Raw genomic sequence first — 57,671 nt, forward strand, 5'->3', positions numbered from 1 at the left:
TGTGGGAGCGAGCTTGCTCGCGAAGAGGCCGGCACAGTCAGCGACAATCTCAATGTCGTTTGATAAATCCGGTCAACGCCACCATTGCTTCTGGCGAACGAAGGCGCTGGGTGAACAATGCGCCCTCCTCCTCGATCACCTTACGAATCAACTCGCGATCCGGCGCTCGCATCAATTGCTTGCTGATACGCACCGCTTCGGCCGGCAGTTCATCGAAACGCAGCGCCATTTCCCGCGCCTTGCTTAGCGCCGCAGCGCCGCTACCCAATGCTTCGGTCGCAATCCCCCACTGCGCCGCCTGTTCACCGCTGAAGCCTTCGCCCAGTAACAACAACTCTGCCGCTTTGGCCTGCCCAAGCAGACGTGGAAGGATCAGGCTGGAGCCGAACTCCGGGCACAAACCCAGGTTGACGAATGGCATACGCAACCGCGCATCGCGGGCCACATAAACCAGATCGCAGTGCAGCAACAATGTGGTGCCAATGCCCACCGCCGCGCCGGCTACAGCGGCAATCACCGGTTTGCGGCACTCAAGCAGGTTAAGCATGAAGTGAAACACCGGGCTGTCGAGGTCACTCGGCGGTTGCTGGATGAAGTCAGCGATGTCGTTGCCGGCCGTGAAGCACTCGGCGCTGCCGGTAATCAGCACGGCGTTGATCGCCGGGTCGCCATCGGCCTGCTTCAACGCCTCGGCGAGGCGGCTGTACATGGCGCGGGTCAGGGCGTTTTTCTTGTCCGGGCGGTTCAAGCGCAGGGTCAGCAAACCGCGTTCGCGTTCCAGCAGGATGGCTTCGGTCATGATGTGTCTCGCGTCTGAAATATCAGCGCTCAACCACGGGACAGGAACACGTCGGCCAGCAGTTGATTGCGCGGCAATCCGGCCAGGTACAGACGCCGGGCGAAGGCGTCGACGCTGGCCGTCGAACCGCAGACTAAGGCCAGGGTTTGCCGGGAGACAAGGCGCAGTTGCGCCAAAGCGGCGGCTGACTCGGCCGCCGTCCACAGCTCGACACTGAGGTTTTCCCGCTGCGCAGCCAATGCCGCCAGGGGTTTGGCCAGATAGTGCTCGCGATCGTCATGAGCCACGTGAATGACGCGGATCAGGCCTTGGTGATCCTGGCGCAAGGCTTCGCGCAGCACGCCGAACAAAGGGCCCAGACCGGTGCCAGCGGCCAGCAGCCACACGGGGCGACTGTGCCAGTCGGGATCGTAATGCAAAGCACCGCCGCGCAGTTCGCCGAGACGGATCGGATCGCCGATCTGCAATTTTCGTGCGCCATCGCTGAATTCACCAGGCTGGCGGCAATCGAGATGGAATTCGAGAAAGCGGTCTTCTTCCGGCAGACTCGCCAGCGAATACGGCCGCGCAATGTGCCCGATCCACAACACCAGATGTTGCCCGGCGCTGTAGCGCAACGGCCGTTGCGGGGTCAGACGCAAGCGCAGGACGCTGTCGCTGAGCCAGTCCAGCGCTTCGACCACTGCCGGGCGACCATCGGTGATCGGGTCGAAGGTGTGCACCTGCAAGTCTTCGACGACCTGACACTGACACGCCAGGCGCCAGCCTTGCTGACGCTGTTCGGCGCTCAAGGCGTCCGGCCGATTGTCGGCGGGCAGGCCTTGCACGCATTGCACCAGACAGGCATGGCAACTGCCGGCGCGGCAGCTGTAAGGCACCGCGACGCCATTCTGATTGAGGGCATCGAGCAGATTGCAGCCCGCGGCCACTGACCATTGTCGTTCACCGACGCGAAGTTCAGGCATCGACGTTCTCCCACGCGGCCGCACAACGATTGCGCCCGTCACGCTTGGCCCGATACAAGGCCTGATCGGCGCGCTGCAAGGCGTCGTCCAGATCATCGCCCAACGCCAACAGCGTCATGCCGGCCGACAGGCTGAGGTTGCGCACATTCAGGCCGACCAGTTCAACGTCAGTAAAGGCAATACGCAGACGTTCACAGCAAGCAGTCAGCCGTTCGGCGTCGCAATCGGGCAACAACACAACGAATTCCTCACCACCATATCGCGCCAGCACATCGCCGTCGCGCAGACACGCCTGGGCAACGCCGGCGAAGGCCTGCAACACCTGATCGCCGGCGGCATGGCCGTGCAGGTCGTTGATGCGTTTGAAATGATCGAGGTCGATCAGCGCCAGACCGTGCACGACATCGTCGTCCATTTCATTCAGCTCTCGCGTGGCCAGACGCAGGAAATGCCGACGATTGAACAAGCCGGTCAATTCATCAGTGGCGACCAGATCTTCCAGTTGGCGCATCATCCCGCGCAGAGTGTCCTGATGCGCCTGCAAGGCAAACCGGCGCTGACGCTGGCGTTGCCGCGAAACCTGGACGAAGCGCGCATAAAGCACCAGCCACGCCAGCACCATTGCCAGAATGCACACCTGCAAAGCGGCAAGCGCCGGCTCGCGCAAGCGGAAGTGGTAACCGTCCCACAGCGTGATGGCACAGAAACTGAAGAACACCAGCAATGCGCAGCGGATGAACGCCCGTCGACTGAGATGGAACAGGCCGAACAGCAGGATCAGCACGTAGAACACCAGAAAGGCGCCGCGGGCTTCATCCAGATGGGCGATCAGCCAGGTCTGCCAGCCGAGACCGATCAACACCTGCGCTTCGGTCAGGCTGGGATCGGCAAAGCGCAGGTTGCGCCCACTCCAGAACAGTGCGAACAGCACCGACTGGCTGATCACCACCAGCGCACTGCCGACGGTCACAGAAGTCAGGGATTGCTCGTAATGCCCCGTGAAAAACGCCAGCCACAGCAGCAGCAAAGCCAATCCATAGGTGGCCGCAGCGAGGGCAAAGCGTTTGAGTAAAAGGCGTTGAATGGCGTTATGGGTCAATCGTTGACTCACCGTGCGATAAGAGGCTGACCGAGTGTCCTACTCTACAGACCGGCTGCCACTTTAGAGGCGTAGTCGATAAATGACCACCGATTTTCGGGCTCGAAATTTGACGTCAAAAGTGTGGCCTGCGTAGACCGCCAAAAGCCCCTCACCCTAGCCCTCTCCCAGAGGGAGAGGGGACTGACCGAGTCGGTTGTTGGCAATACGCCGACCTGAAATACCGAGCCGAACTCAGATTTGAACAGCATTAACATCGCCCCCCCTTTCCGGAGTCGAACTCAGGTTTGAACAGCATGAAGTTCGGCTCCCTTTCTTGAGTCGAGCACAGGTTTGAACAGCATGAAGATCGGCTCCCTTTCCCCCTCGCCCCCCTGGGGAGAGGGCTGGGGTGAGGGGGGGAATCTTGAAGTGCAAACCCGCTGTCCGATATTCGCCCACCCATGCGACCAACGAATGACTGCCGGCGCGTGTACGCCCCACCGAGGCGCGTTATACTGCCGCGCCTTTTTAGCGTCGCGCCAGCAGCCCCGGCGTGCCTTGAAAGGTGCTTGCGACCGACCGATGCACCCAAGCCGCAGGCACCTTATTGAATGTTCCCGTCTTTTAGAGGAGCGCGACTCATGACCGTGATCAAGCAAGACGACCTGATTCAGAGCGTTGCCGACGCCCTGCAGTTCATTTCCTATTACCACCCCGTGGATTTCATCCAGGCGATGCACGAAGCCTACCTGCGCGAAGAATCGCCAGCGGCCCGTGACTCGATGGCGCAGATCCTGATCAACTCGCGCATGTGCGCCACCGGCCATCGCCCGATCTGCCAGGACACCGGTATCGTCACCGTGTTCGTGCGCGTCGGCATGGACGTACGTTGGGATGGCGCCACCATGGGCCTGGACGACATGATCAACGAAGGCGTACGTCGCGCCTACAACCTGCCGGAAAACGTCCTGCGTGCCTCGATCCTCGCCGACCCGGCGGGCGCTCGGAAAAACACCAAGGACAACACCCCTGCGGTGATTCACTACTCCATCGTCCCGGGCAACACCGTGGAAGTGGACGTGGCGGCCAAGGGCGGCGGTTCCGAGAACAAGTCGAAAATGGCCATGCTCAACCCGTCCGACTCGATCGTTGACTGGGTATTGAAGACCGTTCCGACCATGGGCGCCGGCTGGTGCCCACCGGGCATGCTCGGCATCGGCATCGGCGGCACCGCCGAGAAAGCTGCGGTCATGGCCAAGGAAGTGTTGATGGAATCCATCGACATCCACGAACTGAAGGCCCGTGGCCCACAGAACCGCATCGAAGAAATGCGCCTGGAGCTGTTCGAGAAGGTCAACCAGCTGGGCATCGGCGCCCAGGGCCTCGGTGGCCTGACCACCGTGCTCGACGTGAAGATCATGGACTACCCGACCCACGCAGCCTCGCTGCCGGTGTGCATGATCCCGAACTGCGCCGCCACCCGTCACGCACACTTCGTGCTCGACGGCTCCGGCCCGGCCTCGCTGGAAGCGCCACCGCTGGACGCCTACCCGGAAATCGTCTGGGAAGCCGGCCCATCGGCTCGCCGTGTCAACCTCGACACCCTGACCCCGGAAGACGTGCAGAGCTGGAAGCCGGGCGAAACCGTCCTGCTCAACGGCAAAATGCTTACCGGTCGCGACGCCGCGCACAAGCGCATGGTCGAGATGCTCAACAAGGGTGAAACCCTGCCGGTCGATCTGAAAGGTCGCTTCATCTACTACGTCGGCCCGGTTGATCCGGTCGGTGACGAAGTGGTTGGTCCGGCGGGTCCGACCACCGCGACGCGGATGGACAAGTTCACCCGGCAGATCCTCGAGCAGACCGGCCTGTTGGGCATGATCGGTAAATCCGAGCGCGGCCCGACCGCCATCGAAGCGATCAAGGACAACAAAGCCGTGTACCTGATGGCCGTTGGCGGCGCTGCTTACCTGGTGGCTCAGGCGATCAAGAAGTCGAAAGTGCTGGCGTTTGCCGAACTGGGCATGGAAGCGATCTACGAGTTCGAGGTCAAGGACATGCCGGTCACCGTTGCGGTGGACAGCAAAGGTGAGTCGGTGCACATCACCGGCCCTGCGATCTGGCAACAGAAGATCAGCGAAAGCCTGGCGGTAGAAGTGCAGTAAGCGCTTCGCCTCGATGAAAACGGCCGGTTCATCCCATGGATGATCCGGCCGTTTTTTGTTTGTGCAAACCGAACGCGATAAAAACTCCGTCAATGCATACAAAATGATCTTGCGCACCTGTCAGATCTGACAGGTTCATTTCAATGCCTTTCTTGTTAGCGTCAGCCCATTCACGCCCTCCCCGTGCGCAATGGATTCGACCATGCCTGATCAGCAAGAATTGAGCATCACCACCCCCTCCATCGCCAAAAGCGCATCGATCGCCACCATCGGCAAAAGTTGGGGCGCTGTGGGCCCGACCGGAGCCGCCTCGTTCGAGTTGCCGATTCCGACGTCTGCCGGGCGGGGCTGGGATCCTCGGTTCTCGCTGAGTTACAGCAGTCAGAGTGGCAATGGTCCATTCGGCCTTTCCTGGCACCTGGCCGGCGTGGGTCAGATCAATCGCAGAACCAACAAAGGCGTGCCACGTTATACCGATCACGACGAGATCGTCGGTGCCGATGGCGAAGTGTGGATGCCGGAGCTGGATGAAAACGGTGAAATCAAATTCCGTGAAGAAAACACCTACAACGGCGTCGACATCGGCCCGCACAGAGTGGTGCGTTACTGGCCGCATATCGAAAGCGACTTTGCCTTGCGCGAGTGCTGGCAGCGGCAGACCCGGGAAGCCGATCCAGCGGTGTTCTGGCTGATCCATGGCGCCGACGGTTCGCTGCACCTTTACGGCAAGACCGAAGTGACACGCGTCGCCGATCCCGAGGCTCCCGGACACATCGCCACCTGGCTGCTGTGCGAAAGCATGAACGCGCGCGGCGAACACATCTGTTTCGAATATAAGGCCGATAATCAGGATCCCGACCCGCTGCATGACTACCGCTCCCAGCGCTATCTGCGCCGCGTGTGCTACGGCAACTTCACGGCCAGCAGCAATCTGTACAGCTGGACCACGGACAATCCGACCGAACTGGACTGGCACTTTCATCTGCTGTTCGATTACGGCGAACGCAGCACGTCACTGACCGATATTCCGGCATATGACGGTGCCCCCCTCAAACCCTGGATCGTTCGCCCAGACAGCTTTTCAACCCACGGTCAGGGTTTTGAACTGGGCACTCGCAGACTCTGCCAGCAGGCATTGCTGTTTCATCATTTTCCCGAGCAATCGACTGACCAACCGAAACTGGTACGCCGCCTGCTGTTGGAATATCACCAACCGCAAAATATCGCGCAGTGGGCCTACAGCCAGATCAGCGCGGCGCACTATCAGGCATTCGATGCGAGCGGCATTGTCGAAAACACGCCGCCGGTCGAGTTCGACTATGCCCCCTTCGACATCAATAAAACCCCGGCGCGCTTCTTCGAACCCGATGTCCAGCCGAGTATCGAGGACGGTGGTTTTTACCAGTGTGTGGATCTTTATGGCGAAGGTGTGCCGGGTTTCCTCTGCCGTTATGACCAGGCCTGGTACTACCGCGAACCATTGCGTGCGACCAAGGGCACCGATGAAATCGGCTATGGGCCATGGACCGCACTGGAAAAGATTCCGCTCGCCGATCGCAACCGTCCGGTACAGCAACTGCTGACCGATCTGACCGGTGACGGTCGGCTCGACTGGGTCACCGCGCAACCGGGTATCAGTGGTTTTCGCACCCTGACAGAACAACGCGAGTTTGCCGACTTCGTCCCCTTCAGCAAATTTCCGCCGGAGTTTTTCAAAACCCTCTCGACACTCGGCGATTTTAGCGGCGATGGTTTGAGAAGCCTGGCATTGATCGGGCCAAACTCGGTGCGGCTCTATGCCAACGAGCGCGAACAGGGCTTTGCCGCGCCTGAAGAGGTGCTTCACCAACCCGACGACGACCGCTTGCCACTGTTCAGCAATTCGCGCACAGAACTAGTGCTGTTGGGCAACCTGCTGGGTAGCGACATGCCCGAGCTGTGCCGGATACGCCATGACGAAATCCGCTGCTGGCCGATCCTGGGCCACGGCCGGTTTGGCACAGGCCGCAAGATCAGCGCGCTGCCTTTCAGCTACGAGCAATTCGATTCATCCCGCGTACGTCTGGCCGATCTCGACGGTTCCGGTGCCGCATCGCTGATTTATCTGATGTCAGAGTCCTTCGAGATCTACCTGAATCGCGGCGGCAATGGTCTGGAACAAATACCGATCAGCGTGCCGTGGCCCGAAGGCGTGCGCTACGATCGCCTCTGTCAGGTGAGTTTCGCCGACCTGCAAGGCCTGGGCTGCGCCAGTCTGATCCTGACGGTGACGCACATGCAGCCGCAGCATTGGCGCTACGATTTCGTTTCGGCCAAGCCGTATCTGTTGACCAGCAGTAACAACAACATGGGTTGCAGTGCCAGCGTGGTCTACCGCAGCTCGGCGCAGGAATGGCTGGATGAAAAACGCCGCTTGCCAAGCCTTAGACGCTTTCCGGCTTGCCATCTGCCGTTCCCGGTGGCGGTGGTCAAAAAACAGCAGCAACTGGATGAAATCACCGGCAACTGCCTGACGCAGCGCTTCACCTGGTGCGAGGGTTTTTACGACCGCGTTGAGCGCGAGTTCCGCGGTTTCGGCTTGCTGCAGCAAACCGACAGTGAGAGCGCCAGCAACGATGAGGGAGAAGGCTTCAGCGAGCCGATGCGGGTCTTCACCTGGTTTCATACCGGGCAATCGATGGACCGGTCGCGTGACGACTATTTCAATCACGACGCACATTCGGTGCCACTGGGCGATACGCTGTTCAGCCGATATCACGAGGCGGACGATTGCGAGGAAGAGCTGGATTCTTCTGACGCCGACACTCGCTACCAGATCTGCCGGGCGCTGGTCGGCTCGGTCACGCGCATCGAGACCTATGCCGATACTGGCGAGGATGTTCCGCGGATCACCACGCCTTATACGGTCGAAGAAATGCGTTATCGGGTGCGTCAAGTGCGCGAGCAAGGCGCCTATGCCGCCGCAGTCTTGCTGCCGCTGGTGGTGGAAAGGATCAGCTACCAGTACGACGGTTTCGTCGATGACCCCATGTGTCGCAACGATGTGGTCCTGCGCTACAACACTTACGGCCAACCGACGCATTCAATCACAGTGAGCTACGCCCGGCGGCTCACCGAAACCGATACGCCACCGTTCGACGATCCTGATCAACGGCAGTGGTGGTGCGACGCCCATGACCCGGCACAACGGTCGTTCTACCTCAATGAAAGCCGTTCTGTGTTCATCGATCTGGACAAGGATCCGCAGCATTGGCGTCTTGGTTTGCCCTATCAACAGCGTGGCAATGCACTGGTCTTGCCCAAAGGCACCCTGCCCACCGGGCTTGAAGCCGCGCAAGTGTCCTATGAGTGCCTGAAGGCACATGAGGATTCGGCGCACTGGAACGCTGAACGGGTGCTGACCACGCAGTCTGTACAGCGCTACTTGAGTACCGATGGCCAACGGCTGGACGACGGCGTTGCCGGATTCGAGGCCCTGGTCGGTCCACTGGAAGTGGCACAACTGGACAAGACGGCGCTGGACGCTTACAGCGTGCTGCCTGCGCCTTTCAACGTGCGCGACGAACTGAAGAAGATCGGCTATCTGCCCATGCCGTTTCTGTTCTGGATAAATCCCTTGGGCAGCACGGAGCATGACCTGTGGTCGGCGAATTTCGGCTACGCCGAATACGCCGGCCTCGCCGGTTTCTACAAGGTGCGCCGCTATCGCGAAACCCTCAGCCATGGCTTCACTCACGCCGTATACGACGCGTATGCGCTGGCTGTCACCCTCGTGGAACTGCCGGATGGCTGTACCACCAGCATCGACTACGACTACCACGCGCTGCAACCGCTGAAAATCATCGATGCCAACCTGAACACTCATCAGGCGTTGTATGAACCCTCCAATCAGCCCTTGGCCACCAGTTTTTTTGGCTCAGAGAACAACAGGGAAGCGGGTTTCAGGCCACTGAGCGAATACAGACTTCCGGAGGACCGGAGCCCGGCTACGGCAATTGCCAACCCGACCGATGCCGTGCAAAAAGCCGCGAGTACCCTGCGCAAGGATCTGTTCAGCTGGATGGGTCAGATGGCCAACGACACCCGCGCCACCCTGGCATGGATCGCTCAGGGTTATCTGCTGCCCAGCGGCCACATCAGGGCCAGTACACGCCGCCAACTGACCCGGCGCAGCGGCGCCTTGACGCCTGATGAACAGGCGCTGCAAGACGCCATCGCAACAGTGCGTCGCGAACCGGTGCACAGTGTGATCCTCAGTGCCGACCGCTACCCTGATGACGAGGTGGATGCGCAGATCCAGATCACCAAAGCCTGCGTCGACGGTTTTGGCCGGGCTCTGCAAACCCAGCAATTGGTCGACCCGGGCAAGGCGTATGCCGTGGACGCCGACGGCTCGCTGATCGTCGAGGATGGCCAGATCAAAGTGGTCGATGCCAACCCGCGCTGGCGCATCAGCGAGCGGGTCGAATACAACAACAAAGGCTTGCCCGTTCGTCAGTACCGCGCGTTTTTCGCCAACACCTATACCTACGTCAACGATCAGTCCCTGCGCACACTGAGTCATCACGATCAGCTTCGCTATGACGTCAAGAGCCGGCAGGTCGGAATGGTCAATGCCAAGGGCGACTTTTCCCGAGAGACGTACCACCCTTGGTATCACACCAGCGAAGACTTCAACGACACCGCCGAGCCGTCATCGCCAACCAAGGCATCGCAGCCATGATTGCCAACGTGCATCGCCGTACACCTGCGCTGGCGGTAAGCGATGCGCGTGGTTTGCCAGTGCGGCAGGTCGGGTACTTGCGCAGTGTGACGGCCGACAGCCCCGTAGCGCTGGTAACCCGTCAGCAGCATGACTACGCCGGCCGTCTGAACGAGCAATGGGATTCGCGCTTGTCGGCACCCTGCCTGACCACGGTTTACAGGCTGGACGGCACGGTATTGAAATCCGACAGCGTCGACGCCGGCTGGCGCCTGACTCTGCCGGGTCTGGCCGGCGAGCCATTGCAACGCTGGGATCAGCGCGACAACCATTGGCGCACGAGCTTCGATGAGCAGCTGCGGGTGGTCGCGGTCGAGGAAAATGGCCAACCCGATGTCGATGTTTTCATTTACGCCGATGCCTCGGCCGAAGCCGGGTACAACCGTCGCGGCCAGTTGCAGGAACAGAAAGACCGTTCCGGTTCGTTGCTCACGGACAGCTTTTCCCTGACCGGCCAGCCGCTGAGCGAAACCCGCACGTTCCACGACGGCGAGCCGTTCACCACTCACCATGCGTTCAGCCCGCTCGGCGCGCTGCTCGAGCAGACCGACGCCGGCGGCCATCGGCGACGCTCGCGCTACGGCCTGGCCGGGCACCTTCGACAGGTACAACTGTTGATCAGCGGCCAGAGCCAATGGCAGCCCGTGTTGCTTGATGCGCAGTACAACGCCGCCGACCAGATCATCGAGCAGCAGGCCGGTAATCTTGTCCTCTGTCGCTGGACGTACGACCCTGCAGACAGTCGTCTGCACACTCAGTCCAGTCGCAAAGACACCGGCGCAATGCTGCAAGACCTCGAATATTTCTACGATCCCGTCGGCARCATTACCCGCATCGAAGACCACGCCTTTCAACCACGTTACTTCGCCAATCAGTTGATCGATGGCCACCGCGACTTCACCTACGACTCGCTCTATCGGTTGACCAGCGCCACCGGCTACGACGACGCCCCGCCGCCGGACATTCCCGGCCTGCCGCAACCGGGCGACCCGAACAATCGCCTCAACTACACCCAGACCTACCAGTACGACAACGGTGGCAACCTGATCGAACTGTGTCACGTACGCGCCGGCAACAACTCGACCCGGCAAATGTTCATCGATCTGAAGAGCAATCGCGGGGTACGCTGGAAAACCGGCGACGAGCCGCCGGATTTCGACACGTTGTTCGATCGCCATGGCAATCAACTGACCGTGCAACCGGGCCAACCGCTGCTCTGGAATGCCCGCGATGAGCTGGAAAGCGTGATCCTGGTCAAGCGCGATGGCGGTTCCAATGATGCCGAGTACTACCGTTACAGCCAGGGTACGCGCGTGTTCAAACGTCACGAAACCTTCGCTGCCAACGCCGAACATTTCCACCAGGTGCGCTATCTGCCCGGGCTTGAAATCCGCACCCGCGACAACGGTGAAGAACTGCACGTCATCACGCTCGGCAACGCCCGCTGCCTGCATTGGGCAGCGAAAAAAATCGATGAAATCGCCAATGACCAAATGCGTTACAACCTCGAAGATCATCTCGGTTCCAGCGTGATGGAACTGGGTCAAGACGCCGTCATGATCAGCCAGGAAGGCTATTACCCCTTTGGCGAAACCGCGTGGATGGCACCGAACTCGGAAACCACGTACCGCTTCATCCGCTATTCGGGCAAGGAAATGGACGTCAGTGGCTTGTATTACTACGGCGCGCGGTATTACGCGCCGTGGCTGCAACGCTGGATCAGCACCGACGCAGAACAGGCGGATGGTTTGAATTTATATGCATTTGTGGGGAATAACCCGATCGGTTTTATCGATCCGGACGGTAACACGCGGGCAGAAAGCGTGATCATGCTGTATTCGGCGTTTGCTTCCGCCGTAGAAGGGCACTCCGAGGAAGTACTAGTGCAACTGCACAACATCATTAATCAAAATGTTGCACTGAACATGGCGGTGAATCTGGCGGGAGAAACCGTCAGAGGTATTGTCGGTTATGAAGGTGGATCTTTGGGCGGCGCCCAATTTGACACCATGTTTCCAGCGCTTGAGGTGCAACCGAACGTGTTGAAACCTTCATCGTTGGTCGGTGGCAACATCGGGGGTGATGTCGCCGGGGCCATTCTTGAGCCAGTGGCAAACCATGTCAGACTGCAAGTCGGGCCTTTGATCCCGCAGACCTCGCAAATGTCCGTCAGCGCGATTGATCAAAGCCTGGGGATCGAGGCCCCCGTCAAGGAAATCAATTCATGGAAAGACTTCAAGAGCGAAGTGCTGCATCCGGCACTCAATTCGTTAGTCAACCCATTATTTATAATGAACAGAGTATTCGGGTCAGTGGTGGGGATTATTCCCGGCGCGCTTAATATGGGAAGTCGGGCGCAGGAAGCACAAGACATCAAGAACCGACTTGACCCGGTGAAAATTGAAAAGATCGAAAAAATGCTCAGCGACTGGAAAGCGGCCATCGAACAACGGTCTGCATGGGCGGAAAACGCTTTTGACGCATTGGGCGTTAACAGTGTTTCGCCTGCCAATGTGCTCCCGAATGTCAATGGCAATACTTCCAGCGAAACGCTGGCCGTCATTACGCGTTCTGGCTTGCAACAGAAAAACCGAGCCGTACTCGCCAACATCGCACAGGCTCAGGCCGGACTTGCGCGATACAAAGAGATGGGGACCACTGACAATCTGTACATAGCAAGACAACGGCATCTGGCATCAAAAAAGCCGGGGAACAACTTGCTCACCAAGTTTAAAAACGGTCACTGAAACCATGCATTCACGCACGCCCTCCCTGACAGTGATTGACGGACGAGGCCTGCCAGTTCGCAAGGTCGCCTACCTGCGAAGCATGGCAGGCAACACGTCAAGCACCCTGGTGATCTGCCAGGAACACGATTTAGCCGGGCGTCTGATCACGCAACGCGACCCGCGCTTGTCCATGGCGAACACGGCAACTGTTTATTCGTTGAATGGCAATGCGGTGCTTATCGACAGCGTGGATAGCGGCTGGCGTGTGGTGCTGCCAGGGCTGGCCGGTGAACCTTTGCGCAGGTGGGATCAGCGCGGCAGCCATTGGCGCACGTGCTTCGATGAACAACTGCGGCTCGTGGCCGTCGAGGAAAATGGCGAGGTCGATGTCGATGTGTTCACCTATTCCGACGCCTCGGCCGAAGCCGGATACAACCGTCGCGGCCAATTGCAGGAACAGAAAGACCGTTCCGGTTCGCTGCTCACGGACAGTTTTTCCCTGACCGGCCAGCCGCTGAGCGAAACCCGCACGTTCCACGACGGCGAGCAGTTCACCACTCACCATGCGTTCAGCCCGCTCGGCGCGCTGCTCGAGCAGACCGACGCCGGCGGCCATCGACGACGATCGCGCTACGGCCTGGCCGGGCACCTTCGGCAGGTACAACTGTTGATCAGCGGCCAGAGCCAATGGCAGCCGGTGTTGCTTGATGCGCAGTACAACGCCGCCGACCAGATTATCGAGCAGCAGGCCGGTAATCTTGTCCTCAGTCGCTGGACGTACGACCCTGCAGACAGTCGTCTGCACACTCAGTCCAGTCACAAAGACACCGGCGCAGTGCTGCAAGACCTCGAATATTTCTACGACCCCGTCGGCAACATTACCCGCATCGAAGACCACGCCTTCCAGCCGGTCTATTTCGCCAACCAACTGGTCGACGGTCACCGTGATTTCAGCTACGACTCGTTGTACCGACTGGTCAGCGCCAGCGGTTACGACGACGGCCCGCTCTCGGACATTCCCGGGCTGCCAACGCCCACCGACCCTAACAACCGCCTCAACTACACCCAGACCTACACTTACGACACCGGCGGCAATCTGGTGAAACTGGTGCATGTACGGGCCGGCGCCAACCGCACCGTGCAGATGCGCATTGATTCAGTCAGCAATCGCGGCGTGCGCTGGAAACCGGATGATCCGGAGCCTGACTTCGAGACACTGTTCGACCGCCATGGCAACCAGCAGAACCTGCAACCGGGACAGGCCATGCAATGGAATGCACGGGATGAACTGCAACGCGTGACGCTGATTGCCCGAGACGGCACTGATGACGACGCCGAACACTACCGTTACAGCCAGGGCGTGCGGGTGTTCAAACGCCATGAAACGTACACCGACAGGACTGTGCACTTTCATCAGGTGCGCTACCTGCCGGGCCTGGAAATCCGCAACAAGGACAACTGCGAAGAACTGCACATCATCTCGGTAGGCAGTGCGCGTTGCCTGCATTGGGCGAAAAAACCACCCGATGAAATCGCCAATGACCAAGTGCGTTACAACCTCGAAGATCATCTCGGCTCCTGCGTGATGGAGCTTGATCAACAGGGCGACCTGATCAGCCAGGAGGGTTACTACCCGTTCGGTGCCACAGCGTGGATGGCCGCACGCCACGCCGTCGAAGTGGGCTATAAATTCACCCGTTACTCAGGAAAGGAAATGGATGTCAGTGGCTTGTACTACTACGGCGAGCGCTACTACTCGCCGTGGTTACAGCGCTGGATAAGCGCCGACCCGAATGGCGATGTCGATGGCCTGAACCTGTACGCCATGGTTGGCAACAATCCACTCCTTTACGTCGACAGGACCGGCGGTAAAAAAGCCGTATTCGAATTGCTTGGCGACTTTCTCGGGATGCTGGACAAGGCTCAGACAGCGGCGAACCAGATACATAATCTGGCGACTGAATTCGACGGGCTTGTTCCGGAAAACGCCGACATCAACGAACTGCGTGCAAGCATGACTTTCGGCACCTTCCTCAAGTCAAAACACGGCATAAAATCGGTCCTCAAGGGGATAGCTGCGGGAGGTACGGTAGTCGGGCTCCTGGGCAGCGTCGTACCGGGTGCCGGGAATGCCATCGGCCTGGCAGTCGGTGCGGTTGTCGGAGCCGTGGCGATGCCTTTGTTACGCTACCACTTCTTCAAGAAAGGTCTGAAGTTGGCGCAAACGCTACACACTCAAGAACTCAAGGATGGCCTGAATACACTCGGCGAGACTGTTTCAAACGGGGTCGAAACAGTAAAGGATCTGGTCAATGGCGGCGCCGCCCTGATCGACGGCATCAAAACCTTCACCAATAACCTCAACGCCTACTCTGAGGATATTCAGCAAAGGTTCTACAAACAGCTGGACTCACTGGATGACGAAAAACAACGTCAAGTCATGAAGCTGGCGAGGACCGGAGTCGACCCGTTCGATGCCATCGACAGGATAAAGGAAACAGCTCAGACAGTACTCGACGCGCGTAGCGAAGCCGAAGAGGTTACCGAACGTCTGCAGCAACTGGAACAATCAATCGCTGAAGAACCGAGACCCAGACCCATTCCCAAACCGAGGTTGAATCTCCAGCTTCGACGCCAGGCGCGAGAAACCGCTGTCTGAGCGACGTGGTTCGCGCGAACATCGCGCTTCGCCACGTGGGCGCATGCTATCGTGCCCGCCCGTCCTGTCGACCCTTCGCCCAGCATGCTGCCGACTTCCCGTACCTTGCGTCTGTCGTTGTATACCCTGCTGATCATTGCCGGCGCAGCGCTTGCCGCCACGCTTGCGATCCGCCACGCCGAACGCCAGGCGCTGGAGGAAGACGCCGCACGCGCCAACCAGCAACTGGCGTTGTACGCCAATTCCCTGCACACCCTGATCGACCGCTACCGCGCCCTGCCCGCCGTGCTGGCGCTCGATCCGCAATTGCGTTCGGCGCTGGCCGGGCCGGTCGATGCCGACGAGCAGGCGGCGCTGAATCTCAAGCTGGAAAAGATCAACGGCGCGGCGCAATCCTCGACCCTTGAGTTGCTCGACCACTCGGGCCTCGCCGTAGCGGCGAGCAACTGGCGCTTGCCGAGCAGTTACGTCGGCCACAATTACGGTTTCCGCCCCTACTTCAGCCAGACCCGCACCCAAGGCACCGGGCGTTTTTACGCGGTGGGCGTGACCAGCGGAATTCCCGGCTATTTCCTCTCCAGCGCGGTGCTCGGCGACAACGACGAGTTCCTTGGCGCGATGGTGGTCAAGCTGGAATTCCCCGAGCTGGAACGCGAGTGGAGTCAGGGCAATGACACCCTGCTGGTCAGCGATGCGCGCGGGATCATCTTCATCGCCAACCAGCCCGGCTGGCGCTATCGCGCGCTGCGGCCATTGAGCGCCCGCGACATGGATGAGATCAAAGCCACCCGACAGTACGACAAGCAGTCGCTGCAGCCCTTGACTCATTTATCGCTGCGCCGCTTCGATGACAACAGCGACCTGCGCCGCATCGAAGGCCCGCAAGGCACGGCCGATTATCTGTGGGAATCACTGCCCCTCAGCGCCGAAGGCTGGACCCTGCACCTGCTGCGCCATCCGCAAGTGGCGTTCGAAGACCTGCGCAACGCCGGGCTGGCCGCCGCCGGGGTGTGGCTGGCACTGGTGTTTCTGTTGCTGTTTCTCAACCAGCGCTGGCGCCTGTCGAAAATCCGCCAGCGCAACCGTGAGGAACTGGAACAGTTAGTGGAAGAGCGCACCCGCGATTTGCGCACCGCGCAGGACGGTCTGGTGCAATCGGCCAAACTCGCCGCGCTCGGCCAGATGTCCGCCGCGCTGGCCCACGAAATCAATCAACCGCTGACCGCTCAGCGCATGCAACTGGCGACGCTGCGCCTGCTGCTCGAGCATGGCCGGGTCGACGATGCTTATAAAGCCTTGAAACCGGTAGACGAGATGCTCACGCGCATGGCTGCCCTCACCGGCCACCTCAAGACCTTCGCGCGCAAAAGCCCCAGCGGCTTGCGTGAGCGGCTGGATCTGGCGACGGTGGTCGATCAGTCATTGCAGTTACTCGATGCACGGTTGCGTGACGAACAGGTCAGTCTGGTGTTGCACCTGACGCGTCCGGCATGGGTACGCGGCGATGCGATTCGTCTCGAACAGGTGCTGATCAACCTGCTGCGCAACGCCCTCGATGCGATGCAGGGCAAAGCCTGCAAGCGTCTGGAAATCCGTCTGGAAGCCGATGAGCAACTGTGGCGGCTGAGCGTCAGCGACAACGGTGGCGGGATTGCCGAAGACCATTTGGGCCAGGTGTTCGACCCGTTCTTCACCACCAAACCGGTGGGCGACGGTCTGGGTCTCGGCCTGGCGGTATCCTTCGCCATCGTGCATGAATCCGGCGGGCGCCTGAGCGCCGAAAATGGCGACAGCGGCGCGGTGTTCAGCCTGACTTTGCCGATCGATCTGGAGGCACACATCTGATGCTCAACTCGGTGATGGTGGTTGATGACGAAAGCAGCATTCGCAGTGCTGTCGAGCAGTGGCTGAGCCTGTCGGGGTTCGCGGTGCAGTTGTTCAGCCGCGCCGAAGAATGCCTCGCCGCCCTGCCCGCGCACTTTGCCGGGGTGATCCTCAGCGACGTGCGCATGCCCGGCATGGGCGGCCTGGCGTTGTTGGCCGAAGTGCAGAAACGCGACGCTGACCTGCCGGTCATTCTGCTCACCGGTCATGGCGATGTACCGATGGCCGTCGAGGCGATGCGCGACGGTGCCTATGACTTTCTGGAAAAACCGTTCAGCCCGGAAACCCTGCTCGGCAGCTTGCGCCGGGCGCTGGACAAACGCCGGCTGATTCTGGAAAACCGCGCACTGCACGAGCAGGCCGACAACCGCGCGAAACTCGATGCGACGTTGCTTGGTGTGTCCCGTGGTTTGCAGACGTTGCGTCGGCAAGTGCTGGACCTGGCGGCGTTGCCGGTCAATGTGTTGATCCGTGGCGAAACCGGCAGCGGCAAGGAACTGGTCGCGCGCTGCCTGCATGATTTCGGCCCGCGCGCGGCCAAGCCGTTTGTGGCGCTGAACTGCGCGGCGATTCCTGAGCAGTTGTTCGAGGCCGAGTTGTTCGGTCATGAAAGCGGTGCGTTTACCGGCGCCTCGGGCAAGCGCATCGGCAAGCTGGAATACGCCGATGGCGGCACCTTGTTTCTCGATGAAATCGAAAGCATGCCGCTGGCACAACAGGTGAAACTGCTGCGCGTATTGCAGGAGCAGAAGCTTGAACGGCTGGGCTCGAACCAGAGCATTCGTGTTGACCTGCGCATTGTCGCAGCGACCAAACCCGACCTGCTCGATGAAGCCCGGGCCGGACGTTTTCGCGAGGACCTGGCGTATCGCCTGAACGTTGCCGAACTGCGCTTGCCGCCCTTGCGCGATCGCCGCGAAGACATCCCGTTGCTGTTCGAAACCTTCGCCCACAATGCCGCTGAACGCTTGGGCCGCACCTTTCCACCTTTGAGTGGCGCGCAATTGAGCCATCTGCTCAGCCACGACTGGCCGGGCAACGTGCGCGAACTGGCGAACGTTGCCGAACGCCAGGTGTTGGGCCTGGATGAACCGGCGCCGGGGATTGATCCGGGGCAATCGCTGGCGGCGCAGCAGGAAGCGTTTGAAGCGCAGTGTCTGCGCGCGGCGCTGACCCGGCACAAGGGCGATGTGAAAGCGGTGCTTGAAGAGTTGCAACTGCCGCGCCGCACGTTCAATGAAAAACTGCAGCGGCATGGGTTGAGTCGGGAGATGTTTTTGAGCGAGTGAGTCGGGCTTGGGATTTTCGGTGTGGCTGAGATCTTTCCCCCTCACCCCAGCCCTCTCCCCCAGGAGGCGAGGGGGAAGGGAGCCGATCTTCATGCTGTTCGAAACCTGAGTTCGACTCGGTATCTCAGGTCGGTGTAACTCGAACAATCCATTCGGTCAGTCCCCTCTCCCCCTGGGAGAGGGTTAGGGTGAGGGGCTTTTGATCTTCGCCCCAATAAGCGGAAATCCGCTCATCGAACCAAATCCTTCGGCAATATCCCGCTCACCCAATCCCGCCACCCCCTCTAGCCCGGCCCTCACCCCGTTGGCACACCTCCTGCTATAGCCCTCGCAGGCTGCGTTTCGACGCGCTCCACAAAAACAATTAAACGAAGGATCCTTCAATGGATAACTCCAACGCCCTGCCACTTGGGTCGGCTGCTGCGCCGGCCAAAGAAAGAACCACCGCCAGCCGGATCAAATCGATCTTCAGCGGTTCCGTCGGCAACATGGTCGAGTGGTACGACTGGTACGTGTATGCCGCCTTCTCCCTGTATTTCGCAAAAACCTTCTTCCCCGCCGGTTCCACCACCGCCCAACTGATGAACACCGCCGCGATCTTCGCCGTCGGCTTTCTGATGCGTCCGATTGGTGGCTGGCTGATGGGCATGTACGCCGACAAGGTCGGCCGTAAAAAAGCCTTGATGGCCTCGGTCTACCTGATGTGCTTCGGCTCGCTGCTGATCGCCCTCAGCCCGAACTACGAAACCATCGGCATCGGCGCGCCGATCCTGCTGGTGTTCGCGCGCTTGCTGCAAGGCCTGTCGGTCGGCGGCGAATACGGCACCTCGGCGACCTATCTGTCGGAGATGGCGACCAAGGAACGTCGCGGCTTCTTCTCCAGCTTCCAGTACGTGACCCTGATCTCCGGCCAGCTCATCGCGCTGGGCGTCCTGATAGTGCTGCAGAACGTGCTGACCACTGAACAACTGTACGCGTGGGGCTGGCGTATTCCGTTCGCCATCGGCGCGCTGTGTGCGGTCGTGGCGCTGTACCTGCGTCGCGGCATGGAAGAAACCGAGTCGTTCACCAAGAAAGAGAAGTCCAAGGAAAGCGCCATGCGCACCTTGATGCGCCATCCCAAAGAACTGTTGACCGTAGTCGGCCTGACCATGGGCGGCACCCTGGCGTTCTACACCTACACCACCTACATGCAGAAATACCTGGTGAACACCGTCGGCATGAGCATCTCCGACTCGACCACCATTTCTGCCGCCACGCTGTTCCTGTTCATGTGCCTGCAACCGATCATCGGCGGCCTCTCGGACAAGATCGGTCGTCGTCCGATCCTGATCGCCTTCGGCGTGCTGGGGACGATCTTCACCGTGCCAATCCTGATGACCCTGCACACCATTCAAACCTGGTGGGGCGCGTTCTTCCTGATCATGGCAGCGCTGATCATCGTCAGCGGCTACACCTCGATCAACGCGGTGGTGAAAGCCGAACTGTTCCCGACCGAGATCCGCGCCCTGGGCGTTGGCCTGCCGTATGCACTGACCGTGTCGATCTTCGGCGGCACCGCTGAATACATCGCGCTGTGGTTCAAGAGCATCGGCATGGAAACCGGTTACTACTGGTATGTGACGGCGTGCATCGCGGTGTCGTTGCTGGTGTACATCACCATGAAGGACACCCAGAAGCATTCGCGCATTGTGACTGACTGACCGGTGTAGATTCAGTCACCATTGTGGTGATTGTTCTGGCCCCTTCGCGAGCAAGCTCGCTCCCACAGTGGTCGGTGGTGTTCACATATTCTGTGGGCACCCCATTACCCTGTGGGAGCGAGCTTGCTCGCGAATGAGCTCAACTCGGTATTAAGTCAACTCGGCAACCTGCGGCTTGCCATAACGTTTCTGCGCATACGAAGCGCCGACAATCATCACCAGCAGAATCCCCGCCAGCACCGCCGACGAACCGATGGTGCCAAAGTCCAGCCCGCCCTTCTCATGGGGCTTGGTCATCAAGTCACCCAACGTCGCGCCAAACGGCCGGGTCAGCACGAACGCCACCCAGAACAGCACCACCGTGGAAATCTTCGTGAAGTATTTCAGCAGCACGACCACGGCAATCGTCGAGCCGATCAGTAACGCACCACCGGCAAATCCCAGGCCCGAGTCGTCGGCCAGGTAATCGCCCAGCGCGGTGCCGAGGGTGTTGGAGAACAGAATCGCCATCCAGTAGAACATCTCGCCACGGAAGGTCTGCACCTTGCTGACGTTGAGCGAATCACCGCTCAGGCGCCAAGCGGCGAAGATCGCCAGCAGGATCGCGATAAGGATCATCGAGCCGGTGGCGTAACCGAGTCCGAGGGTGCGGTCCATGAAGTCCGACATGGTCGTGCCGGCGGTGCTGGTGGACAGGATCACGATCCAGTACAGCAGCGGCTTGTAGGTCTTGGCCATCAACTGCGTGATCAGCGTCAGCACAAACACGCTGATCAGGATCAGCGAGCTCATGGCGTAGCCGACGTTGAGGGTCATCGACAACAAATCGCCCGCGGTTTCCCCCAGGGTCGTCGCGCAGATTTTCATGACCCAGAAGGCCAAGGTGATTTGAGGCAGTTTATTCATCGCAGGCAACGCTCCAGTGTGTGACGGCCGGTTCTTGGTTTTCTGGCCACGGGCAGACTGGCGTTGCAACGGTGAAAAAGCGGTCGGCAAAGTATGAAAAATCTGTCATGCCGCACAAAACAGCGATTAATCGCTAATTAATGCTGCCCCCTCATTCTGCAATCACCTGATCGATGACCTGCGCGACGCTCGCTGCGACGACGAAAGCGAATTCAACGCGTCGCCCTTAACATCAAGTTAATCGATTGTTCTTAGCATTAATTTGCGCTTTTTAATCAATTTATTTGGCGTAGCATTAGACCCATGCAACACACATCGCCAACGAATCCGGAGTAACCGACATGAAAACCAAACTGATCCTCGCCCTGACCCTGTCCGTACTGGCCGCCAACACTTTCGCTGCCGATGGCTCGGACAAAACCAAATCCGCTGACTTCATCAACGGTGCCAGCGCCGCCATCGAAACCAGCCACACCGGCACTTACGCTGCTGATGGATTTGATAAAACCAACATCGGCAAAGCTGTTGCTGCCGATGGCTTCGATAAAACCAACCTGGGTAAAACGGTCGCTGCTGACGGCTTCGACAAAACCGGCACCGCCGCTGCCATCAGCTAAGTATCAGCAGTCCTCCCACAGCCCGGCCTTGGCCGGGCTTAGTCATTTTGGGGCATGCCCCTTTCATGAGTTCACACCGAACCCTGTGGGAGCGAGCTTGCTCGCGAAGGCGTTGTGTCAGGCGATATCAATGCAACTGACCCGACGCTTTCGCGAGCAAGCTCGCTCCCACAGGGGAATTTCATAGCCTGGAATTCCGGTGTCTGCTGGAAATATGCGTTGCGTGCTTGCACTATTGGCCACCTGACTCAGCACTCTCCAGGACCACCCGCCATGCCCGATGACATCCACTTCTACGAACCCGCCAACGGCCACGGTCTGCCCCACGATCCGTTCAACGCCATCGTCGGCCCACGCCCGATCGGCTGGATTTCTTCACAGGATGCCAACGGCCGCTTGAACCTGGCGCCGTACAGCTTCTTCAATGCCTTCAACTACATTCCGCCGATCATTGGTTTTTCCAGCGTCGGGCGCAAAGACAGCCTGAACAACATCGAGCAGACCGGCGAGTTCGTCTGGAACCTCGCCACCCGGCCGCTGGCCGAGCAGATGAACCAGAGCTGCGCGATGGTCGCGCCTGAGGTCAACGAGTTTGAATTGGCGGGTTTGACGACAGTGGCGTCAAAAGTGATTTCAGTACCACGGGTCGCAGAAAGTCCGGTGTCCTTCGAATGCAAGGTCACGCAGATCATTCAATTGCAGCGCGCTGATGGCGAGACGGTGCCGAGCTGGCTGATCCTCGGCGAAGTGGTCGCCGTGCATATCGCCAAGTGGCTGTTGAAGGATGGAATCTACGACACCGCCGCGGCAGAACCGATTCTGCGCGGCGGCGGGCCGGCGGATTATTTCCAGTTGGGGCCTGAGGCCCTGTTCAAGATGTGGCGTCCGGGCGCCAACAAGTAACGCGTTACCAGATCAACTCGGCGTCTTCAGTGACGCCATTGAGGTTATCCAGCTCCTTGATGGCCGCTTCATCAGCGGCAATGGCGCCGGGGAAGATCTGGTCATTCAACAGTTTGTGAAAGCGTGGTGCACCGCCATCGACCAGGGCCTTGACCGCGATTGCCGCGTGATAGCCCTTGTTGCCGCCCAACTCGACGGGGACGACTGCGGAAACTGCTTCGAAGTGTTCGAACTCTTTACGTGCCATGTCACATATCCCGGCTCAGACAAACAAGCCGGACATTAAACCCTCAACCGACGAGTTTGTGTACCGGCGCCGGGCATTGACCGAGGGCTTGCGCCGCCGACACGTCCTTGAACGTGTGGAAGTCGAGGCTGTTGACCACCAGTTCCTGCACCAGCTCGGCGAAGATTTCCATCGATGGGCTGTTGAAATAGTTGGTCATCATTTGCTGGCTGCTCCAGAAGCCGGAGACCAGCCACAACTCGGGATCACACTGCGAATGCTGCAAGGCAAAGCTCAGGCAACCGGGGGCGGCGCGGGACGGCTCGATCAACGCGCTCAGGCGTACACCGAGTTCCGCCGAACGCCCGGCGCGCGCTCGAACGAAGGCCATATGACTGACGGGAATCTGCTTGGACATGTTCAACCCTCCCAGGGAGTCGCGTGGCAGCCGGGGGACGGGCTGCGACAGGATCAAAGGTTAAGGGCCGCACGCCAGCCGCCGTTAGTCGATTCCTGTCGCTGCGTTGCACAATCCTGCGAGACTGCGCAGAAGACCTGTAACAACCTGTAAAACTGCGTCACACGGTTGTCATACGGCGTATCAAGCAACTTTGCCGCCCTACAACCTGCTATGGCTGAGCCCGCCCACAAACCCATGCAGGATCAGGCAAGCATTTCGCAGGATGTGTCTACCGCTGGTGCTTGCACAAACATATGCTCTGCTCCATTCCACCTCCCCTGCCGAGGATGCCGTGCATGACGTCATTCGATCGTTTTCAAGCCGAACCCACCGCTGACATGGAAAAACAGCGCGCGGAACTGGCGGCGATCATCCGCCGCAACACCACCGACGATGGCAGCTACGAGACCGCCATCGGCTCGCTGTTCATGTCGCGTCACACCCGATCCCACGACTTTGCCCCGGTGCTCGCGCAACCGGCGCTGTGCATCATGGCGCAGGGACGCAAAGAGGTGCGGCTGGCCGACGAGTTCTTCAATTACGATCCGCTGAATTACCTGGTGGTGTCGGTTTCGATGCCGTTGAGCGGGCGCGTGGTGAATGTCTCGCCAGAAGAACCGATCCTCGCCGTGCGCCTGGATATCGACCCGACCGAAATCACCGCGCTGATCGCCGACGCCGGTCCGATGGGCGTGCCGACCCGGCCGACCGGGCGGGGTTTGTATGTCGAGCAGATCGACAGTTCGATGCTCGATGCCGTGCTGCGACTGGCCCGCTTGCTCGATGCACCGAAAGACATCGCCATGCTCGCGCCGCTGATTCGCCGGGAGATTCTTTATCGCCTGTTGCGCAGCCCGCAGGGCCATCGTTTGTATGAAATCGCGATCGCCAATAGCCAGAGCCATCGCATCAGTCAGGCGATCAAATGGTTGAACGGCAACTTCGAACAGCCGCTGCGCATTGATGATTTGGCGAAAGAAGTGAACCTCAGCGTCTCGACCTTGCATCACCGTTTCAAGGCGATGACGGCGATGAGTCCCTTGCAGTATCAGAAGCAGTTGCGCCTGCAAGAGGCGCGGCGGTTGATGTTGGCGGAGGGGCTGGAAGCGTCGGCGGCGGGGTATCGCGTCGGGTATGAAAGTCCGTCGCAGTTCAGCCGTGAGTACAGCCGCTTGTTTGGTGCACCGCCGTTAAGGGATTTGGCGCGGTTGCGGCTTTCGGTGTGACCGTTAGAAGCCCCTCACCCTAGCCCTCTCCCCGAGGGAGAGGGGACTGAATGGGGGATATTGAAGAAGTACGCTGACCTGAAAGTACTTTGCCGAATCCATAATCGACTCGATATCTCAGGTCGATGGATAGCGCCAGACACCTCGGTCGGCCCCCTCTCCCTCCGGGAGAGGGCTGGGGTGAGGGGCGATTTGGAGTCAGCCCCCAATCTAAGCTCCCAACACCCGACAAGCCTCCACCGGCAACGTCACCGACACCGGATGCCCGATCGCCAATCCGATCCCCTGACACGGCGTACTCAACGCCGTAAACGTCACCCCGGAACACTCCACCGTGGTCTCGATGGTCGCGCCGATATCACGCACAAACGTCACCTTACCGAGCAAGCGATTCCCCGCCGTCGCCTGCGCTGCCGACAGTTGCAGGTCTTCCGGACGAATCAGCATCTTCACTTTCTGCCCCACGACAATGCTGCTACAGATCGGCACTTGCAGCGCGTCACCACCCGGCAGGCTGACCTTGCCATCGCCCAGCGCCGTGGCCGGGAAAATATTGCCCGAGCCGATGAAGTCCGCGACAAACTCATTGGCCGGATGCCGATAGATGTCAATCGGCGTACCGACCTGCTGCACCTTGTGTTCGCCCAGCACGACGACGATATCGGCCATGGTCATCGCTTCGCGCTGATCGTGGGTGACCATGATCGTGGTGATGTTCAGGCGCTGCTGCAGTTGGCGGATTTCCACCTGCATCGATTCGCGCAGCTTGGCGTCGAGCGCCGACAGCGGCTCATCGAGCAGGAGGATTTTCGGGTGCGAGGCAATCGCCCGGGCAATCGCCACGCGCTGCCGCTGGCCGCCGGAAAGTTTCGCCACCGGGCGATCGATCATCGCCTGCAACTGGATCAGCTCCAGCAACTCGACCACGCGCTTGTGCTGATCAGCCTTGCTGACGCCGCGCAGTTTCAACGGGTAGGCGATGTTCTCGCCGACGGTCATGTGCGGGAACAGCGCCAGCGACTGGAACACCATGCCGAAGTTGCGCAGGTGCGCCGGGGTCTGGCCGATATCTTCGCCGTCCAGGCGTATCTCGCCGCCAGTGAGGGTTTCCAGCCCGGCGATCATCCGCAGCAAGGTGGTTTTGCCGCAGCCGGAAGGGCCGAGGAAACACACCAGTTTGCCTTCCGGCAAATGCAGGTTGACGTCTTGTACCGCGCACGCCGAGCCGTAGAATTTCTCGACGTTTTCCAGAATCAGACCAGTCATGTTGCACCTCAAATCAAAAGGAAACGCCGCCCTCGCCCACCAGCTTCTCCAGCGCCCAGATCAGGACGAAGTCGATCAGCACGATCAGCACGGCAAACGAGAACACGGTAGGGTCGAGCGATGACACGGTGCGGCTGTACATCCAGATCGGCACGGTCATGACGTCGATGGTGTAGAGGAAATAGGTCACGGTGAATTCGTTGAACGAGACGATGAACGCCAGCAGCATGCCCGCCAGAATCCCCGACTTCATCAACGGCACCACCACATCGACAATCGCGCGCAGCGGTGAAGCGCCAAGCATTCGCGCCGCTTCCTCGACTTCGCTGCCGATGGAAAGCATCGCTGCGGTGCAGTTCTTCACCACAAACGGCAGCGCCAGAATCACGTGGGCAATCACCAGCCGCGAGGTGGTCATGTGGAACGGCAGGCTGTCGAACACCAGCAGCAAGGCCAGGCCCAACACCACCATCGGGAACACCAGCGGCAGCGACATCAGTTGCAGCGCCACGGTCTTGCCACGGAATTCGCAGCGGGTCAGCGCATACGCGGCGGGTACGGCAATCAGCGTGGCGAAAACCATCGTCAGGCACGACACCAACAGGCTGGTGGCCATGGCCTGACCGAGACTGAGCACGTCGCTGGCGTCCGGCGAAACAAAGGTGTGCCAGGCCGCTTTGTACCATTGCAGGCTGTAGCTGCTCGGTGGGAAGTCGAGGTTCGACGCACCGCTGAACGACATGACGATCATGGTCAGGATCGGCAACACCGCCAGCAGCAGAATGAAGCCGGAGAGGATGCCGGCGAATTTGCCGGTTTCGCCGGGCAGCAGCGCCATGCGCTTCTTGGTCAGGGCACTCATTGCGAAGCCTCCAGCAGACGCCGACGACGGCCAGTGATGTATTCAGAGAGAGTCATGATCGCCAGCGTGGTGACGATCAGCACCACCCCGGCTGCCGACGCGGCAGGCCAGTTCATCAGCGGCGCGATCTGGTCATGCACCATCACCGCCAGCATCGGCACGCGACGGCCTCCGAGCAGCAACGGCACCACGAAGCTGCTGGCGTTGTAGGCGAACACCAACGTTGCACCGGTGATGATCCCCGGCAAACTCATCGGCAGAACCACTTGGCGGAACACTTGAAAACGGCTGGCACCGAGGGTCGCAGCCGCTTCCTCATAGGTGCGGGCGACGCCGCGCATGGCGCTGGCAATCGGCAACACCGCGAGTGGAAACGCTGTTTGCACCAGGCCCATCAGGACGCCGTTCTGGTTGTACAGCAACATGATCGGGCGCTTGATCAGGCCGAGGCCCATCAGCGCCTGATTGAGCATGCCGCCGGGACCGAGAATCACCAGCCAGCCGTAGCTTTGCAGCAGCAGATTGACCAGCAACGGCAGCAGCACCGCTGCGAGGAAAATCCGCCGCAGAAACGGCGAGGTCAGCCGCGACATGGTGTACGCCACCGGGATCGCCAGCACCACGGCAATCACCGCGCTGATCAGTGCCAGACGCAAGGTCAGCAGCAAGGATTTCAAGTAATAGGGTTCGAGCAACTGGGCATAACTGGCCAGGCTGAAACCGCTCCACTCCGCGCCTTTGGTGCCGACGCTCATGCGCAGCACCAGCAGGCTGGCGGCGATCAGCACGCCGAGAAACAGCATCGACGGCGTGAGGAAAAACCACGCCCGCGCGGTGGGCGAAACACCGCGCACCGGGCGCACGGCAGCAGCGCCGACCGCTTGGGTCAGGGATTGATGTTCCATAGCAATAATCTCGTCAATGGAAAAACAACTGACGAACACAACTCTCCAAACCACCCCCGCCCCCTTGTAGGAGTGAGCCTGCTCGCGATAGCGGTGTGTCAGCCACCTAATAGGTTGACTGGTATGACGCTATCGCGAGCAGGCTCACTCCTACAGGGGATTTGTGGTGTTCTGAAGGTTTGTGTTCGGCTCAGGAAGAAAAAATTTCCGTATAGCGACGAATCCATTGGTCATGCACGGTGGCCAGGAAGGCGTTGTCGTGCATGATCGCCTTCTCGGCAATCTGCTCCGGCGTGAGGATGAACGGGCTCTTGCGCGCTTCGGCGGAGATGATCGCCTTGGCGTTGACCGGGCCGTTGAAGATGTCCTCGGCCATCTTGCCCTGCACCAGCGGGTCGAGGGAGTGGTCGATGAAGGCGTAGGCCAGGTCGGTGTCGCCCGGCCGATTCTTCGGCATCACCGAGAGCATCAGGTCGGTGTAGAACCCTTCCTTCATGCCGAACGTAGCGCCGAGGCCGTAGTTCGGATCGCGAATCTGTTTGGGGAAAAATGCCGGGGCATAGAGGCCGCCCATGTCCAGCGAACCGGTGCGGAACAGCTCGGCAATCTGGTTCGGGTTTTCGCCCAACGTCACCACGCGATCCTTGAGTTCGGCGAGCTTCTTGAAGCCCGGCTCAATGTTGTGTTCGTCACCGCCGGCCAGTTTCGCGGCGATGATGATCAGGTCCATCGCCTCGGTCCAGTTCGGCGGTGGCAGAAAAATATTCGGCGCCAGATCGGCATCCCACAACGCGGCATAACTGCTCGGCGCCTCTTTCTGGGTGCGAGTGCTGTAGACCAGACTGTTGCACCACAACAGGTAACCGATGCCGTGCCCGTTGGCGCCGGTACGGTATTTTTCCGGGACGTCGACCAGGTTGGGAATGCGGTTGAGGTCGGGTTTTTCCAGCAGCCCGGCGGCCGCCAGACCTTCGGCGCCGACGCCTGCCAACGTGATGATGTCGTACTGCGGACGATCACCGCCGGCCTTGAGTTTGGCTACCATTTCCGAAGTGCTGCCGGTGCGGTCGGCGATGACCTTGGCGCCAGTCTTGGCTTCGAACGTGGCGGCGATGTTGCGCAGTGCCGCGAGGCCGGTGTCATCCGACCAGGTCAGCAAACGCAGGGTCTTGCCGGCGAAGCGGGTGTCGCTGGCGCTCGCCCGGATGAAGGGCATGCTCAGGGCAGCCGCCGCCACCGAGGCGACGCCGACGGTTTTAATGAATTGACGCCTGTTCAGATCGTGCTCGCCCATGACGGACTCCCTTTGTTCTTTTAAGTATGAGGTTGGTCGCAACCGTTGCATCCGCGCGGCCGGGTCCGCTGAAAGCCTTGTTTTCAAAGGCCTGCAGCGCTGCCGACGGGTTCATCCTGAGGTCGTGCAAAACACCTGACTATCGATAAAAACTCATTGAAGCCATGACGCCGACGCATGCCTCGTTGCGAGGCATGCGCTGACCTTTTTCGGGCGTTCAGAGCGCCCGGATCACGTGTTTGATTTCCTGAAACGCGGCCAGGCCCCACGGCCCCAATTCGCGGCCGATGCTGCTCTGCTTGTAACCGCCCCACGCCGCCTGCGGGAAGATCACTTGCGGCGCGTTGAGCCACACCAGCCCTGCCTGCAGGGCGTTGGCGACCCGCTCGGCGGTCTCGGCGTTACGCGTCACCACACTGGCGACCAGGCCGAATTGGCTGTCGTTGGCCAGGGCAATTGCCTCGGCTTCGCTGCTGAAACGGCGCACACACAGCACCGGGCCGAAAATCTCTTCGCACCACAGCGCACTGTCGAGGGGCACGTCGGTGAACACCGTCGGCTGCAAAAAATAACCGCGTGGCAGATCTGCCGGACGATTACCGCCGCACACCAGCTTCGCGCCAGCGCTCAGCCCCCGGTCGATGTGACCAAGCACGCGCTGGTATTGCGCCTGATTGACCAGTGCGCCCATCTCCACGTCCGGGTCGAACGGATCCGCCACGCGAATCGCTTGCGCACGCTTGTGCAAACGTTCAAGGAATTCATCCGCCAATTCATCGGCAACCAACACACGGCTGGTGGCCGAGCACATCTGCCCGGCATTGAAGAAACCGCCACCGCAAGCCAGCTCGACCGCTAATTGCAGATCAGCATCTTCGAGCACCAGCAGCGAAGATTTGCCGCCCAGTTCCAGGCTCACGCCCTTCACCGTTTCGGCGGCACGCTGCATCACCTGGACACCGACGGCGTTACTACCGGTGAAGGAAATCTTGGCGATGCGCGGATCCGCCGACAGTGGTGCACCGACCGCCAGGCCAGTGCCGCAAACAACGTTGAACACGCCTTTGGGCAGGCCGGCTTCGGCGATGATCGCCGCCAGTTCCAGCTCCGGCAGCGGCGTGACTTCCGACGGTTTCAGCACCACGCAGCACCCGGCGGCGAGGGCCGGCGCGAGTTTCCACGCGGTGGTGACCATGGGGAAATTCCACGGCACGATCAGCCCGACCACGCCGCACGGCTCGCGGCGCAAGCGTGCGCTGAAATCATCGCTGGGCAGCGGCACGTTGCTGTCCTGTCTGGCGTCGAGGCCTTCAGCGAGTTCGGCGTAGTACTCGAAGGTGGCGATCACATCGTCGACGTCGATGGCCGCTTCGAACTGCGGTTTGCCGTTGTTGCTCGATTGCAGTTTCATCAAGTGATCGCGACCGTTGCGCACGCCATTGGCGATGTTGCGCAGAATCGCGCCGCGCTCGGCACCGCTGGTTTGCGACCAGTCCTTGAATGCTTCAGTCGCAGCGCTCACGGCCTGGCTCACCGCGTGCTCGTCACCACCATTGACAGTGGTCAGCAACGCCTCAGTGGCCGGGTTGATCACGCGCAGATGTTCGCGGCCGGCCGACCATTGGCCGTTGATGTAGAGGCCGTCGAGTGTGGTTGGAAAATTGATCACTTGGCCACCGCCTGCATCCACTGGTTCTGGTCGATTTCGATTACGCTCGGGCCTTGGCGATCGGTCGCGGCACGCAGTGCACTGCGCAGTTGTTCCACTGAGTTGATCGCTTCGGCGGCGCAGCCGAGGGCCTTGGCCACGCCAATGAAGTCCGGGGTGTAGATGTCGACGCCGACCGGTTCGATGGCGCGGTTGACCATGTATTTCTTGATCTCTTCGTAGCCCTGGTTATTCCACAGCAGGACGATCACCGGGGTGCGCGCTTCGACGGCGCTGGCCAGTTCCGGCAGGGTGAACTGCAGACCACCGTCGCCGATCAGGCACACCACCGGTGGCCGTGCACCTTTATCGGGTTGTCCACCGAGCCATGCGCCAATCGCTGCCGGCAACGCATAGCCGAGGGTGCCGTAGCCGGTCGACGAGTTGAACCAGCGACGCGGACGCTCCGGGTTGAAGGTCAGGTTGCCGGTGTACACCGGTTGCGTGGAGTCGCCGACGAACACCGCGTCGGGCAATTCGTGCAGCACGGTTTCGAGGAAACGGGTTTGCGCCAGCGTCGCTGCATCCCAGGTCGCGGCCAGATCATCACGCAGACGCGCCGCGCGTACCTGGCCCCAATCGTTGCGGCGCTCGGCCAGCGTTTTGTGCGACAAGGCGCTGAGCAATGCCTGCGCGGCATTGCGCGAATCGGCAACCAGGGCGACGTGTGGCGGATAGTTACGCACGGTCTGATCGGCGTCGATGTCGATGCGCAGCAGCTTGCCGGGAATCTCGAAACCACCGGCGAAGGTCACGTCGTAATCGGTTTCGGCCAGTTCGGTGCCGATCGCCAGCACCACATCGGCATCGGCGACCAATTCGCGGGTGGCGACCAGGCTTTGTGTAGAGCCGATCAGCAGCGGATGCGTCGACGGCAACAGACCTTTGGCGTTGATGGTCAGCGCTACAGGTGCGTCGAGCAGTTCAGCCAGTTCGGTAATCTCTGCTGCGGCATCGATCGCACCGCCACCGGCGAGAATCAACGGACGTTGGGCACCGGCCAGCAACGCGCTCATACGACTCACGGCAGCGGGCGCGGCACCGGCGCGGTCGATGTTGACCGGGACACTGGCGAGCAACTCATCGGCCTCTTCCACCAACACGTCCAGCGGAATTTCGATGTGCACCGGACGCGGACGCCCGGCCTGGAACAAGGCGAATGCGCGAGCGAGCACGCCGGGCAATTCCGACGCCGACATCAGGGTGTGAGAGAACGCTGCGACGCCAGCGACCAGTGCGCTCTGGTTCGGCAACTCGTGCAGCTTGCCGCGCCCGCCGCCCAACTGGTTGCGGCTCTGTACGCTGGAGATCACCAGCATCGGGATCGAGTCGGCGTAAGCCTGGCCCATGGCGGTGGAGATGTTGGTCATGCCCGGGCCGGTAATGATGAAGCACACACCCGGTTTGCCGCTGGTGCGCGCATAACCGTCGGCCATGAAACCGGCGCCCTGTTCATGCCGTGGGGTGACGTGGTTGATGCTCGAACGGGCCAGCCCGCGATACAGCTCAACGGTGTGCACGCCGGGAATGCCGAACACCTGCTCGACCCCATAACCTTCGAGTAACTTGACCAGTACTTCGCCACACGTCGCCATGTCATTGCCCTTCTTGTTCGTTTGAGACACAAGGCCCATGCAGGCCTTCAATGGGCTCATTGAACGGTCGGCAGGTAGCGGCAACAATCGATTAAAAGTCATACTAGCCATGTCCTTACGTCATACCTTGGATCCCCATGAAACGACTGCCTCCCCTGCCCGCCCTGCACACGTTTCTGATCACCGCGCAGTGCTGCAACTTCACCCGGGCCGCCGAGCAATTGCACATCACACAAGGCGCGGTGAGCCGGCAGATCGCCGGGCTGGAAGATCATCTGGGGTATGAACTGTTCATCCGTCTGGCCCGTGGCCTGGAGTTGACGGCCGAAGGCCGGGAGTGGTTGCCACGGGTGGAGAAGGTCTTCGGTCTGATCACTGAGGCCACCGAGCAGATCGGTCTCAAGCGCGAAACCCTGCAACTCAAGGCGCCCAGTTGTGTGATGCGCTGGCTGGTGCCGCGCCTGCTGCAATGGCAAAAGGAACGCCCGGATGTGCCGGTCAAACTGACCACGACGTTGGCCCATGGCGTGGATTTTCAGCGCGAGCAGTTCGACGCGGCGGTGATCTATGGAGCGCCGCCGGACAACTCCTCGACCGCGCTGCATCTGTTCGATGAACAACTGACCCCGGTTTGCTCACCGGCACTTTTGAAAGGCCCACCGGAACTGTCCGACCCGGCCGATCTGCAACAGCATCTGTTGTTGCATCCGACCCGCGACACTCAGGACTGGAAGGTCTGGCTGACGGCGGCCGAACTGCAGTTGAATAACGTCAACATGGGCCAGCATTTCGAAACGCTGGATCAGGCGATGTCGATGGCGTCGCATGGGACGGGGGTGGCGATTGGCGACTGGTCGTTGATCGGCGACGACTTGCGTGCCGGACGGCTGGTGATGCCGTTTGAGTTGAAGGTGAAAACAGGGCTGGCGTATTACGTGGTGGTGCCTGCGGGAACCGAGCCTTCGCCGCAGCTGGAAGAATTGATGATCTGGCTGGTTGAGCAGGCGCATTTGCGGTGAGGCTATTTCCCCTCACCCTAACCCTCTCCCAGAGGGAGAGGGGACTGATTGGGGGATATTGAAGAGGTTCAGCGACCTGAACAATTGGCTTTGAATCCATAATCGACTGGATTTTTTCAGGTCGATGTACAGCGCCAGACACCTCGGTCGGCTCCCTCTCCCTCGGGAGAGGGCTGGGGTGAGGGGCAAGGATTCACTCAGTACCCGACAGTAAACCGCTGACGCGAATGCTTCGGCGTTTCCACTTCGTCGATCAGCGCAATCGCGTAATCGGCAAAGGTGATCCAGCTACGCCCTTCAGCGCTCACCAGCAAGTGATCCTGGCCGACACGGAAACTACCCGTACGCTCACCTTCGACAAACTCCGCCGAAGGCGACAGAAAGGTCCAGTCCAGCTCCTGCTCCTGACGCAACGCCTCAAGAAACGCCGCACCCGCACTGGCTTCAGTTTTGTACTCGGCCGGAAACCCCGCACTGTCGATCACTCGCGTGTCGTCCGGCAGCAACAACGAACCGGCACCGCCCACTACCAGCAAACGCTGAACGCCTGCCTGCTTCACCGGCCCGACAATCGCCGCCGCAGGCACGGTGGCAAAATGCGCGGCGGTGATCACCACATCATGACCGGCCACGGCGTCCTGCAACGCGGCCGAATCCAGCACATCGACTTTCTTGCTGACCACACCGCTACGGGCGCCGATCTTCGAGGTATCGCGGGCGATAGCGGTGACGCTATGGCCGCGACGCAGGGCTTCTTCCAGCAGTTGGCTACCGGCTCGGCCGGTGGCACCAATGATTGCGATCTTGCTCATGACATTCTCCAGTTGGCTTGAGAGTGCTGCGTTTTCAGAATCGGCTTACCACTGCATTTCGCCCTTGGCGACTTTCGCGCTCAACTCCAGCGAACTTTCTTCGCCGAGTGTCGGGTAGCGCTTTTTCATCGCGGCGATCAGTGCGGCGGAATCTTTGGCCTTGGCGGTTTCCGCGTCGAAAGCCTTAATGTAGTCGGCGGTGAATTTCACGCTGGCCAGCGAGCGGCGGCTGTCACCCAGGTAGTGACCCGGCACCACGGTGTTCGGTTTGAGGGTTTCGATCGAGTGCAACGTTTCCAGCCAGTCGGCGTGGGATTGCGCGCTCTGGGTATCGGCCATCCATACGTGGATGTTTTCGGCGACAACCACACCACCGACCACGGCTTTGAGCGACGGGATCCACACAAAACTGCGATCCGGTTGTTTGCCGTCGAGGCCGATGACCTGCAATTTCTGCCCTTCGAGCATCAGGCTGTCACCCTTGAGCACGCCCGGCACGATGGTTTTCGCCGGCACGTCGGCGCCCATTTTCGGGCCCCAGAAGGCCAGTTTGCCGGCGACGGTTTTGTTGATGTGATCAACCGTCGGCTGCGAGGCCAATACCTTGGCCTCCGGGAATGCCTTGGTCAGGGTATCAAGGCCGAAGTAATAATCCGGGTCGCCATGGCTGATGTAGATAGTGGTGAGGTGCTTGCCGCTGGCGCGGATCTTTTCCACGACTTGCTCGGCCTGGGATTTGCCGAATTGCGCATCAACGAGGATCGCGTCTTTTTCACCGCTGACCAGCACCGAGGTCACCGGAAAAATCGCGTTTGTCCCTGGGTTGTAGACATCCAGGGTCAGATTGGCAGCCGCTGCATGCGCGGCGAAACCCAGGGAAGCAGTGGCGAGCAGAACGCGTTTGAGTGTGGTGAAGCCGATCATCTGTTGCTCCGATGTCCGAATGCCGTGTTTGGCGATGGAACAGAGCTTAGTTGCCTGACTCAGTACAAAAAATGCGATGCTTGAACATAGTTTGTTTCTGAAAGCGGGCAAATCATGGATCGTCTCCAAGCAATGCGGGTGTTTGTCACCGTGGTGGACCTGGGCAGCCAGTCGGCAGCGGCCGATCATCTGGACCTTTCGCGGCCGGTGGTTTCACGTTATCTGGCAGAGCTGGAGGACTGGGTCGGCGCGCGCCTGATGCACCGCACCACGCGCAAGTTGAGCCTGACCGCCGCCGGCAGTGAGATTCTGCCGCGCTGCCGGCAGATGCTGGAGTTGTCGAGCGACATGCAGGCCGCCGTCAGCGAACCCCACGATGCCCCGCGCGGGCTATTGCGGATCAGCGTCAGCACTTCGTTCGGCCAGGCCCAACTGGCGGATGCGATGGCCGCCTACGTCAAACGCTACCCAGGTGTGAGCATCGATCTGCAAATGCTCGATCGCACGGTGAATCTGGTCGATGAGCGCATCGACCTGGCGATTCGCACCAGTAACGATCTCGACCCCAACCTGATCGCCCGACGCCTGACCGTTTGTCGTTCGGTAGTCTGCGCCGCGCCCGCTTATCTGCAGGAGCAAGCGGCGCCATTACGGGTCGAGGATCTGAGCAGACACAATTGCCTGACGCACTCGTATTTCGGCAAAAGCCTGTGGCATTTCGAGGAGGATGGCGAACCGGTTTCAGTGCCGGTGCAGGGCAATATCAGCGCCAACGAGGCCAGCACGTTATTGCGCGCGACACTGGCTGGCGCGGGGGTGGCGATGCTGCCGACCTATCAGGCCGGGGTGCATATTCACAGCGGCGAACTGGTCCGCCTGCTGCCCCATGCCGAGCCGCGACAGATGAACATCTACGCGGTGTACGCCTCACGCAAACACATGCCGGCGGCGCTGCGCAGCATGCTGGATTTTCTGGTAGAGCGCTTTCCTGAGCATCCGCAATGGGACGTTGATCTGTAAACCGATCCAATGTGCTGAATGGCCGGTTAAATCCTCAAGCACACTCGCTGGCAACTCCCCAGCGCTGACCTATGCTGAAAGTAATACCGCAAGGTATGTCGTTCAGAGGTCTACGCCATGAACATCAAAACAAGAAGGTACATCGCGATTTTCATCACCTGCGCCGCCACCCTGGCACTGTACGGCACCGCTGCCTGGCGGGTCGAACAGCTGCGACAACTGCCGCGCGAGTATGCGAGCTGCAACTTCGAGCGCTGCATTCCGCACAATGCCACTCTGAACGCATTGCGCTGAGGTAATTGAGCTGGAATGCGCCCCTGTGGGAGCGAGCTTGCTCGCGAATGCAGTGTGTCAATCACCATTACTGGCGGCTGATACACCGCTTCGCGAGCAAGCTCGCTCCCACAGTGTTTAGTGTGGTTATGAAATTATTGTTCGGCTTTCAATCGGTCGCGGAAGGCTTTTGGCGATATCCCCACCCGGCGCCGAAACAGGCGCGTGAAGTTGGTCGGATCGGAAAACCCCAACAACTCCGACATCTCGTAAATCGTCATGCTGGTGTAGGTCAGCAAGCGCTTGGCTTCCAGCAACTGACGCTCGTGCATGATCTGCAACGCCGGTTGCCCCGCCAGTTCACGGCAAGTGCCGTTAAGGTGCGATACCGAAATCCCCAGCCGATGCGCCAGGTCTTCAACCTTCACATGCTGGCGATAAGTTTCCTCGACCAATTGAATAAAGCCATTGAGGTATTCGCGCTGACGTTGCGGCCGCTGACTGGCTTTGTGCCGCACGATCGCCTGCCGGCTGACCCAGACCATGATCACGCTGACCAGCGAATGCATGAGCATTTCCCGCGCCGGTTGATGACCGTTGTATTCGGCCTGCAATGCCGAGAACAGGCTGTTGAGGTAATCACCGTCGGTGCCTGCCGGGTAGTTTTCTGCACTGGCCAGTGCGTGCACCGAATCGCCCAGTTGCGCCTGCAAGTGATTGATCAGCGGTGTGGCGAGGGTAACGATGAACCCTTCGACGTCTTCGGAAAAGCGAAAGCCGTGCACCGATAACGGTGGCAGCACTTGAATCGCCGGGGTTTGGAGTTGCGTGCGCTGCCCTTCGATCTCAAGCTCTGCCTGACCTTTGAAGACGAAGAGCAACTGGCACAAATCAGCATGGCGGTGGGGTTTGATTTCCCACTCATGTTCGCGACTGCGGGAGGAAATGGTTTCACAGTGCAGCAAGTCAGGGGTCGGCCAGTCCAGGCTTTCACCGTAGAGCTTGAACACTGGAATCGAAGGCAGCTCAGGCTTGTTCATCACTTCAATCCAGGCCTCGGGGTTGTGGGCGATAATCGCACCGATTGGCAGAATGTACAGGTATCAGCTCAGTTTTCACCTTCAATTGACAGACCCGCAAGGGAAAAATGCAAGCACTCGATCCATAAAAAATATTCACCGGCGCTTGTCGCGTGAAGCTTGCGAGCCATAAAAACAATGAAAACGCTGAAAACCCAAGTCGCCATTATCGGCGCCGGTCCGTCCGGATTGCTCCTCGGCCAGTTGCTGCACAACGCTGGTATCGACACCCTCATCCTTGAACGCCAGACACCTGATTACGTGCTCGGACGCATTCGCGCCGGGGTACTTGAACAGGGCATGGTAGAGCTGTTGCGTCAGGCTGGCGTGAGTCAGCGCATGGACGCCGAAGGTCTGGTGCATGGCGGTTTCGATCTGGCCCTGGACGGACGTCAGGTGCACATCGATCTGCACGCGCTGACCGGTGGCAAGAGCGTGATGATCTACGGCCAGACCGAAGTCACCCGCGACCTGATGGCCGCTCGTCGGGAGGCTGGTGCGCCGACCATTTACCAGGCGAGGGATGTCGTTCCTCACGGCATGAAAAGCGACGAGGCATTTGTCACCTTCGAAAAGGACGGCGAAACCTTTCGCGTCGATTGCGATTACATCGCCGGTTGCGATGGTTTCCACGGGGTCGCGCGGCAGTCGATTCCGGCCGATAGCCTGAAGGTCTTCGAGCGGGTTTATCCGTTTGGCTGGCTGGGGATTCTGGCGGACACACCGCCGGTGCATGAGGAGTTGGTCTACGCCCGCCATGAACGTGGCTTCGCCCTGTGCAGCATGCGTTCGGCCACCCGCACCCGCTATTACCTGCAAGTGCCGGCGGATGAAAATGTCGATGACTGGAGCGATCAGCGCTTTTGGGATGAATTGAAAAATCGTCTGCCGGTGGAGCTTGCCGAGAAGCTGGTCACTGGCCCATCGATTGAAAAGAGCATCGCGCCGCTGCGCAGTTTTGTCGTCGAGCCGATGCAGTACGGACGGATGTTTCTCGTCGGCGACGCGGCGCATATCGTCCCGCCCACTGGCGCCAAGGGTTTGAATCTGGCCGCCAGCGACGTCAGTACGCTGTTCAATATTCTGTTGAAGGTTTATCGCGACGAGCGCACCGATCTGCTGGAGAAATACTCGGAAATCTGCCTGCGCCGCGTGTGGAAAGCCGAGCGCTTTTCCTGGTGGATGACCTCGATGCTGCATCGCTTCGATGACCACGATGCGTTCAGCCAGCGCATCAGCGCCTCGGAACTGGACTACTTTGTCAGTTCAGAAGCAGGGCGAAAAACCATTGCAGAAAATTACGTCGGACTTCCTTATGAGGCTATCGAATAGCCTGCTACCGACTTACACTGGCGAGCATCCCCGCTCGCCTGATGATCTGCGGGACTCTCACTGCCCGCAGGTTTTGCCCGTGACCAATCTCAATCACCCCGAAACGCCCAAACCGGCCATTCGCAGCGTGCTGGTCGCGCTGATGATGGCGATCTTTCTCGGCGCGCTGGACCAAACCATTGTCGCCGTGTCGATGCCGGCCATTTCTGCGCAGTTCAAGGACGTCAGCCTGCTGGCCTGGGTGATTTCCGGGTACATGGTCGCGATGACGGTGGCCGTGCCGATCTACGGCAAGCTCGGCGACTTGTACGGGCGGCGCAAATTGATGCTGTTCGGCATGGGCCTGTTCACCCTCGCCTCACTCTTTTGCGGCATGGCGCAGAGCATGGAGCAACTGGTGCTGGCGCGGATCCTTCAGGGCATCGGCGCCGGCGGGATGATCTCGGTAAGTCAGGCAATCATCGGTGACATCGTGCCGCCGCGTGAACGCGGGCGTTATCAGGGTTACTTCAGCAGCATGTACGCGGTGGCCAGTGTCGCCGGCCCGGTACTCGGTGGTTACATGACCGAGTACCTGTCGTGGCGCTGGGTATTTCTGATCAACCTGCCGCTGGGCCTCGGTGCCTGGTGGGTGGCGCGGCGCAATCTGCGTGGCCTGCCGATTCCCCAGCGCAAACCGGTCATCGATTACCTCGGCACGCTGCTGATGATCATCGGCCTCACTGCCCTGCTGCTGGGCATCACTCAGGTTGGCCAGGGTCATTCGTGGCGCAGCAGTGAAGTGCTCGGGCTGTTTGCATGTGCGGTGGTGGTGTTGGCGCTGTTTGTCTGGCACGAACGCCGGGCGCGGGAGCCGTTGCTGCCGATGCACCTGTTCGCCAATCGCAACGCGCTGCTGTGCTGGTGCACGATTTTCTTCACCAGTTTCCAGGCGATTTCGTTGATCGTGCTGATGCCGCTGCGCTTTCAGAGTGTCACTGGGGCAGGGGCCGACAGTGCCGCGTTGCACTTGCTGCCGCTGGCGATGGGGCTGCCGATTGGTGCGTTTTTCGCCGGGCGTCGCACGTCGATTACCGGACGCTACAAACCGCAGATTCTGACCGGTGCGATGCTGATGCCGGTTGCGATCTTCGGTATGGCGTTCAGCCCACCCGAGGCGACGCTGGTCAGTGGTCTGTTCATGTTGCTCTGCGGTATCTCCAGCGGCATGCAATTCCCGACTTCGCTGGTCGGCACGCAAAACTCGGTAGAGCAACGCGACATCGGCGTAGCGACCAGCACCACCAACCTGTTTCGCTCCCTCGGCGGCGCAGTGGGCGTGGCGTTGATGTCGGCGCTGTTGCTGGCGTTGTTACAGGACTCCAGCTTCGCCCATCTGGCAAGCAGTTCACTGATGAGCGAAGGGCATTCGGGCAACGTCCTGCTCGATGGTCTGAACGCCGCGCCGGGGGATGCGCAGAACGCCTTGCGTGCGGAATTGCTGGTCACGTTCCGGCATTTGCTGTGGGTAAGTGCGGCGGTGTCGTTGCTGGGATTGGCGGCAGCGATTGCGATGCCGAACAACCTGCTGCGCGGACGCGAGCACGGCGCCAAATAACTTTCTCCCGTTGATCGTTCCCACGCTCTGCGTGGGAATGCCTCAACGGACGCTCTGCGTTCGGCTTTGGATGGGACGCAGAGCGTCCCGGGCTGCATTCCCACGCGGAGCGTGGGAACGATCAGTACAAGAGCGGCATTTCGTTCAGGGGCTGTAGTAACCGACGGCTACAAGGAAATGCCCGGCCTTCTTCAGGTAGGCATGTTTGTCCTCAACCTTGCCGGTCACCGGGTTCTTCCAGCGGTATTCATACTCACCGTCATCCTGCTTGCCGATCAGCGCCAGAATCGGCTCGCCCACCGGTTTGCCATCCGGATCCTTGATCTTGCCGAAGTCGGTGTTGATCAAGCGCAGGTTGGTGCCGTGGGCAACGTAGCGCTGGGTGTTCAGATCAACCACAAACACATACAAGTCGTCCTGCAAGTAGCCACCCTTGAGTGAGTTGATCGCCGTCAGCGTGGCCTTCTCGTCTTTGCCCAAATCAGTCGCCGCTTTATCGAGCAACGCCTTGGCCTGCTCGGCCGAGGCTCGCGGCAAGTAGTAACCCACCGCCAGAATCCGCTGACCGATGCGCTGGTAATACACATGCTTGCGCTCGACCTTGCCGTCCGACCAGTTCTGCCAACGGTATTCGGCCTGCTGGATGCCGTTGCCTTCCGGCACTTTCAACGCGTCCTTGAAGGTTTTCTGCAAATCCGGGCCGAGCACTTCACTGACGTCACGACCGATCAACGCTGATGAAGGCCCGCCGCTGGCGAGCATCACGCCTTTGGTGTCGACCACGAACACGTAGCGATCCTTGTCGACGAACTCGCCCTGCCGGCTGAACGCGGCGAACGCCTTGTCGCCATTGTCGTGGTAATAGGCCAGGGCTTTTTCCAGCAAGGCGATGGCGGCCTGACTGTCATCCTTGGCGGTCGTGGCGGCGCTGGCCTGGCCGAAACCGGCCAGTAACATCACGCTGAGCCAGGCCACTTTATGCAAAAACCCCATAGCGCATCCCTCGTTCTTGTTGGTGTTTCAAGAGCGTAGACGGCTTGGGCTGATGTATGGATATTCAGAGGGTTTCTGAACGTTTCGCGGCTTAAGTGGTGAGGCAAGCCTCACCACTGTTGAGCAAGTCTTACGGGCGGGAATTGATCTGCTGCTGCAGGTTCTGAATCTGCGCCTGAAGGGTATTGATGTTGCGGGTCATCTGCCCGCGGAAAGCGTCGAACTCGGCGGTATTGCCGCCGCCTTGCGGGGCTGCCGGGCGGTTGTCCTGCTCGCTTTTGAGGACGACGATTTCCTGTTCGAGGCGATCAATCGCCGCACTCGGGTTGCCCTGCTTCTTCAACGCCGCGATATCGGCACCGAGGCTTTTGAACTGCGCGTCAAAGGCCTTCAACTGAGCGTCGACCTTGCTGGTGTCGGCCGGCGTGCTTTTCACCGTCGCCAGTTCCGCAGTCAAGGCTTTGACCTGCGCCTGCAACTGGGTATTGGCGTTCTGCTGTTCAGTGGTCTGCGCGGTCATCTGTGCCAGTCGTTTGTCCAGATCACTGGCCTGCCCCGCGACGCCTTGCTGCTGTTTGCTCTGATCGAGCAGCTTGCCTTCGAGCTGTTTGATCTGCAGCTTGAGGGCTTCGCTGTCGCTGGTGACGTTGGACTGGCTGGCCACGACCTTGCCGGAAATGTCCTGCAAGCGCCCCGCCGCTTCTTCACTGATGCGCGCGAAGCTTTCCTGGGTGGCGACCAGTTGCTGCTCCATCAACGAGATTTGCTGGAAACTCCACCAGGCCAGACCGACGAAGGCGAAAAACAGTGCGCCGACCAACGCCCACAACGGGCCGGTGCTGGCCGCCTTGACCTTGACCACGGGCGGCGTGCGCGAATGCACGGAGGTGCGAGCGGTGGTCGGAATGTCATCGTCGTCGAAGGTGTCGGCACGCAGGCTCGGGACATCATCGAAATCGTCGTGGGCATCATTACGCATGGACATTGAGGCAACCTTTGTGAAACGCGGTGATGGCTAAATGCTGCGAAGTATAACCGCCGCAGCCGCAGGGATTGACCCCCAAGCGGCTACACGGTTCATTGCCGCCCGGCCGAATCGTTTCAACGGATGTCCTGAGCTTTCCACCAGCCGCAGAACTCATCCAGCGCCGACCACAGGCTGACTTTCGGATCGTAGTCCAGATAATGTCGGGCGCGGCTGATGTCGAGGGTGAAATTTTTTTTCATTACCTGCATGCCGAGCCGCGACAGGGTTGGCTCCGGACGCCCGGGCCAGAGCTTGCATGCACCTTCGTTGAGCGCCGCGACGCTGTAGGCCAGACCATACGATCGGTACTTGGTGACCTGTGGCACTTCCATCTTGCGCATCACGTAATTGACCACATCCCACAACGGTACCGGCGCACCGTTGCTGATGTTGTAAGCCTTGCCCAGCGCGGAACCGGCGGCCAGCAAACTGCTGAGCATCGCTTCGTTGAGGTTCTGCACGCTGGTGAAATCGACTTTGTTCAGGCCATTGCCGATGATCGCCAGGCGGCCCTTGCGCTGCATATTAAGCAGGCGCGGGAAGATACTCATATCACCGGCGCCGGTGACGAAACGCGGGCGCAGGGCAATGGTTTCCAGGCCGAACTCCTGCGCACCGAAAACCTTTTGCTCAGCCAGATATTTGGTCGCGGCGTAGTGATGCTTGAAGCGCTTGGGTACTTGCTCTTCCGTCAGGTTGAAATGATCGCGGCCATCGAAATAGATCGATGGCGACGACAGATGCACCAAACGGCGGACGCGCTGTTTCAGACAGGCTTCGACAACGTTTTCGGTGACCTGCACGTTGCCTTGATGAAAGTCCTGATAGCGGCCCCACAGCCCGACGGCGCCCGCGCAATGCACCACGGCTTCAACATCGGAACACAGCTCGCGGACCAGATCGGGATCGGTCAGGTCGCCGGGGACAAACTCGGCGCCACGGCGCACCAGATGTTCGACGCTCTCGGCCCGGCGACCGTTGACCCGCACGTCCAGGCCCTGCTCCAGGGCGAAACGCGCAAAGCGTCCGCCAATGAAGCCGCTTGCGCCGGTGACCAGAATTTTCATGTAAAGCTCCGATGTCTTTCGTTTTGCCTGATTCGAGTGTCTTGACGCTGGCCCTCAGTCCAACGGCACTAGCCATTGCGCCGAAGAACGCAGCAATTGCTCGGTCAGCAGGCCCAGCAGCTGACCGCCATTACGCCAATGATGCCAGTACAACGGCACGTCGATCGGTTTATCTGGCAGCAGTTCATGCAATAACCCGCGTTGCAATTGATCGCGCACTTGCAGTTCCGGCACCAGGCCCCAGCCCAGTCCGGCTTCGATCAGGCGGATAAAACCTTCCGAGGAAGGACATAAATGGTGTTCGAATCCGCCATCGACGCCCAACGAGGCGAGGTAACGATGCTGGAGGAAGTCGTCCGGGCCGAACACCAGCGCCGGGGTGCGTGGCAGTTGCTCGGCGCGCACGCCGTCGGGGAAATGCCGTGCGATGAACGCCGGGCTGGCCAGCGCGCGATAACGCATCGCCCCGAGCAACACACTGCGTGCGCCGGCCACCGGCCGTTCACTGGCGCAGAGGCACGCGGCCACTTCACCGGCACGCATGCGTTTGAGGCCGACGGTCTGGTCTTCGACAATCAGATCGAGCAGCAAATGTTGTTCGGCGCAAAAATCTCCCACCGCTTCGGCCCACCACGTGGCGAGGCTGTCGGCATTAAGTGCGATGCGCAAACGTTCCGGCAACCCCTCCTCGTCCAGCGCGGGCACAAGGGTTTGCAGGTCACGCTCAAGCAGACGCACCTGCTGCACATGGTTGAGCAGACGCCGGCCTATCTCGGTCGGCGACGGCGGCGTGCCGCGAATCAACACCGGCTGGCCGACCCGCGCTTCGAGCAGTTTGATCCGCTGCGAAATCGCCGATTGCGACAAACCCAGCACCTGCGCGGCCCGTTCGAAGCCGGCCTGCTCGACCACGGCGGCCAGAGCAGAAAGCAATTTGTAGTCGAACATCAGTTTTCCTAATGAGCGATCAGCACTATTGGTTTTTCTTATACAGGTTTCGCCCGGAGAATAGCCAGCAAGCACTCTTTATCAAGGATCACTGCAATGGCTGGCGAAACCTCACTCACAACCTTGTTGCGCAGCATGAGCCCGCAACTGAACGCCGGCGAATACGTATTCTGCACCCTGCCCGACGGCGTGTTACCGAGGGATCTGGAGATCGTCGGCAGCTTCCGCGAACAGGAAGGCCTGACCGTGATTCTCGAACGCTCCCAAGCTGAACAGGCCGGTTTCAGTTTCGACTACGTCGCCGCGTGGATCACCCTCAACGTGCACTCGGCCCTGGAAGCCGTGGGCCTCACCGCCGCATTCGCCACGGCACTGGGCAAGGCCGGGATCAGTTGCAACGTGATTGCCGGCTATTACCACGACCATTTGTTCGTCGGCCAGGCCGACGCCGAACGCGCCATGCAAGTGCTGCGCGATCTCGCAGCCAACGCGGAGTAATTGTTATGTGGCAAAGCTATGTGAACGGCCTGCTGGTGGCGTTCGGGCTGATCATGGCGATCGGCACGCAGAACGCTTTTGTATTGGCGCAGAGCCTGCGTCGTGAACATCACCTGCCCGTGGCGGCGTTGTGCGTGGTTTGCGATGCGCTGCTGGTGGCGGCCGGAGTATTCGGGCTGGCGACGATTCTGGCGCAGAACCCGATGCTGCTGGCGATTGCCCGTTGGGGCGGCGCGACGTTTCTGATCTGGTACGGCAGCCAGGCGCTGCGCCGGGCGTGTTCGAAACAGAGCATGGGGCAAGGCGAGAATCAGACCGTGCGTTCGCTGCGTGCGGTAATGCTCAGCGCTTTGGCGGTGACGCTGCTCAACCCGCACGTTTACCTGGATACGGTGTTGCTGATCGGCTCGCTCGGCGCGCAGCAATCGGTGCCGGGCGCTTATGTAGTGGGCGCGGCGAGTGCTTCGTTGCTGTGGTTTTTCACGTTGGCACTGGGTGCTGCGTGGTTGGCGCCATATCTGGCCCGGCCGAGTACCTGGCGGATTCTTGATCTGGTGGTGGCGTTGATGATGTTCACGGTCGCCGGGCAGTTGATATTGGCGAGCTGATTTATTCCAAACGGCTCTGGAACCTCTATCCCACACAGTTGTTGCGTGGTTATGCCGCAACCCCGGTGCTATGATCGAAACCCTGCGCCGCAAAGAGTAAAAACTCGCCGGTGCATTTCTGGCCGCCCGTGATCGGCCTTGCGCTCACCGCAACAGACCTGATTAGGAGAATCATCATGGCTTTCGAATTGCCGCCGCTGCCTTACGCACACGATGCCCTGCAGCCGCACATTTCCAAGGAAACCCTGGAATACCACCACGACAAGCACCACAACACCTATGTCGTGAACCTGAACAACCTGGTGCCAGGCACCGAGTTCGAAGGCAAGACCCTGGAAGAAATCGTCAAGACTTCCTCGGGCGGTATCTTCAACAACGCCGCTCAGGTCTGGAACCACACTTTCTACTGGAACTGCCTGGCGCCAAACGCCGGCGGTCAACCAACCGGCGCGCTGGCTGAAGCCATCAATGCTGCTTTCGGTTCGTTCGACAAGTTCAAGGAAGAGTTCAGCAAAACCTCGATCGGCACCTTCGGTTCCGGCTGGGGCTGGCTGGTGAAAAAGGCTGACGGTTCCCTGGCTCTGGCCAGCACCATCGGCGCCGGCAACCCGCTGACCAGCGGCGACACCCCGCTGCTGACTTGCGACGTCTGGGAACACGCTTACTACATCGACTACCGCAACGTTCGTCCGAAGTATGTCGAAGCGTTCTGGAACCTGGTCAACTGGAAGTTCGTTGCTGAGCAGTTCGAAGGCAAAACCTTCACCGCTTAAGCTGCGCGCCAGTCAAAAAACCCGGCTTTTGCCGKGTTTTTTATGCCTGCATTTAAATAGCGTTTTTCTCACGCTGAAAGCTGTCTGCCGCTGCTTGCCGCCATGCCACAGCGGGCTAACATCAAAAAGAGGAAAAAATGCTGCGAACCGCTCAAGTTGAGGGGCGAAACTACCGACATAGTACAAATTAGGGCTAATACTCCAGACAGCAGCATTTCGGCCAAGGCTATGGGCGAATCGTCCCCGGTCTGATTGTCCCTTTGACTGCAAACTCGGGATTGCCAATACTCATGGCAACTTGACGCTACCCGCACGGAACAAGGAATAACCCTTTGAAGCTGGAACTCAAGAACAGCTTGTCGGTGAAGTTGCTCCGGGTCGTGCTCCTGTCGGCATTGATCGTCGGCGTAGTCTTGAGCTGCGCACAGATCGTTTTCGATGCTTACAAAACCCGCCAGGCCGTTGCCGGCGACGCCGAACGCATCCTCGACATGTTCCGCGATCCCTCGACCCAGGCGGTTTACAGCCTCGACCGGGAAATGGGCATGCAGGTGATCGAAGGCCTGTTCCAGGACGATGCCGTGCGTCAGGCTTCTATCGGCCATCCCAACGAAGCCATGCTCGCGCAGAAGTCCCGCGAATTGCAGCAGTCCAACAGCCGCTGGCTGACCGACCTGATTCTCGGCCAGGAACGCACCTTCACCACGCAACTGGTAGGGCGTGGTCCGTACAGCGAGTACTACGGCGACCTGAGCATCACCCTCGACACCGCCACCTATGGCGAGGGCTTTATCGTCAGTTCGGTGATCATCTTTATTTCCGGGGTTTTGCGCGCACTGGCGATGGGCCTGGTGTTGTATCTGGTCTATCACTGGCTGCTGACCAAGCCGTTGTCGCGGATCATCGAACACCTCACCGAGATCAACCCCGATCGCCCCAGCGAACACAAGATTCCGCAGCTCAAGGGCCACGAAAAAAACGAGTTGGGGATCTGGATCAACACCGCCAATCAGTTGCTTGAGTCGATCGAACGCAACACCCATCTGCGTCATGAAGCGGAAAACAGTCTGCTGCGCATGGCCCAGTACGACTTCCTCACCGGCCTGCCGAATCGCCAGCAACTCCAGCAGCAACTGGACAAGATTCTGGTCGACGCCGGCAAGCTGCAACGCCGGGTCGCGGTGTTGTGCGTGGGGCTGGATGATTTCAAAGGCATCAACGAGCAATTCAGCTACCAGACCGGCGACCAATTGTTGTTGGCCCTGGCCGATCGTCTGCGCGCCCACAGCGGCCGCCTCGGCGCCCTCGCCCGCCTCGGCGGCGACCAGTTCGCACTGGTACAAGCGGATATCGAGCAACCTTACGAAGCGGCCGAACTGGCGCAAAGCATCCTTGATGATCTGGAGGCGCCGTTCGCCCTCGACCATCAGGAAATCCGCCTGCGCGCGACCATTGGCATCACCCTGTTCCCGGAGGACGGCGACAGCACCGAGAAGCTGTTGCAGAAGGCCGAGCAGACCATGACCCTGGCCAAGACCCGCTCGCGCAACCGTTATCAGTTCTATATCGCTAGCGTCGACAGCGAGATGCGCCGCCGCCGCGAGCTGGAAAAAGACTTGCGCGATGCACTGTTGCGCGATCAGTTCTATCTGGTTTATCAACCGCAGATCAGCTATCGCGATCACCGCGTGGTCGGCGTCGAAGCGCTGATTCGCTGGCAGCATCCGGAACACGGTCTGGTGCCGCCGGACCTGTTCATTCCGCTGGCAGAGCAGAACGGCACGATCATCGCCATTGGCGAATGGGTGCTCGATCAGGCCTGCAAGCAATTGCGCGAATGGCACGATATGGGTTTCGCCGACCTGCGCATGGCAGTGAATCTATCGACCGTGCAACTGCACCACGCCGAATTGCCGCGCGTGGTCAACAACCTGCTGCAGATGTACCGCCTGCCACCGCGCAGTCTGGAACTGGAGGTCACCGAAACCGGCCTGATGGAAGACATCAGCACCGCCGCCCAGCACTTGCTCAGCCTGCGCCGCTCTGGCGCTTTGATCGCCATCGATGACTTCGGCACCGGCTATTCATCCCTGAGCTATCTGAAAAGCCTGCCGCTGGACAAGATCAAGATCGACAAGAGCTTCGTTCAGGACCTGCTCGATGACGACGACGATGCGACCATCGTTCGCGCGATCATTCAACTGGGCAAGAGCCTGGGCATGCAGGTGATTGCCGAGGGCGTGGAAACCGCCGAACAGGAAAGCTACATCATCTCCGAAGGCTGCCACGAAGGTCAGGGTTACCACTACAGCAAACCGCTGCCGGCCCGGGAACTGAGCGCCTATCTCAAACAGGCGCAACGCAGTAACGCGGCCATTCTCTAGAAGATCGAAAGATTGCAGCCTGCGGCAGCGCCTACATTTGGAATGCGTTCCCACTGTAGGAGCTGCCGCAGGCTGCGATCTTTTGATCTGCGTAAATAAGAAATATTTCCAGCCACAACCCTTTACACATAATGCGAAAGATTTGCATTATGTCGCAGTTTTGCGCGCCCCCGCGCCAGTCCAATCAACTACCGAAGCAGGATGTTCGCCATGATTCGTATGCCTCTGGCTACCGCCAGTCTGCTGGCCATCGCTATTTCCCTCGCCGGTTGCGGCGAAGGCAAAGACAAGGCCGCCGCTCCGGCCGCACCGACCCCAGCCGCCAGCACCAGCGCACCTCCAGCGCCTGCCGCTGCCGGTAAAGTCGACGAAGCCGCCGCCAAGGCTGTGGTCGCGCACTACGCCGACATGGTCTTCGCCGTTTACAGCGATGCCGAATCCACCGCGAAAACCCTGCAGACCGCCGTCGACACCTTCCTCGCCAAGCCGAACGCCGACACCCTGAAAGCCGCCAAGGCTGCCTGGGTCGCCGCGCGCGTTCCGTACCTGCAGAGCGAAGTGTTCCGCTTCGGCAACACCATCATCGACGATTGGGAAGGTCAGGTTAACGCCTGGCCACTGGACGAGGGTCTGATCGACTACGTCGACAAATCCTACGAGCACGCTCTGGGTAACCCGGGCGCCACCGCCAACATCATCGCCAACACCGAAGTTCAGGTCGGCGAAGACAAGGTCGACGTCAAAGACATAACCCCGGAAAAACTCGCCAGCCTCAACGAGCTGGGCGGTTCCGAAGCCAACGTCGCCACCGGCTACCACGCGATCGAATTCCTGCTGTGGGGCCAGGACCTCAACGGCACCGGCCCTGGCGCTGGCAACCGTCCGGCCTCCGACTACCTGGAAGGCGCCGGCGCCACTGGCGGTCACAACGATCGTCGTCGTGCCTACCTGAAGTCCGTGACCCAACTGCTGGTCAGCGACCTGGAAGAAATGGTCGGTAACTGGAAGCCGAACGTGGCTGACAACTACCGTGCCACCCTGGAAGCCGAGCCGGGCGAAACCGGTCTGCGCAAAATGCTCTTCGGCATGGGCAGCCTGTCCCTGGGTGAACTGGCGGGCGAGCGTATGAAGGTTTCCCTCGAAGCCAACTCCCCTGAAGACGAGCAGGATTGCTTCAGCGACAACACCCACAACTCGCACTTCTACGATGCCAAAGGCATTCGTAACGTTTACCTGGGCGAGTACACCCGTGTTGACGGCACCAAAATGACCGGCGCCAGCCTGTCGTCGCTGGTGGCCAAGGCCGACCCGGCTGCCGACACCGCACTGAAAGCCGATCTGGCCGCTACCGAAGCGAAGATCCAGGTCATGGTCGATCACGCCAACAAGGGTGAGCACTACGACCAACTGATCGCTGCCGGCAACACTGCGGGCAACCAGATCGTTCGCGACGCCATCGCGTCCTTGGTCAAGCAGACCGGTTCGATCGAAGCCGCTGCCGGCAAACTGGGCATCAGCGACCTGAACCCGGACAACGCTGATCACGAGTTCTGATCACTGCGTTCGATTCAAAAAAGGCGACCTTCGGGTCGCCTTTTTCATGCATGCCAAACACAACCCCCTGCTTCAAGGTGTACCCAATATCAAGTGCACCACCAATCCCTGTGGGAGCGAGCTTGCTCGCGAAGGCGGCATCTGGCGCAACACCAGCAGAGCGACGAACTCCGCTTTCGCGAGCAAGCTCGCTCCCACAAGGTTTGCATTGGCCTTTAGGTTTGCTTCATATCAAGCAAACGATAATTCCTCTTATTCAAACTCCTTCGCCCTGTTAGACTTTGCGCCTTTATTTTCGCCCGTCCGCAGGATGTCTGATGCCCTCGCTGCCTCTTCGCTTGTCCGCACTGTTGCTGGCCCTGGGCCTGAGTGCCTGCGATGACGCCCCGCGTTTCACCAAGGCTGAGCCGGGTGAAGCCCGTTCGGGCGGTGCAGCGACCGTGCGCAAGACCGATCAGAACGCATTCTCCCTGCCCTCGGCCAACCTGCCACCGTCACGGCGAGTGGATTTCAGTGTCGGCAACAGTTTCTTCCGCAGCCCATGGGTGATCGCACCGTCGACCACCACGGCGCGCGATGGCCTCGGCCCGTTGTTCAACACCAACGCCTGCCAGAACTGCCACATCAAGGACGGTCGCGGCCACCCACCGACGCCGGATGCGGCCAACGCGGTGTCGATGCTGGTCAGGCTGTCGATCCCCGACGCGCCGGAATATGCCCGGCTCATCGAGCAGGCTGGCGTAGTGCCGGAGCCGGTCTACGGCGGTCAGTTCCAGGACATGGCCGTGCCCGGCGTCGCCCCGGAAGGCAAAGTGCGCGTCGATTACACGCCAGTGCCCGTGCGTTTCAAGGACGGCACCGAAGTCGAATTGCGCAAGCCAGTGTTGCAGATCACCCAACTGGGCTACGGCCCGATGCACCCGGACACGCGTTTCTCGGCCCGCGTCGCGCCGCCGATGATTGGACTGGGCCTGCTCGAAGCGATCCCCGAAGAAGCGATTCTGGCCAACGCCGCCGCGCAAGCCAAAGACAACAAAGGCATCAATGGCCGTCCCAATCAGGTCTGGGATGATGCGTTGCAGAAAACCGTCATGGGCAGATTCGGCTGGAAAGCCGGGCAACCGAACCTCAATCAACAGAACGTCCACGCGTTTTCCGGTGACATGGGTCTCACCACCAGTCTGCGCCCCTTCGATGACTGCACCGAGGCGCAAACTGCCTGCAAACAGGCGCCAAACGGCAATGGCCCGGACGGCGAGCCGGAAGTCAGCGACAACATCCTGCGTCTGGTGCTGTTCTACAGCCGTAACCTCGCCGTACCCGCGCGGCGTGGCGTCAACGATGCACAAGTGCTGGCCGGCAAGAGCCTGTTTTTCCAGGCCGGCTGCCAGTCGTGCCATACACCGAAATACACCACCGCCGCCAACGCAGCCGAACCTGAACTGGCCAATCAGGTGATTCGTCCATACAGCGATCTGTTGCTGCATGACATGGGCGACGGCCTGGCCGACAACCGTACGGAATTCCAGGCCTCCGGCCGCGACTGGCGCACGCCGCCGTTGTGGGGGATCGGCCTGACGCAAGCCGTCAGCGGCCACACACAGTTTTTGCATGACGGTCGCGCGCGCAATCTGCTCGAAGCGGTGCTCTGGCATGGCGGCGAAGCACAAGCCGCGCAGCAACAGGTTTTGTCTTTCAATGCCGAGCAGCGTGCCGCGCTGCTGGCGTTTTTGAACTCACTTTAAACACTGAAAAAGAATCGGGAGCCCGACATGTTCCGTCCCAAGCTACTGTTCACCAGCCTTGCCGCGCTCGCCCTCGGCGCCTGCTCGCCGCAGGATCCGCAAGCGGTCACGTCGGCGGCCATCGCCAAATCGGTGATCCTGCCGACCTACACCCGTTGGGTCGAGGCCGACAAGCAACTGGCGGTCAGCGCCCTCGCCTACTGCCAGGGCAAGGAAACCCTGGAAACCGCCCGCGCCGATTTCCTGCACGCGCAGAAAGCCTGGGCCGAGCTGCAACCGCTGCTGATCGGCCCGTTGGCTGAGGGCAACCGTTCGTGGCAGGTACAGTTCTGGCCGGACAAAAAGAACCTCGTCGGCCGTCAGGTCGAGCAACTGGTCGTCGCGCAGCCGCAGATCGACGCCGCCGCCCTGGCCAAATCGAGCGTAGTCGTTCAAGGTCTGTCGGCGTACGAGTACATCCTGTTCGACGCCAAGCCTGACGTGGCCAACGCCGAGCAGAAAGCCAAGTACTGCCCACTGCTGATCGCCATTGGCGAACGACAGAAGCAACTGGCCGAAGAGATTCTGCAGGGCTGGAACAACACTGACGGCATGCTCGCGCAGATGACCAAGTTCCCCAACCAGCGCTACGCCGACTCCCACGAAGCGATCGCCGATCTGCTGCGTGTGCAAGTCACTGCACTGGACACTCTGAAGAAAAAACTCGGCACGCCAATGGGCCGTCAGAGCAAAGGCGTGCCTCAACCGTTCCAGGCCGATGCCTGGCGCAGCCAGTCCTCGCTGACCGCACTGGAAGCCAGCCTCGCCGCTGCCAAAACCGTCTGGGAAGGCGTCGACAACAAAGGCCTGCGCAGCCTGCTGCCAAGCGATCAGAAGCCATTGGCCGACAAGATCGACGCAGCCTACGCCGCTTCGCTGAAACTGTTCGACAGCACTCAGCGTTCGCTCGGCGAAATGCTCGAAGACGACGCCGGTCGTCAGCAACTGAACGACATTTACGACAGCCTCAACGTCGTCCATCGCCTGCACGAAGGCGAACTGGCCAAGGCGCTGGGCATCCAACTGGGCTTCAACGCCAACGACGGTGACTGATGAGGGCAAGTGCCATGCTGCGACGTCAGGTTCTGACTTTAGGTAGTGCACTGCTGGGAGCAGTGACGCTGGGCGGCTGGACGCTGTTCAAACGCAAGGATCAGAGCCCGCTGTTGCTGTCGGCGCGCGACGACACCGACGGCAAACACTACGCCGTCGGCTATCGGCTGGATGGCACGCGGGTGTTCGCCACCGAAGTCGGCCAACGCTGCCACGACATCATCAACCATCCGACGCAGCCGATTGCACTGTTCGTCGCACGTCGCCCGGGCACCGAGAGTTACCTGGTCGACCTGCGCGACGGTAAGTTGCTGCAGACCGTGACCTCACAGCCGAACCGGCACTTCTACGGCCACGCCGTGGTGCACAAGGACGGCGAATACCTGTACGCCACCGAGAACGACACCACCGATCCTGGCCGTGGCCTGCTCGGCGTCTACAAGTTCGAAGGCGCGCGACTGGTGCACACGGGCGAGATTTCCACCCACGGTCTCGGTCCGCATCAGGTGTCGTGGATGCCTGACGGCGAGACGCTGGTGGTGGCCAATGGCGGGATTCGTACCGAGGCAGAAAGCCGTGTCGACATGAACCTCAACGCCATGGAGCCAAGTCTGGTGCTGATGCAGCGCGATGGCACCCTGCTGAGCAAGGAAACCCTCGCCCAGCAGATGAACAGCGTGCGCCATCTGGGCATCGCCAGCGACGGTACCATCGTCGCCGGTCAGCAGTTCATGGGCGCCTCGCATGAGCGTTCGGAGTTGCTGGCGATCAAGCGTCCGGGGCAGCCGTTCGTGGCGTTCCCGGTGCCGGAGCATCAGTTGCAGTCGATGGGGCATTACACCGCCAGTGTTGCGGTGCACAGCGACTTGCGCCTGGTTGCGCTGACGGCGCCGCGTGGCAACCGCTTCTTTATCTGGGATCTGGACAGTGGCGAGGTGCGCCTCGACGCGCCGTTGCCCGATTGCGCGGGTGTGGGTGCGGTGAAGGACGGTTTTGTCGTGACCTCCGGGCAAGGACGTTGCCGTTACTACGATTGCCGTCAGGATGAGCTGCTGGCCAAGCCACTGGAATTACCGGCGGGGCTCTGGGACAACCATCTGCATTTGATGGCGTAAAACTGCCTTAAAAGATCGCAGCCTGCGGCAGCTCCTGCATTGGAATGCACTCCTCTGCAGGAACTGCCGCAGGCTGCGGTCTTTTTGCGCGCCCCTGTAAGAACTGCCAGTTGGAATCCCCCCTGTACTCGGAGTAATGTGCCCGCCTGTCTCACCTGATTTATCCAAGGAACTGGAAATATGCTGCGTCGCCGCATGCTGATCATGTTGGGTGTTGTTTTGTTGATCGTCCTGGTGCTGGGCGGATACAAAGCCTTTTCGATCTACACAATGATCCAGGGCTTTTCCAAGCCGAAACCGCCAATCAGCGTTGCCGTGGCCAATGCCACCGAGCAACCGTGGCAGATGCGTTTGCCCACCGTCGGCTCTCTCAAGGCGCTGCAAGGTGTCGAGCTGAGCCTGGAAGTGGCCGGCACCGTCACCGAACTCAAGTTCGAGTCCGGACAGAAGGTCAAGGCCGGGCAACCCTTGCTGCAACTCGACAGTGGCGTCGAAACTGCCCTGCTGGAAACCGCCAAGGCTGATCTCGGGCTGGCGCAACTGGACTTCGGCCGTGGCGCGCAACTGGTCGATAGCCGCGCAATCTCCAAAGGCGAGTACGACCGGCTCTCCGCTGTACTGCAGAAAAATAAAGCCACGGTCAATCAGCTCAACGCTTCGCTGGCGAAAAAACGCATCCTCGCACCGTTCAGCGGCACCATCGGCATCCGTCAGGTCGACGTCGGCGACTACCTCGCCAGCGGCACCAAAATCGCCACGCTGCAAGATCTGAGCAGCCTCTACGCCGACTTCTACCTGCCCGAACAATCGGTGCCGAAACTGGCCATCGGTCAGCCTGTGCAGATCGCTGTCGCCGCCTATCCCAAGCAAAACTTCGCCGGCAAGATCAGCGCGATCAACCCGATCGTCGAAAGCACAACGCGCAACATTCTGGTTCGCGCCACGCTGGCCAACCCCGACGGCAAATTGCTGCCGGGCATGTTCGCCAGCCTCGAGGTGCTGTTGCCGGATCCGCAGAAACACATTGTCGTGCCGGAGAGCGCGATCACCTACACCCTCTACGGCAACTCGATCTACGTGGTCGGGCAAAAGAAAGCCGAAGACGGCAGCGTCGAAAAGGACGACAAGGGCCAACCGGTGCTGATCGCCGAACGCCGCTTCATCGAAACCGGTGAACGCCGCGATGGCCTGGTGATGATCAAAAAGGGCGTGCAAAGTGGCGAACAAGTGGTGACGGCTGGCCAGATCAAACTGGACAACGGTGCCCACATCGCCATCAGCGACGACAAGACCCTCGGCGAGCAGAACAGTCCGCCGCGCGCCGACTGATCAAGGAAATCCCATGGCTTTTACTGATCCGTTCATTCGCCGCCCGGTGCTCGCCACCGTGGTCAGCCTGTTGATTGTGCTGCTGGGCTTTCAGGCCTGGAGCAAGTTGCCGCTGCGCCAATACCCGCAAATGGAAAACGCCCTGATCACGGTGACCACCGCTTATCCCGGAGCCAACGCCGAAACCATTCAGGGCTACATCACCCAGCCGATGCAGCAGAGCCTCGCCAGCGCCGAAGGCATCGACTACATGACTTCGGTCAGCCGGCAGAACTTCTCGGTGATTTCGATTTACGCCCGTATCGGTTCCAACACCGACCGTTTGTTCACCGAGCTGCTGGCCAAAGCCAACGAGGTGAAAAACAAGCTGCCACAGGACGCCGAAGACCCGGTGCTGAGCAAGGAGTCCGCCGACGCCTCGGCGCTGATGTACATCAGTTTCTTCAGCAAGGACTTGAGCAACCCGCAAATCACCGACTACCTGTCACGGGTGATCCAGCCAAAACTGGCGACCTTGCCGGGCATGGCCGAGGCGGAGATTCTCGGCAATCAGGTGTTCGCCATGCGCTTGTGGCTCGACCCGGTGAAACTCGCCGGTTTCGGCCTCAGCGCCAGCGATGTGACCAACGCCGTGCGCCAGTACAACTTCCTCTCCGCCGCCGGCGAAGTGAAAGGCGAGTATGTGGTCACCAGCATCAACGCCAACACCGAACTGAAATCCGCTGAAGCCTTCGCGGCGATTCCGCTCAAGGTCAGTGGCGACAGCCGCGTGTTGCTGAGTGATGTCGCGCGGGTGGAAATGGGCGCGGAAAACTACGATTCGATCAGCTCGTTTGGCGGCACGCCGTCGGTGTACATCGGCATCAAGGCCACCCCGGGCGCCAACCCGCTGGATGTGATCAAGGAAGTGCGCAAGCTGATGCCCGAGCTGGAAGCGCAACTGCCGCCGAACCTGAAAAGCGAGATCGCCTACGACGCCACGCTGTTTATCCAGGCCTCGATCGATGAAGTGGTAAAAACCCTGTTCGAGGCGGTGCTGATCGTCATCGTCGTGGTGTTCCTGTTCCTCGGCGCATTGCGCTCGGTGCTAATCCCGGTGGTGACCATTCCGCTGTCGATGATCGGCGTGATGTTCTTCATGCAGATGATGGGTTACTCGATGAACCTGCTGACGCTGCTGGCGATGGTGCTGGCCATCGGTCTGGTGGTGGACGATGCGATTGTCGTGGTGGAAAACATTCACCGGCATATCGAGGAAGGCAAGACGCCGTTTGATGCGGCGCTGGAAGGCGCACGGGAAATCGCCATGCCGGTGGTGTCGATGACCATCACCCTGGCGGCGGTGTATGCGCCGATCGGTTTCCTCACCGGGCTGACCGGAGCGTTGTTCAAGGAGTTTGCGCTGACCCTGGCCGGCGCCGTGGTGATTTCCGGAATCGTCGCCCTGACCCTGTCGCCGATGATGTGCGCGTTTTTGCTGCGCCACGAGGAAAATCCCAGCGGCCTCGCGCATCGCCTCGACCGCATTTTTGACGGCCTCAAGCGCCGCTATCAGAGCATGCTGCACGGCACGCTGAACACGCGACCGGTGGTGCTGGTGTTCGCAGTGATCGTGTTGTGCCTGATCCCGGTGTTTCTCAAGTTCACCAAATCGGAACTGGCCCCGGACGAAGATCAGGGCATCATTTTCATGATGGCCACTGCGCCGCAGCCAACCAACCTCGATTACCTGAGCACCTACACCGACGAATTCATCAAGATCTTCAAAGAGTTCCCGGAGTACTACTCCTCGTTCCAGATCAACGGCTACAACGGTGTACAGGCGGGGATCGGCGGCTTCCTGCTCAAGCCGTGGAATGAGCGCAGTCGCACGCAGATGCAAATCCTCCCCGAGGTGCAAGGCAAACTGGAAGGCATTCCTGGCTTGCAGATCTTTGGTTTCAACCTGCCCTCCCTGCCCGGCACCGGTGAAGGCTTGCCGTTTGAGTTCGTGGTCAACACCGCCAACGACTATGAACTGCTGCTGCAAGTGGCTGACCGGATCAAGAAACGTGCAATGGAGTCGGGCAAGTTCGCCTTCGTCGATCTCGATCTGGCGTTCGACAAACCCGAGGTGGTGGTCGATATTGACCGCGCCAAAGCAGCGCAGATGGGCGTGTCGATGCAGGATCTCGGTGGCACGCTGGCGACGCTGTTGGGCGAGGCGGAAATCAACCGTTTCACCATTGATGGGCGCAGCTACAAGGTCATTGCCCAGGTCGAACGCCCCTATCGCGATAACCCGGACTGGCTGAACAACTACTACGTGAAAAACACTCAGGGCGAGTTATTGCCGCTGTCGACGCTGATCAAGGTCAGCGACCGCGCTCGACCGCGCCAGCTCAATCAGTTCCAGCAACTTAACGCCGCGAAGATCTCCGGTTTCCCGTTGGTGAGCATGGGTGAAGCCATCGACACCGTGTTGCAGATTGCCCGCGA

44 protein-coding genes (1 of these 44 running past the window's edge) are annotated in these 57,671 nt (G+C 60.1%); 25 read left to right on the forward strand and 19 right to left on the reverse strand.

Features of this window, described 5'->3' with window-relative positions:
- Positions 1–49: 49 nt before the first annotated feature.
- Genes AC1DVF_RS12590 through AC1DVF_RS12600 form a run of 3 tightly spaced genes read right to left on the reverse strand, consistent with a single transcriptional unit; the run spans position 50 to position 2,863 of the window.
- On the reverse strand, positions 50–799 hold the full coding sequence (locus AC1DVF_RS12590; protein WP_093430518.1) for an enoyl-CoA hydratase-related protein: 750 nt from the start codon (positions 797–799) through the stop codon (positions 50–52).
- A 29-nt stretch (positions 800–828) separates the two neighbouring features.
- The gene (locus AC1DVF_RS12595) at positions 829–1,764 is read right to left on the reverse strand and encodes an iron-sulfur-binding ferredoxin reductase (RefSeq protein ID WP_460129989.1); all 936 of its coding nucleotides are present in this window, start codon (positions 1,762–1,764) and stop codon (positions 829–831) included.
- The gene (locus AC1DVF_RS12600; RefSeq protein ID WP_414926984.1) at positions 1,757–2,863 is read right to left on the reverse strand and encodes a GGDEF domain-containing protein; all 1,107 of its coding nucleotides are present in this window, start codon (positions 2,861–2,863) and stop codon (positions 1,757–1,759) included. The genes AC1DVF_RS12595 and AC1DVF_RS12600 overlap by 8 nt, the downstream gene beginning before the upstream one ends.
- Before the next feature lie 623 nt (positions 2,864–3,486).
- On the opposite strand from AC1DVF_RS12600, the gene AC1DVF_RS12605 reads away from it, so the two are divergent.
- The 7 genes from AC1DVF_RS12605 (at position 3,487) to AC1DVF_RS12635 (ending at position 20,036) form a co-directional block, all read left to right on the forward strand.
- A complete protein-coding gene (locus tag AC1DVF_RS12605) occupies positions 3,487–5,010 on the forward strand; it encodes a fumarate hydratase (RefSeq protein ID WP_007916251.1) in 1,524 nt (507 codons plus the stop codon).
- Between the two features lie 202 nt (positions 5,011–5,212).
- Positions 5,213–9,733: a SpvB/TcaC N-terminal domain-containing protein gene (locus AC1DVF_RS12610; protein WP_477782531.1), complete on the forward strand. Its 4,521-nt coding sequence runs from the start codon at positions 5,213–5,215 to the stop codon at positions 9,731–9,733.
- On the forward strand, positions 9,730–12,519 hold the full coding sequence (locus AC1DVF_RS12615) for an RHS repeat-associated core domain-containing protein (RefSeq protein ID WP_477782532.1): 2,790 nt from the start codon (positions 9,730–9,732) through the stop codon (positions 12,517–12,519). The genes AC1DVF_RS12610 and AC1DVF_RS12615 overlap by 4 nt, the downstream gene beginning before the upstream one ends.
- A 4-nt stretch (positions 12,520–12,523) precedes the next feature.
- Positions 12,524–15,160, forward strand: coding sequence for an RHS repeat-associated core domain-containing protein (locus AC1DVF_RS12620; RefSeq protein WP_477782533.1), 2,637 nt, complete (start codon positions 12,524–12,526; stop codon positions 15,158–15,160).
- A gap of 84 nt (positions 15,161–15,244) precedes the next feature.
- A complete protein-coding gene (locus AC1DVF_RS12625) occupies positions 15,245–17,005 on the forward strand; it encodes an ATP-binding protein (protein WP_477782563.1) in 1,761 nt (586 codons plus the stop codon).
- Positions 17,005–18,333, forward strand: a complete 1,329-nt coding sequence (locus AC1DVF_RS12630; RefSeq protein WP_257356000.1) for a sigma-54-dependent transcriptional regulator — start codon at positions 17,005–17,007, stop codon at positions 18,331–18,333. Before AC1DVF_RS12625 ends, AC1DVF_RS12630 begins: the two co-directional genes overlap by 1 nt.
- A gap of 383 nt (positions 18,334–18,716) precedes the next feature.
- Positions 18,717–20,036: an MFS transporter gene (locus AC1DVF_RS12635; protein ID WP_093430526.1), complete on the forward strand. Its 1,320-nt coding sequence runs from the start codon at positions 18,717–18,719 to the stop codon at positions 20,034–20,036.
- A 150-nt stretch (positions 20,037–20,186) separates the two neighbouring features.
- On the opposite strand, the gene AC1DVF_RS12640 is transcribed toward AC1DVF_RS12635, so the two are convergent.
- Positions 20,187–20,942, reverse strand: coding sequence for a COG4705 family protein (locus AC1DVF_RS12640; RefSeq protein ID WP_093430527.1), 756 nt, complete (start codon positions 20,940–20,942; stop codon positions 20,187–20,189).
- Between the two features lie 341 nt (positions 20,943–21,283).
- Between AC1DVF_RS12640 and AC1DVF_RS12645 the strand changes: the two genes are divergently transcribed.
- A complete protein-coding gene (locus AC1DVF_RS12645; RefSeq protein WP_064119044.1) occupies positions 21,284–21,559 on the forward strand; it encodes a hypothetical protein in 276 nt (91 codons plus the stop codon).
- Between the two features lie 273 nt (positions 21,560–21,832).
- The gene (locus tag AC1DVF_RS12650; RefSeq protein WP_007912610.1) at positions 21,833–22,462 is read left to right on the forward strand and encodes a flavin reductase family protein; all 630 of its coding nucleotides are present in this window, start codon (positions 21,833–21,835) and stop codon (positions 22,460–22,462) included.
- Positions 22,463–22,466: 4 nt separating this feature from the next.
- Here the strand turns inward: AC1DVF_RS12650 and AC1DVF_RS12655 are convergent, their stop codons facing one another.
- Positions 22,467–22,709 (reverse strand): hypothetical protein, encoded by a 243-nt coding sequence (locus AC1DVF_RS12655; RefSeq protein WP_116255098.1) that lies wholly within the window; start codon positions 22,707–22,709, stop codon positions 22,467–22,469.
- Positions 22,710–22,752: 43 nt separating this feature from the next.
- Positions 22,753–23,106: a putative quinol monooxygenase gene (locus tag AC1DVF_RS12660; RefSeq protein ID WP_093430529.1), complete on the reverse strand. Its 354-nt coding sequence runs from the start codon at positions 23,104–23,106 to the stop codon at positions 22,753–22,755.
- 338 nt (positions 23,107–23,444) lie between these two features.
- Here AC1DVF_RS12660 and AC1DVF_RS12665 point away from each other — a divergent pair, with 338 nt between their 5' ends.
- On the forward strand, positions 23,445–24,374 hold the full coding sequence (locus tag AC1DVF_RS12665; RefSeq protein WP_093430530.1) for an AraC family transcriptional regulator: 930 nt from the start codon (positions 23,445–23,447) through the stop codon (positions 24,372–24,374).
- Between the two features lie 210 nt (positions 24,375–24,584).
- On the opposite strand, the gene AC1DVF_RS12670 is transcribed toward AC1DVF_RS12665, so the two are convergent.
- The 6 genes from AC1DVF_RS12670 to AC1DVF_RS12695 all read right to left on the reverse strand — a co-directional run bounded on the left by AC1DVF_RS12670 (position 24,585) and on the right by AC1DVF_RS12695 (position 32,004).
- Entirely contained in the window at positions 24,585–25,640 is a 1,056-nt protein-coding gene (locus tag AC1DVF_RS12670; protein WP_477782534.1) for an ABC transporter ATP-binding protein, read from the reverse strand.
- Between the two features lie 13 nt (positions 25,641–25,653).
- Complete coding sequence (locus tag AC1DVF_RS12675; RefSeq protein ID WP_460092076.1) at positions 25,654–26,502, reverse strand: ABC transporter permease; 849 nt, start codon at positions 26,500–26,502, stop codon at positions 25,654–25,656.
- Positions 26,499–27,407: an ABC transporter permease gene (locus tag AC1DVF_RS12680; RefSeq protein ID WP_116255099.1), complete on the reverse strand. Its 909-nt coding sequence runs from the start codon at positions 27,405–27,407 to the stop codon at positions 26,499–26,501. The genes AC1DVF_RS12675 and AC1DVF_RS12680 overlap by 4 nt, the downstream gene beginning before the upstream one ends.
- A 190-nt stretch (positions 27,408–27,597) precedes the next feature.
- The gene (locus AC1DVF_RS12685; RefSeq protein WP_093430534.1) at positions 27,598–28,701 is read right to left on the reverse strand and encodes an ABC transporter substrate-binding protein; all 1,104 of its coding nucleotides are present in this window, start codon (positions 28,699–28,701) and stop codon (positions 27,598–27,600) included.
- A gap of 217 nt (positions 28,702–28,918) precedes the next feature.
- Positions 28,919–30,367, reverse strand: a complete 1,449-nt coding sequence (locus tag AC1DVF_RS12690) for an aldehyde dehydrogenase family protein (RefSeq protein WP_477782564.1) — start codon at positions 30,365–30,367, stop codon at positions 28,919–28,921.
- Positions 30,367–32,004: a 5-guanidino-2-oxopentanoate decarboxylase gene (locus AC1DVF_RS12695; protein WP_477782565.1), complete on the reverse strand. Its 1,638-nt coding sequence runs from the start codon at positions 32,002–32,004 to the stop codon at positions 30,367–30,369. The genes AC1DVF_RS12690 and AC1DVF_RS12695 overlap by 1 nt, the downstream gene beginning before the upstream one ends.
- Positions 32,005–32,141: 137 nt before the next feature.
- Here AC1DVF_RS12695 and AC1DVF_RS12700 point away from each other — a divergent pair, with 137 nt between their 5' ends.
- Positions 32,142–33,023, forward strand: coding sequence for a LysR substrate-binding domain-containing protein (locus tag AC1DVF_RS12700; RefSeq protein ID WP_477782535.1), 882 nt, complete (start codon positions 32,142–32,144; stop codon positions 33,021–33,023).
- A 197-nt stretch (positions 33,024–33,220) separates the two neighbouring features.
- On the opposite strand, the gene AC1DVF_RS12705 is transcribed toward AC1DVF_RS12700, so the two are convergent.
- The gene (locus tag AC1DVF_RS12705) at positions 33,221–33,835 is read right to left on the reverse strand and encodes an NAD(P)-dependent oxidoreductase (RefSeq protein ID WP_093430538.1); all 615 of its coding nucleotides are present in this window, start codon (positions 33,833–33,835) and stop codon (positions 33,221–33,223) included.
- Between the two features lie 45 nt (positions 33,836–33,880).
- A complete protein-coding gene (locus AC1DVF_RS12710; protein WP_220556922.1) occupies positions 33,881–34,759 on the reverse strand; it encodes an MBL fold metallo-hydrolase in 879 nt (292 codons plus the stop codon).
- Between the two features lie 114 nt (positions 34,760–34,873).
- On the opposite strand from AC1DVF_RS12710, the gene AC1DVF_RS12715 reads away from it, so the two are divergent.
- Both AC1DVF_RS12715 and AC1DVF_RS12720 read left to right on the forward strand, forming a co-directional pair.
- Entirely contained in the window at positions 34,874–35,779 is a 906-nt protein-coding gene (locus AC1DVF_RS12715; RefSeq protein WP_460092078.1) for a LysR family transcriptional regulator, read from the forward strand.
- A gap of 117 nt (positions 35,780–35,896) precedes the next feature.
- On the forward strand, positions 35,897–36,073 hold the full coding sequence (locus AC1DVF_RS12720; protein WP_460092079.1) for a hypothetical protein: 177 nt from the start codon (positions 35,897–35,899) through the stop codon (positions 36,071–36,073).
- Positions 36,074–36,207: 134 nt separating this feature from the next.
- Here AC1DVF_RS12720 and AC1DVF_RS12725 read toward each other — a convergent pair whose 3' ends face one another.
- Positions 36,208–37,092: a helix-turn-helix domain-containing protein gene (locus tag AC1DVF_RS12725; protein ID WP_093430541.1), complete on the reverse strand. Its 885-nt coding sequence runs from the start codon at positions 37,090–37,092 to the stop codon at positions 36,208–36,210.
- Positions 37,093–37,278: 186 nt separating this feature from the next.
- On the opposite strand from AC1DVF_RS12725, the gene pobA reads away from it, so the two are divergent.
- Both pobA and AC1DVF_RS12735 read left to right on the forward strand, forming a co-directional pair.
- Positions 37,279–38,463 (forward strand): 4-hydroxybenzoate 3-monooxygenase, encoded by a 1,185-nt coding sequence (pobA, locus tag AC1DVF_RS12730; RefSeq protein ID WP_460131035.1) that lies wholly within the window; start codon positions 37,279–37,281, stop codon positions 38,461–38,463.
- 79 nt (positions 38,464–38,542) lie between these two features.
- Positions 38,543–40,060: an MDR family MFS transporter gene (locus AC1DVF_RS12735; protein ID WP_320336417.1), complete on the forward strand. Its 1,518-nt coding sequence runs from the start codon at positions 38,543–38,545 to the stop codon at positions 40,058–40,060.
- Between the two features lie 144 nt (positions 40,061–40,204).
- On the opposite strand, the gene AC1DVF_RS12740 is transcribed toward AC1DVF_RS12735, so the two are convergent.
- From AC1DVF_RS12740 to AC1DVF_RS12755, 4 genes are all read right to left on the reverse strand, one after another.
- Positions 40,205–41,053 carry a cache domain-containing protein gene (locus AC1DVF_RS12740; protein ID WP_099757038.1) on the reverse strand — a complete coding sequence of 283 codons (849 nt, stop codon included), beginning with the start codon at positions 41,051–41,053 and terminating at the stop codon, positions 40,205–40,207.
- Between the two features lie 130 nt (positions 41,054–41,183).
- Positions 41,184–42,038 (reverse strand): ATPase, encoded by an 855-nt coding sequence (locus tag AC1DVF_RS12745; protein WP_093430545.1) that lies wholly within the window; start codon positions 42,036–42,038, stop codon positions 41,184–41,186.
- A gap of 116 nt (positions 42,039–42,154) precedes the next feature.
- Positions 42,155–43,147, reverse strand: a complete 993-nt coding sequence (locus tag AC1DVF_RS12750; protein WP_102901065.1) for an NAD-dependent epimerase/dehydratase family protein — start codon at positions 43,145–43,147, stop codon at positions 42,155–42,157.
- A gap of 54 nt (positions 43,148–43,201) precedes the next feature.
- Positions 43,202–44,095, reverse strand: a complete 894-nt coding sequence (locus AC1DVF_RS12755; protein ID WP_477782536.1) for a LysR family transcriptional regulator ArgP — start codon at positions 44,093–44,095, stop codon at positions 43,202–43,204.
- Between the two features lie 96 nt (positions 44,096–44,191).
- On the opposite strand from AC1DVF_RS12755, the gene AC1DVF_RS12760 reads away from it, so the two are divergent.
- From AC1DVF_RS12760 to AC1DVF_RS12805, 10 genes are all read left to right on the forward strand, one after another.
- Entirely contained in the window at positions 44,192–44,593 is a 402-nt protein-coding gene (locus AC1DVF_RS12760) for an ACT domain-containing protein (RefSeq protein WP_186622841.1), read from the forward strand.
- Between the two features lie 5 nt (positions 44,594–44,598).
- The gene (locus AC1DVF_RS12765) at positions 44,599–45,201 is read left to right on the forward strand and encodes a LysE/ArgO family amino acid transporter (protein WP_093430549.1); all 603 of its coding nucleotides are present in this window, start codon (positions 44,599–44,601) and stop codon (positions 45,199–45,201) included.
- 176 nt (positions 45,202–45,377) lie between these two features.
- Entirely contained in the window at positions 45,378–45,974 is a 597-nt protein-coding gene (locus AC1DVF_RS12770) for a superoxide dismutase (RefSeq protein ID WP_007918933.1), read from the forward strand.
- A gap of 332 nt (positions 45,975–46,306) precedes the next feature.
- Positions 46,307–48,358 (forward strand): putative bifunctional diguanylate cyclase/phosphodiesterase, encoded by a 2,052-nt coding sequence (locus AC1DVF_RS12775; RefSeq protein WP_477782537.1) that lies wholly within the window; start codon positions 46,307–46,309, stop codon positions 48,356–48,358.
- A 210-nt stretch (positions 48,359–48,568) separates the two neighbouring features.
- Positions 48,569–49,912, forward strand: a complete 1,344-nt coding sequence (locus AC1DVF_RS12780) for an imelysin family protein (RefSeq protein ID WP_477782538.1) — start codon at positions 48,569–48,571, stop codon at positions 49,910–49,912.
- Positions 49,913–50,229: 317 nt separating this feature from the next.
- A complete protein-coding gene (locus tag AC1DVF_RS12785) occupies positions 50,230–51,657 on the forward strand; it encodes a di-heme oxidoreductase family protein (RefSeq protein ID WP_099757041.1) in 1,428 nt (475 codons plus the stop codon).
- Positions 51,658–51,684: 27 nt separating this feature from the next.
- Positions 51,685–52,749 (forward strand): imelysin family protein, encoded by a 1,065-nt coding sequence (locus AC1DVF_RS12790; protein ID WP_099757042.1) that lies wholly within the window; start codon positions 51,685–51,687, stop codon positions 52,747–52,749.
- Positions 52,750–52,763: 14 nt separating this feature from the next.
- Entirely contained in the window at positions 52,764–53,864 is a 1,101-nt protein-coding gene (locus tag AC1DVF_RS12795; RefSeq protein ID WP_460130017.1) for a DUF1513 domain-containing protein, read from the forward strand.
- A 180-nt stretch (positions 53,865–54,044) separates the two neighbouring features.
- Positions 54,045–55,193 (forward strand): efflux RND transporter periplasmic adaptor subunit, encoded by a 1,149-nt coding sequence (locus tag AC1DVF_RS12800; protein WP_099757043.1) that lies wholly within the window; start codon positions 54,045–54,047, stop codon positions 55,191–55,193.
- Between the two features lie 13 nt (positions 55,194–55,206).
- Positions 55,207–57,671, forward strand: the 5' portion of a protein-coding gene (locus tag AC1DVF_RS12805; protein WP_477782539.1) for a multidrug efflux RND transporter permease subunit. It continues 571 nt past the right edge of the window; the window shows 2,465 of its 3,036 coding nt (coding positions 1–2,465); its start codon is at positions 55,207–55,209; its stop codon lies off the right edge, out of view.

It is taken from the genome of Pseudomonas sp. P4_D7, assembly GCF_056401755.1.

What these genes read in the sequence shown, in the direction of transcription:
- AC1DVF_RS12590 (WP_093430518.1), bottom strand. Translation starts at nt 799, where the DNA reads ATGACCGAAGCCATCCTGCTGGAACGCGAACGCGGTTTGCTGACCCTG.
- AC1DVF_RS12595 (WP_460129989.1), bottom strand. Translation starts at nt 1,764, where the DNA reads ATGCCTGAACTTCGCGTCGGTGAACGACAATGGTCAGTGGCCGCGGGC.
- AC1DVF_RS12605 (WP_007916251.1), top strand. Translation starts at nt 3,487, where the DNA reads ATGACCGTGATCAAGCAAGACGACCTGATTCAGAGCGTTGCCGACGCC.
- AC1DVF_RS12610 (WP_477782531.1), top strand. Translation starts at nt 5,213, where the DNA reads ATGCCTGATCAGCAAGAATTGAGCATCACCACCCCCTCCATCGCCAAA.
- AC1DVF_RS12620 (WP_477782533.1), top strand. Translation starts at nt 12,524, where the DNA reads ATGCATTCACGCACGCCCTCCCTGACAGTGATTGACGGACGAGGCCTG.
- AC1DVF_RS12625 (WP_477782563.1), top strand. Translation starts at nt 15,245, where the DNA reads ATGCTGCCGACTTCCCGTACCTTGCGTCTGTCGTTGTATACCCTGCTG.
- AC1DVF_RS12630 (WP_257356000.1), top strand. Translation starts at nt 17,005, where the DNA reads ATGCTCAACTCGGTGATGGTGGTTGATGACGAAAGCAGCATTCGCAGT.
- AC1DVF_RS12635 (WP_093430526.1), top strand. Translation starts at nt 18,717, where the DNA reads ATGGATAACTCCAACGCCCTGCCACTTGGGTCGGCTGCTGCGCCGGCC.
- AC1DVF_RS12640 (WP_093430527.1), bottom strand. Translation starts at nt 20,942, where the DNA reads ATGAATAAACTGCCTCAAATCACCTTGGCCTTCTGGGTCATGAAAATC.
- AC1DVF_RS12645 (WP_064119044.1), top strand. Translation starts at nt 21,284, where the DNA reads ATGAAAACCAAACTGATCCTCGCCCTGACCCTGTCCGTACTGGCCGCC.
- AC1DVF_RS12650 (WP_007912610.1), top strand. Translation starts at nt 21,833, where the DNA reads ATGCCCGATGACATCCACTTCTACGAACCCGCCAACGGCCACGGTCTG.
- AC1DVF_RS12655 (WP_116255098.1), bottom strand. Translation starts at nt 22,709, where the DNA reads ATGGCACGTAAAGAGTTCGAACACTTCGAAGCAGTTTCCGCAGTCGTC.
- AC1DVF_RS12660 (WP_093430529.1), bottom strand. Translation starts at nt 23,106, where the DNA reads ATGTCCAAGCAGATTCCCGTCAGTCATATGGCCTTCGTTCGAGCGCGC.
- AC1DVF_RS12665 (WP_093430530.1), top strand. Translation starts at nt 23,445, where the DNA reads ATGACGTCATTCGATCGTTTTCAAGCCGAACCCACCGCTGACATGGAA.
- AC1DVF_RS12670 (WP_477782534.1), bottom strand. Translation starts at nt 25,640, where the DNA reads ATGACTGGTCTGATTCTGGAAAACGTCGAGAAATTCTACGGCTCGGCG.
- AC1DVF_RS12675 (WP_460092076.1), bottom strand. Translation starts at nt 26,502, where the DNA reads ATGAGTGCCCTGACCAAGAAGCGCATGGCGCTGCTGCCCGGCGAAACC.
- AC1DVF_RS12680 (WP_116255099.1), bottom strand. Translation starts at nt 27,407, where the DNA reads ATGGAACATCAATCCCTGACCCAAGCGGTCGGCGCTGCTGCCGTGCGC.
- AC1DVF_RS12685 (WP_093430534.1), bottom strand. Translation starts at nt 28,701, where the DNA reads ATGGGCGAGCACGATCTGAACAGGCGTCAATTCATTAAAACCGTCGGC.
- AC1DVF_RS12695 (WP_477782565.1), bottom strand. Translation starts at nt 32,004, where the DNA reads ATGGCGACGTGTGGCGAAGTACTGGTCAAGTTACTCGAAGGTTATGGG.
- AC1DVF_RS12700 (WP_477782535.1), top strand. Translation starts at nt 32,142, where the DNA reads ATGAAACGACTGCCTCCCCTGCCCGCCCTGCACACGTTTCTGATCACC.
- AC1DVF_RS12705 (WP_093430538.1), bottom strand. Translation starts at nt 33,835, where the DNA reads ATGAGCAAGATCGCAATCATTGGTGCCACCGGCCGAGCCGGTAGCCAA.
- AC1DVF_RS12710 (WP_220556922.1), bottom strand. Translation starts at nt 34,759, where the DNA reads ATGATCGGCTTCACCACACTCAAACGCGTTCTGCTCGCCACTGCTTCC.
- AC1DVF_RS12715 (WP_460092078.1), top strand. Translation starts at nt 34,874, where the DNA reads ATGGATCGTCTCCAAGCAATGCGGGTGTTTGTCACCGTGGTGGACCTG.
- AC1DVF_RS12720 (WP_460092079.1), top strand. Translation starts at nt 35,897, where the DNA reads ATGAACATCAAAACAAGAAGGTACATCGCGATTTTCATCACCTGCGCC.
- AC1DVF_RS12725 (WP_093430541.1), bottom strand. Translation starts at nt 37,092, where the DNA reads ATGAACAAGCCTGAGCTGCCTTCGATTCCAGTGTTCAAGCTCTACGGT.
- AC1DVF_RS12740 (WP_099757038.1), bottom strand. Translation starts at nt 41,053, where the DNA reads ATGGGGTTTTTGCATAAAGTGGCCTGGCTCAGCGTGATGTTACTGGCC.
- AC1DVF_RS12745 (WP_093430545.1), bottom strand. Translation starts at nt 42,038, where the DNA reads ATGTCCATGCGTAATGATGCCCACGACGATTTCGATGATGTCCCGAGC.
- AC1DVF_RS12750 (WP_102901065.1), bottom strand. Translation starts at nt 43,147, where the DNA reads ATGAAAATTCTGGTCACCGGCGCAAGCGGCTTCATTGGCGGACGCTTT.
- AC1DVF_RS12755 (WP_477782536.1), bottom strand. Translation starts at nt 44,095, where the DNA reads ATGTTCGACTACAAATTGCTTTCTGCTCTGGCCGCCGTGGTCGAGCAG.
- AC1DVF_RS12760 (WP_186622841.1), top strand. Translation starts at nt 44,192, where the DNA reads ATGGCTGGCGAAACCTCACTCACAACCTTGTTGCGCAGCATGAGCCCG.
- AC1DVF_RS12765 (WP_093430549.1), top strand. Translation starts at nt 44,599, where the DNA reads ATGTGGCAAAGCTATGTGAACGGCCTGCTGGTGGCGTTCGGGCTGATC.
- AC1DVF_RS12770 (WP_007918933.1), top strand. Translation starts at nt 45,378, where the DNA reads ATGGCTTTCGAATTGCCGCCGCTGCCTTACGCACACGATGCCCTGCAG.
- AC1DVF_RS12780 (WP_477782538.1), top strand. Translation starts at nt 48,569, where the DNA reads ATGATTCGTATGCCTCTGGCTACCGCCAGTCTGCTGGCCATCGCTATT.
- AC1DVF_RS12785 (WP_099757041.1), top strand. Translation starts at nt 50,230, where the DNA reads ATGCCCTCGCTGCCTCTTCGCTTGTCCGCACTGTTGCTGGCCCTGGGC.
- AC1DVF_RS12790 (WP_099757042.1), top strand. Translation starts at nt 51,685, where the DNA reads ATGTTCCGTCCCAAGCTACTGTTCACCAGCCTTGCCGCGCTCGCCCTC.
- AC1DVF_RS12795 (WP_460130017.1), top strand. Translation starts at nt 52,764, where the DNA reads ATGCTGCGACGTCAGGTTCTGACTTTAGGTAGTGCACTGCTGGGAGCA.
- AC1DVF_RS12800 (WP_099757043.1), top strand. Translation starts at nt 54,045, where the DNA reads ATGCTGCGTCGCCGCATGCTGATCATGTTGGGTGTTGTTTTGTTGATC.